General features: G+C 38.2%; 53 protein-coding genes, 3 riboswitches and 1 other annotated feature (1 of these 57 cut by a window edge). Of the genes, 6 read left to right on the forward strand and 47 right to left on the reverse strand.

All coding sequences use genetic code 11. The features are described from left to right. Positions 1 to 83 precede the first annotated feature (83 nt). From grdB to AMET_RS17680, 9 genes are all read right to left on the reverse strand, one after another. The gene (grdB, locus tag AMET_RS17630) at positions 84 to 1,394 is read right to left on the reverse strand and encodes a glycine reductase complex selenoprotein B (RefSeq protein WP_012064673.1); all 1,311 of its coding nucleotides are present in this window, start codon (positions 1,392 to 1,394) and stop codon (positions 84 to 86) included. Between the two features lie 53 nt (positions 1,395 to 1,447). Further along, positions 1,448 to 1,924 (reverse strand): glycine/sarcosine/betaine reductase complex selenoprotein A, encoded by a 477-nt coding sequence (gene grdA / locus AMET_RS17635; protein ID WP_012064674.1) that lies wholly within the window; start codon positions 1,922 to 1,924, stop codon positions 1,448 to 1,450. 92 nt (positions 1,925 to 2,016) lie between these two features. Next, the gene (locus tag AMET_RS17645) at positions 2,017 to 3,303 is read right to left on the reverse strand and encodes a glycine/sarcosine/betaine reductase component B subunit (protein WP_012064675.1); all 1,287 of its coding nucleotides are present in this window, start codon (positions 3,301 to 3,303) and stop codon (positions 2,017 to 2,019) included. A 66-nt stretch (positions 3,304 to 3,369) separates the two neighbouring features. Beyond that, a complete protein-coding gene (gene trxA / locus AMET_RS17650; RefSeq protein WP_012064676.1) occupies positions 3,370 to 3,687 on the reverse strand; it encodes a thioredoxin TrxA in 318 nt (105 codons plus the stop codon). 107 nt (positions 3,688 to 3,794) lie between these two features. After that, entirely contained in the window at positions 3,795 to 4,742 is a 948-nt protein-coding gene (gene trxB, locus AMET_RS17655) for a thioredoxin-disulfide reductase (RefSeq protein ID WP_012064677.1), read from the reverse strand. 76 nt (positions 4,743 to 4,818) lie between these two features. Next, positions 4,819 to 5,202 carry a GrdX family protein gene (locus AMET_RS17660; RefSeq protein ID WP_012064678.1) on the reverse strand — a complete coding sequence of 128 codons (384 nt, stop codon included), beginning with the start codon at positions 5,200 to 5,202 and terminating at the stop codon, positions 4,819 to 4,821. 168 nt (positions 5,203 to 5,370) lie between these two features. Further along, positions 5,371 to 5,446, reverse strand: a riboswitch (glycine riboswitch). Between the two features lie 3 nt (positions 5,447 to 5,449). After that, positions 5,450 to 5,578, reverse strand: a riboswitch (glycine riboswitch). A gap of 263 nt (positions 5,579 to 5,841) precedes the next feature. Continuing rightward, positions 5,842 to 6,693 carry a DegV family protein gene (locus tag AMET_RS17670; RefSeq protein WP_012064679.1) on the reverse strand — a complete coding sequence of 284 codons (852 nt, stop codon included), beginning with the start codon at positions 6,691 to 6,693 and terminating at the stop codon, positions 5,842 to 5,844. Between the two features lie 168 nt (positions 6,694 to 6,861). Continuing rightward, positions 6,862 to 7,335: a tRNA (uridine(34)/cytosine(34)/5-carboxymethylaminomethyluridine(34)-2'-O)-methyltransferase TrmL gene (gene trmL, locus AMET_RS17675; RefSeq protein WP_041721004.1), complete on the reverse strand. Its 474-nt coding sequence runs from the start codon at positions 7,333 to 7,335 to the stop codon at positions 6,862 to 6,864. A 167-nt stretch (positions 7,336 to 7,502) separates the two neighbouring features. Beyond that, on the reverse strand, positions 7,503 to 8,585 hold the full coding sequence (locus tag AMET_RS17680) for a hypothetical protein (protein ID WP_012064681.1): 1,083 nt from the start codon (positions 8,583 to 8,585) through the stop codon (positions 7,503 to 7,505). A gap of 253 nt (positions 8,586 to 8,838) precedes the next feature. On the opposite strand from AMET_RS17680, the gene AMET_RS17685 reads away from it, so the two are divergent. Both AMET_RS17685 and AMET_RS17690 read left to right on the forward strand, forming a co-directional pair. Continuing rightward, positions 8,839 to 9,315, forward strand: a complete 477-nt coding sequence (locus tag AMET_RS17685) for a YsnF/AvaK domain-containing protein (RefSeq protein WP_012064682.1) — start codon at positions 8,839 to 8,841, stop codon at positions 9,313 to 9,315. 11 nt (positions 9,316 to 9,326) lie between these two features. After that, a complete protein-coding gene (locus AMET_RS17690) occupies positions 9,327 to 9,707 on the forward strand; it encodes a YsnF/AvaK domain-containing protein (protein WP_049765300.1) in 381 nt (126 codons plus the stop codon). 77 nt (positions 9,708 to 9,784) lie between these two features. On the opposite strand, the gene AMET_RS17695 is transcribed toward AMET_RS17690, so the two are convergent. The 4 genes from AMET_RS17695 to AMET_RS17710 form a co-directional block, all read right to left on the reverse strand. After that, positions 9,785 to 10,840 (reverse strand): oxidoreductase, encoded by a 1,056-nt coding sequence (locus AMET_RS17695; RefSeq protein WP_012064684.1) that lies wholly within the window; start codon positions 10,838 to 10,840, stop codon positions 9,785 to 9,787. Between the two features lie 130 nt (positions 10,841 to 10,970). Beyond that, the gene (locus AMET_RS17700) at positions 10,971 to 12,218 is read right to left on the reverse strand and encodes a DUF1015 domain-containing protein (RefSeq protein ID WP_012064685.1); all 1,248 of its coding nucleotides are present in this window, start codon (positions 12,216 to 12,218) and stop codon (positions 10,971 to 10,973) included. Between the two features lie 68 nt (positions 12,219 to 12,286). Then, the gene (locus AMET_RS17705) at positions 12,287 to 13,201 is read right to left on the reverse strand and encodes a D-2-hydroxyacid dehydrogenase (RefSeq protein WP_012064686.1); all 915 of its coding nucleotides are present in this window, start codon (positions 13,199 to 13,201) and stop codon (positions 12,287 to 12,289) included. 13 nt (positions 13,202 to 13,214) lie between these two features. Then, a complete protein-coding gene (locus tag AMET_RS17710; protein ID WP_012064687.1) occupies positions 13,215 to 14,285 on the reverse strand; it encodes a pyridoxal-phosphate-dependent aminotransferase family protein in 1,071 nt (356 codons plus the stop codon). A gap of 212 nt (positions 14,286 to 14,497) precedes the next feature. Then, positions 14,498 to 14,719: a binding site (T-box leader), on the forward strand. 68 nt (positions 14,720 to 14,787) lie between these two features. Here AMET_RS17710 and tyrS point away from each other — a divergent pair. Together tyrS and AMET_RS17720 are read left to right on the forward strand one after the other, a co-directional pair. Beyond that, entirely contained in the window at positions 14,788 to 16,017 is a 1,230-nt protein-coding gene (tyrS, locus tag AMET_RS17715) for a tyrosine--tRNA ligase (protein ID WP_012064688.1), read from the forward strand. 166 nt (positions 16,018 to 16,183) lie between these two features. After that, positions 16,184 to 17,032, forward strand: a complete 849-nt coding sequence (locus tag AMET_RS17720) for a DegV family protein (RefSeq protein ID WP_012064689.1) — start codon at positions 16,184 to 16,186, stop codon at positions 17,030 to 17,032. Positions 17,033 to 17,034: 2 nt separating this feature from the next. Here AMET_RS17720 and AMET_RS17725 read toward each other — a convergent pair whose 3' ends face one another. The 5 genes from AMET_RS17725 to AMET_RS17745 form a co-directional block, all read right to left on the reverse strand. Further along, on the reverse strand, positions 17,035 to 17,979 hold the full coding sequence (locus tag AMET_RS17725) for a DUF362 domain-containing protein (protein ID WP_012064690.1): 945 nt from the start codon (positions 17,977 to 17,979) through the stop codon (positions 17,035 to 17,037). A 224-nt stretch (positions 17,980 to 18,203) separates the two neighbouring features. Further along, positions 18,204 to 20,393 (reverse strand): 5'-nucleotidase C-terminal domain-containing protein, encoded by a 2,190-nt coding sequence (locus AMET_RS17730; RefSeq protein ID WP_012064691.1) that lies wholly within the window; start codon positions 20,391 to 20,393, stop codon positions 18,204 to 18,206. A gap of 228 nt (positions 20,394 to 20,621) precedes the next feature. Beyond that, the gene (locus AMET_RS17735) at positions 20,622 to 22,412 is read right to left on the reverse strand and encodes a 5'-nucleotidase C-terminal domain-containing protein (RefSeq protein WP_012064692.1); all 1,791 of its coding nucleotides are present in this window, start codon (positions 22,410 to 22,412) and stop codon (positions 20,622 to 20,624) included. A gap of 207 nt (positions 22,413 to 22,619) precedes the next feature. Continuing rightward, positions 22,620 to 23,783: a DUF362 domain-containing protein gene (locus AMET_RS17740; RefSeq protein ID WP_012064693.1), complete on the reverse strand. Its 1,164-nt coding sequence runs from the start codon at positions 23,781 to 23,783 to the stop codon at positions 22,620 to 22,622. A gap of 21 nt (positions 23,784 to 23,804) precedes the next feature. Continuing rightward, a complete protein-coding gene (locus AMET_RS17745; protein WP_012064694.1) occupies positions 23,805 to 24,629 on the reverse strand; it encodes a Cof-type HAD-IIB family hydrolase in 825 nt (274 codons plus the stop codon). A 128-nt stretch (positions 24,630 to 24,757) separates the two neighbouring features. On the opposite strand from AMET_RS17745, the gene AMET_RS17750 reads away from it, so the two are divergent. Next, positions 24,758 to 25,165: a transcriptional regulator PerR gene (locus AMET_RS17750; protein ID WP_012064695.1), complete on the forward strand. Its 408-nt coding sequence runs from the start codon at positions 24,758 to 24,760 to the stop codon at positions 25,163 to 25,165. A gap of 247 nt (positions 25,166 to 25,412) precedes the next feature. Here AMET_RS17750 and cobD read toward each other — a convergent pair whose 3' ends face one another. The 24 genes from cobD to lepB (AMET_RS17875) form a co-directional block, all read right to left on the reverse strand. Beyond that, positions 25,413 to 26,492, reverse strand: a complete 1,080-nt coding sequence (cobD, locus tag AMET_RS17755) for a threonine-phosphate decarboxylase CobD (protein ID WP_012064696.1) — start codon at positions 26,490 to 26,492, stop codon at positions 25,413 to 25,415. 4 nt (positions 26,493 to 26,496) lie between these two features. Next, positions 26,497 to 27,441, reverse strand: coding sequence for an adenosylcobinamide-phosphate synthase CbiB (gene cbiB / locus AMET_RS17760; RefSeq protein ID WP_012064697.1), 945 nt, complete (start codon positions 27,439 to 27,441; stop codon positions 26,497 to 26,499). Next, positions 27,441 to 28,967 carry a cobyric acid synthase gene (locus AMET_RS17765; protein WP_330368608.1) on the reverse strand — a complete coding sequence of 509 codons (1,527 nt, stop codon included), beginning with the start codon at positions 28,965 to 28,967 and terminating at the stop codon, positions 27,441 to 27,443. Before AMET_RS17765 ends, cbiB begins: the two co-directional genes overlap by 1 nt. Positions 28,968 to 28,970: 3 nt before the next feature. After that, a complete protein-coding gene (locus AMET_RS17770) occupies positions 28,971 to 30,227 on the reverse strand; it encodes a heme ABC transporter ATP-binding protein (RefSeq protein ID WP_012064699.1) in 1,257 nt (418 codons plus the stop codon). Between the two features lie 16 nt (positions 30,228 to 30,243). After that, positions 30,244 to 31,296: a FecCD family ABC transporter permease gene (locus AMET_RS17775; RefSeq protein WP_041721008.1), complete on the reverse strand. Its 1,053-nt coding sequence runs from the start codon at positions 31,294 to 31,296 to the stop codon at positions 30,244 to 30,246. 98 nt (positions 31,297 to 31,394) lie between these two features. Further along, on the reverse strand, positions 31,395 to 32,378 hold the full coding sequence (locus AMET_RS17780) for an ABC transporter substrate-binding protein (protein WP_012064701.1): 984 nt from the start codon (positions 32,376 to 32,378) through the stop codon (positions 31,395 to 31,397). Between the two features lie 16 nt (positions 32,379 to 32,394). Next, positions 32,395 to 33,000 (reverse strand): histidine phosphatase family protein, encoded by a 606-nt coding sequence (locus AMET_RS17785; protein ID WP_012064702.1) that lies wholly within the window; start codon positions 32,998 to 33,000, stop codon positions 32,395 to 32,397. 55 nt (positions 33,001 to 33,055) lie between these two features. Beyond that, on the reverse strand, positions 33,056 to 33,796 hold the full coding sequence (gene cobS, locus AMET_RS17790; protein WP_041721009.1) for an adenosylcobinamide-GDP ribazoletransferase: 741 nt from the start codon (positions 33,794 to 33,796) through the stop codon (positions 33,056 to 33,058). 1 nt (position 33,797) lies between these two features. Next, positions 33,798 to 34,340, reverse strand: coding sequence for a cob(I)yrinic acid a,c-diamide adenosyltransferase (locus tag AMET_RS17795; RefSeq protein WP_012064704.1), 543 nt, complete (start codon positions 34,338 to 34,340; stop codon positions 33,798 to 33,800). Between the two features lie 21 nt (positions 34,341 to 34,361). Then, positions 34,362 to 34,925 (reverse strand): bifunctional adenosylcobinamide kinase/adenosylcobinamide-phosphate guanylyltransferase, encoded by a 564-nt coding sequence (cobU, locus tag AMET_RS17800; protein WP_012064705.1) that lies wholly within the window; start codon positions 34,923 to 34,925, stop codon positions 34,362 to 34,364. Between the two features lie 121 nt (positions 34,926 to 35,046). Then, positions 35,047 to 35,229, reverse strand: a riboswitch (cobalamin riboswitch). Positions 35,230 to 35,278: 49 nt separating this feature from the next. Then, on the reverse strand, positions 35,279 to 36,604 hold the full coding sequence (locus tag AMET_RS17810; protein WP_012064706.1) for a lipase family alpha/beta hydrolase: 1,326 nt from the start codon (positions 36,602 to 36,604) through the stop codon (positions 35,279 to 35,281). A 68-nt stretch (positions 36,605 to 36,672) separates the two neighbouring features. Next, on the reverse strand, positions 36,673 to 37,365 hold the full coding sequence (locus AMET_RS17815; protein WP_012064707.1) for a DUF2225 domain-containing protein: 693 nt from the start codon (positions 37,363 to 37,365) through the stop codon (positions 36,673 to 36,675). 116 nt (positions 37,366 to 37,481) lie between these two features. Beyond that, positions 37,482 to 38,939 (reverse strand): VanW family protein, encoded by a 1,458-nt coding sequence (locus AMET_RS17820; protein WP_012064708.1) that lies wholly within the window; start codon positions 38,937 to 38,939, stop codon positions 37,482 to 37,484. A 141-nt stretch (positions 38,940 to 39,080) separates the two neighbouring features. Then, positions 39,081 to 40,994 (reverse strand): cell division protein FtsA, encoded by a 1,914-nt coding sequence (locus tag AMET_RS17825; protein ID WP_041721012.1) that lies wholly within the window; start codon positions 40,992 to 40,994, stop codon positions 39,081 to 39,083. 106 nt (positions 40,995 to 41,100) lie between these two features. Then, entirely contained in the window at positions 41,101 to 41,751 is a 651-nt protein-coding gene (gene nth / locus AMET_RS17830) for an endonuclease III (RefSeq protein WP_012064710.1), read from the reverse strand. Positions 41,752 to 41,785: 34 nt separating this feature from the next. Beyond that, the gene (locus AMET_RS17835) at positions 41,786 to 42,064 is read right to left on the reverse strand and encodes a DUF503 domain-containing protein (protein WP_242661494.1); all 279 of its coding nucleotides are present in this window, start codon (positions 42,062 to 42,064) and stop codon (positions 41,786 to 41,788) included. Between the two features lie 109 nt (positions 42,065 to 42,173). Then, positions 42,174 to 45,257: an efflux RND transporter permease subunit gene (locus tag AMET_RS17840; RefSeq protein ID WP_012064712.1), complete on the reverse strand. Its 3,084-nt coding sequence runs from the start codon at positions 45,255 to 45,257 to the stop codon at positions 42,174 to 42,176. Beyond that, complete coding sequence (locus AMET_RS17845) at positions 45,254 to 46,297, reverse strand: efflux RND transporter periplasmic adaptor subunit (protein ID WP_012064713.1); 1,044 nt, start codon at positions 46,295 to 46,297, stop codon at positions 45,254 to 45,256. Before AMET_RS17845 ends, AMET_RS17840 begins: the two co-directional genes overlap by 4 nt. Positions 46,298 to 46,364: 67 nt before the next feature. After that, positions 46,365 to 46,943: a hypothetical protein gene (locus tag AMET_RS17850; protein ID WP_012064714.1), complete on the reverse strand. Its 579-nt coding sequence runs from the start codon at positions 46,941 to 46,943 to the stop codon at positions 46,365 to 46,367. A gap of 250 nt (positions 46,944 to 47,193) precedes the next feature. After that, positions 47,194 to 47,715, reverse strand: coding sequence for a signal peptidase I (lepB, locus tag AMET_RS17855; protein ID WP_012064715.1), 522 nt, complete (start codon positions 47,713 to 47,715; stop codon positions 47,194 to 47,196). A 321-nt stretch (positions 47,716 to 48,036) separates the two neighbouring features. Then, positions 48,037 to 49,224, reverse strand: coding sequence for a glycine C-acetyltransferase (locus tag AMET_RS17860; RefSeq protein WP_012064716.1), 1,188 nt, complete (start codon positions 49,222 to 49,224; stop codon positions 48,037 to 48,039). A 442-nt stretch (positions 49,225 to 49,666) separates the two neighbouring features. Further along, entirely contained in the window at positions 49,667 to 52,024 is a 2,358-nt protein-coding gene (locus tag AMET_RS17865) for a Lon protease family protein (protein ID WP_012064717.1), read from the reverse strand. Between the two features lie 97 nt (positions 52,025 to 52,121). Beyond that, positions 52,122 to 53,234 (reverse strand): tRNA epoxyqueuosine(34) reductase QueG, encoded by a 1,113-nt coding sequence (gene queG / locus AMET_RS17870; RefSeq protein WP_012064718.1) that lies wholly within the window; start codon positions 53,232 to 53,234, stop codon positions 52,122 to 52,124. Positions 53,235 to 53,323: 89 nt separating this feature from the next. Further along, on the reverse strand, positions 53,324 to 53,863 hold the full coding sequence (gene lepB / locus AMET_RS17875; protein ID WP_012064719.1) for a signal peptidase I: 540 nt from the start codon (positions 53,861 to 53,863) through the stop codon (positions 53,324 to 53,326). Positions 53,864 to 53,953: 90 nt separating this feature from the next. Between lepB (AMET_RS17875) and AMET_RS17880 the strand changes: the two genes are divergently transcribed. Beyond that, the gene (locus AMET_RS17880) at positions 53,954 to 54,379 is read left to right on the forward strand and encodes a RusA family crossover junction endodeoxyribonuclease (protein ID WP_012064720.1); all 426 of its coding nucleotides are present in this window, start codon (positions 53,954 to 53,956) and stop codon (positions 54,377 to 54,379) included. Positions 54,380 to 54,573: 194 nt separating this feature from the next. On the opposite strand, the gene AMET_RS17885 is transcribed toward AMET_RS17880, so the two are convergent. From AMET_RS17885 to AMET_RS17905, 5 genes are all read right to left on the reverse strand, one after another. Then, entirely contained in the window at positions 54,574 to 55,056 is a 483-nt protein-coding gene (locus tag AMET_RS17885) for a DUF456 domain-containing protein (protein WP_012064721.1), read from the reverse strand. 98 nt (positions 55,057 to 55,154) lie between these two features. After that, on the reverse strand, positions 55,155 to 55,733 hold the full coding sequence (locus AMET_RS17890; RefSeq protein ID WP_012064722.1) for a transcriptional regulator: 579 nt from the start codon (positions 55,731 to 55,733) through the stop codon (positions 55,155 to 55,157). A 105-nt stretch (positions 55,734 to 55,838) separates the two neighbouring features. Next, the gene (locus AMET_RS17895; protein WP_012064723.1) at positions 55,839 to 56,690 is read right to left on the reverse strand and encodes a nitroreductase family protein; all 852 of its coding nucleotides are present in this window, start codon (positions 56,688 to 56,690) and stop codon (positions 55,839 to 55,841) included. 13 nt (positions 56,691 to 56,703) lie between these two features. Then, positions 56,704 to 57,621 (reverse strand): glutaminase A, encoded by a 918-nt coding sequence (glsA, locus tag AMET_RS17900; protein WP_012064724.1) that lies wholly within the window; start codon positions 57,619 to 57,621, stop codon positions 56,704 to 56,706. 46 nt (positions 57,622 to 57,667) lie between these two features. Next, positions 57,668 to 57,671 carry the 3' portion of a nucleoside kinase gene (locus AMET_RS17905; RefSeq protein ID WP_157047288.1) on the reverse strand. The gene runs 1,673 nt beyond the window's last position, so the window shows 4 of its 1,677 coding nt (coding positions 1,674-1,677); its start codon lies off the right edge, out of view; it ends in the stop codon at positions 57,668 to 57,670.

Below are 57,671 nucleotides of genomic sequence, written 5' to 3' on the forward strand. Positions count from 1 at the left end.
CGGCATAATATTTAAATAGATGGGTGACCCTAATCACCCATCTATTTATGTCTTTCATTTATCTAGTCATATTGATGGGTTCATTAATCTTCAAATACTGTTTGACCATCAACTTCAGTTGTTAAGGCCTTTAGGGCTTTTACAACTAATTTTTTTCGTAAGCTCTTTTCATCTTTTTCATCTAATGCTGGATTTCCTAATGGATGTGGAATTGCAATTGTGGGTACAATTCGATTCGCTCCAACCGTTAAGGAAATGGGTACAATTGTACACATGTGTACTACAGGAATTCCTGCTCTTTCAATCTCTTTCACCATCGTTGCACCGCAACGTGTACAGGTGCCTCACGTAGATGTGAGGATAACGGCGGTCACACCATCAGCCACTAATTCCTTTGCAAATTCAGCTGCAAAGAGTTTAGAGCTTCCAACTGAAGTCCCATTACCCACTGTTGTGTAAAAGTACTTGTGTAATTTGCCAATGATGCCCTCTGTTTCTAAGTCTCTTAATACATCTACTGGTAAAACACGATCAGGATCTGTATTGGCATAGGTAGGATCATAGCCACCATGAGCGGTTTCATGATCTGCTTCCGTTAAATCCTTAAACTGTGAAATATCATATTTTCCATATTTAGATGCACTAGAAGATTCAATCCTATCTGGGTTATGCTTTGGTACAATACCGCCAGATGTAACCAATGCGATCTTCGCAGTACTTAAGTCCTTCACTGCTGGATTTGGCTCTACGCGATCAAAGTCTGGCATTGGATATTCCGTTACGAAGTCTTCTTTATTTAACTTCTTCATCAGCATATCAACTGCACGCTTAGCGCCTCTCTCTTCGGCGAAGTAATTCTTCCTGATTCCTCGGGAAATATATTTATCGTCTTCTGGAGAACCAATTGATTCTCCTTTTAACATCTTAAGGGCAAGAGCGGCCATAGCTGGAATGGCTTTTCTCATTGTTGCCGCAGAATTACCAGTTTCTATAATGTAAACACTCTTTTTATACATATCTGCACCTGGGTTTTCTGGGTACATTCCTGTTAATACAGGGATTCCTAACTGATCATTTACTTCCTTAGCAATGGTTCCGCATGCAACACCATAGCGTCCGGCGTTAAAAGCAGGGCCTGCAATAAATAGATCAGGCTTATACTGCTTTACCATCTTTATGACTTCAGCCTTTGCTTCTTCTACGTTTTCGTTAAAATAGGAATCACCGCAAATAATCGTTGCAACTATTTCTATTTCATCTTTTAATGCGCTCTCTAAAGCCATTCCTGGTCCTACAATACCTTCTCTTACTTCTGGCTTTATGTCCGCTTTTTCTTCTCCACCAATCCCGGCGAAGAATTGATTAATATAATGAACAACTCTCTTTTTGCTCATGCTTTCCCCCCTCTCTATTTTTGGGAAAATATTTATTTTTATAAAAGGATCTCTTAGTCTTTAAATTTACCAAATTCATTTCTGATATTGCTCATCTCTTCAATGATGGCATCAACCTCAAGCACCATTTCCATCATGCCGATTTGATCTTCATATACTTCAGCATTTACTGCATCTTTAAATTGAGGCTCTACTGCATGATAAACTCTTAGTCCTAACTGGACTCCTGCTAATGGCCCTGCGAAAGTTGGATCTCCATTGGTAACTGTTTCAGCTGCTAATCCTGCAGCCTCTGCTTCTGCTGCTCCTAAAATAACAACTACATTTTCAGCATTATGCTTTTCAGTTAGATCCATTACTCTCTTTTGATTCTCTAGGTCCATAGCACCTGCAGCGGTTCAGACAAAACACTCTGTAGAAGAGTAGACAACTTCCGCCCCTGTACCCTTTAGACATTCTTCCATAGCTGGACCAGGAATTCCATCTCTATCACCAATTATGATGACTTTTTTTCCATCAAATAAACTCATTAAGTACCATCCTTTCGTTTTGAAATTTTATTTTTAGATATTTCGATTAATTGCAAACGTTTATCTGCTGACAAATATTAGTAATTTTTCTACTAGTATCCCTTTGAAGACAGCTTTACGTATCCTGTTTCATTGGTGGCTCCAGTAATTGCTTGGATTTCTACTTCGATACTACCATCTGCTCTTAAGCTTCCATCAAATCCACCGGCAATCACATCAACATATTGTGTGCTTCCGATTATTTTTTTCATTGGTGGTAAAACAATCACTTCATTTGCATTTCCATTGGTTACAACCGCATTAGCCACTGGATCTGCATCTGCTAATGATTGAGATGCACCATCTCGTCCCGCATATTCATCAGTTACGATAACTGTGTCAATTCCCTCTGCTTCAATTTTCTTGCAGTTCATAATTAAATCTGTATCAGGATTTCCAAAGCCTTCCTGTGAAACGACGGCACCATCTAGCCCTAAATATTTGCATAATTTGGCAGTCCAATTTGAAGATCTTTCTTTGTCAGCCAGGTAAACATTTTCATTGGTGATGATAACACCCACGAAATTGATCTCTTTACCATGCTTTTCATAAAGTTCTTCAATGATTCCATTGTTTTGATGGACATAGGTTGGGTTTTTATCACAAGCAGATACACAGTTTCCACTGATAATTGCACCATCCATGATTTCTGTTGGATACAACAGTGTTGGCACAATTTTCTTAGCGTCTACACCATATACGTAGGTGTCATGTAAAAGTCCTTGGGTTTGAAGCATGTATACATAACCCACTTTAGGTAAGTCAGGATACTTCTTAACTGATTCAAAGATTGGTTGTGTTTCATATACTTGTACTTCATCTGGTTGAAGACTTCTTGCTAGCTCACCTAAGTATTGAGCTGACTTTAGTCCAATCATTCTCACAGCCGCTTCATGATCGTATTGCTTTAAACCATCTACCGGTTCACAAACAACAACAATGTTATGGTTTTGTGAAAATGGTGTGTATTCTGCTCCTGGACCCGTCATGTCAATAATACCTTCTTGGAATCCAACAATGCTACCAGCAGTCACAACAGCTACATTCTTCAAAGCATGTGTGCGTCCAGTTCCAACAGTCTCAACTTTACTTAGTATCCCTGGGAAAATACCACCGGGACCTTCCACCTTAACTCTTGGTTCAATGACATCTTTAACAGGTGTAATTCTAATTTCCTCACCCGGATGTGCTAACCCAATTTCAATGCTCTTGATGTGTTCATCTCCGCCAATTTCTTTTATCATTTCATCCTTATTGACATACAGCACGCCATTTTCCACTTTCGATGCGTTACCAAACTGTACATCTTTGATGAAAATCTTACCTAATTCTAAGCGCACAATCTTCACCTCCCTTTATTGATCAGGCCTATAGTTTGAACGTTCATGCCATAGGCCAGTAGAGCCTTATAAGCTTTTTGTAATCATTGCCTCAATATTTTCCTTGTTTGCTGCATCCTTAGTTACTTCTTCCACCTTAACTCCATCTTTATACATGGAAATTGTTGGCAGTCCAAGTACCTTTTCTTTTATTGCCAATCTTCTGGCTTGAGTTGTGTTTAGCTTAACAAATTTCACTTTGTCTCCATACTGTGCCTCTAATGCTTCAACATCAGGCATTAAAGCCTTGCATGGTTCGCATCCGTCACTCCAAAAATCAACCAAAACATATCCTTCTGCCTTTAACACTTCTTGTTCAAAAGTTTCTTTATCCACTGCTAGCATCTTTTCACCTCCTTAACATCGCATTCATTTTATCTATCTCCTCTAAACCAGAAGTACAAAGGAGACATTAATTTGATTTTTAATTTCACCTAATTACGAATCAAGCTTTACTCTTCGAAATTATTTTCAATATATTTTTCTGCTTGTACAGCTGCAATGGCCCCATCTGATACTGCAGTTACAACCTGTCTTAATGACTTGACCCGACAGTCCCCTGCTCCAAATACCCCTGGGACATTGGTCTTCATATTATCATCTGTCACGATGTAACCTGTACGATCCATGTCTAACATACCTTTAAACAAGTCGGTTTGGGGAATATATCCCACAAACATAAAAATACCAAATGTGCCATCTTCTTCATCTGCATGATGCTCTGTAATTTCCCCAGTTTTTAGGTTTTCAAATACAACTGATTCAACTAACCCATCACCTTTAATTTCTTTGATTGTTGTATTCCAAATAAAATCAATTTTAGGGTGCTTAAATGCTTTTTCTTGAATAGACTTAGCTGCCCTAAGTTCTTCTCTTCTATGAACAATGGTTACCTTACGGGCAAATTTTGTAATAAACATTGCTTCTTCAACCGCAGAGTCTCCTCCACCAATGACAAACACCTCAAAATCTGTGAAGAAATCGCCATCGCAGGTGGCACAATAAGATACCCCTTTACCTGTTAACTCTTTTTCTCCTGGTACACCTAAAAGTCTTGGACTGGCTCCTGGAGCTACAATAATAGACTTTGCATGATATGTATTCTTTTCTCCTACTAAAATCTTAATTTTTCCCTCTAACTTAACTTCTTTAATTGTGTCCTTTTCAATTTTTGCTCCAAATTCATTACATTGCTCAACCATTCTGGCAACTAATGCGGGACCTGTGGCATCTGTAATTGAACCAGGGTAGTTCGCCACTTCTTCAGTTGTGGCAATTTGGCCACCGGTCTTTTCTTTTTCTAGAATTAAAGTAGTCATTTTTCCTCTTGCTGCATAAAGCCCAGCTGATAGTCCCGCAGGACCCCCTCCAATAATTACAACATCATAAACATTTTCCATGTTTTCCACTCCTTAACTTCTTTTAATTTATTTAGTCCTTTTTGTCTTGCTTTTAGAACCAGTTAATTTAACATCATTAAAATTGTGTCATACTTTCAATGCCACTGTCAATCAATGAACAGTCTATCACTTGAAAATCTTGGAGTACTTTTTCACTCCAACGCGGAATCGTTTTCATATTAATCAATTTCTGTGCGGTTTCCATGCTTCCTTCTATGATTCTAACTGAGTTTAGTTCTACTGTTTCAGCCATTGTAGAGACTAAGACACTTTTATAGGGTGACTCATTAGGCTTAACGCTTCCTGATAATGGGTGGGTTAGTAGTTCATGTCCTCGATGAATATAATCCCGGACCTGTCTTAACACATCTAAGACGCTTCCTTCTTCAAACACCACTTGATAAATCTGACTATACTTTTCCTTTACTCTAGGATTATTGGTGACAATGATAGCCTTCAACTTTAACGTCCCCTCTCATACAATGTGACCTATGTATTTCCACTGTAATTTATTCTAATCATCTAGTATTACTCTTTAATTTATTGCCTTTCCAAAGATTGACTATACACGAAAATGGCAAAACAAAAACAGAGAAACTTATGTCAACAGCCCGTTGCCAAAAGTCATCTCTGTTTTTGTACCTGAGAGATTCTTCCTCAATGTATGAGGAGTTGCTCCTTCGGTGAAAAATCGCTTTCCAGAGTTCTGTCCAAATACGGTCCTTTTGCCTGAGATTTTCACTAGAAAAGGGCAATTTCTCTAGCTTCTTCCTTCGGCGTCCAATCATTACCTATGGTTTCTTAGGCCTTGATCGAATCTCTCCCACATTCTTCTTCCAGATTTCGATATTTTTTTTATTATCATTTATTATAGAAGTGCAGAATATCTATTTTTTTAATCATTTATCTTTTTCCTATTAGTAGTAACTATTGTTGCTATAGTATTACTGATTAGTAAACTTTACGAGTAGCTCTTCTCGTTAAAATTATATCAACTATATACTAGAATGTAAAGCATTTTTTGTCATTTGATAGTGAATTGATTGTCACGATAAATTCAAATTATTCTGCCTTAAATACAAAAAATCTCAACTACCTTCTATTTCACTTTTTTATAGTAAAAAATAGCTAATGTACCAGGACCAGCATGGGTTCCTACTGTACCACCAATCTCAGCTGTAAGTACTTCTTTTGGATTTAGTTCCGCTATTACTTTTGCCTTAAAAGTTTCCAGAATATCGGGTCTATTTGCATGGGCCAAAACCATGGTTTGCTCATGAAAATCTCCTCCTCTTTCTTTAGCTAACTCAATCATTTTTCCCATAACCCTTTTGCTTCCCCTTACCTTATCTAATGAATCCACTAGGCCCTCAGTTACGGTTAGAATTGGTTTTACACTTAAAATAGTTCCAATGGTTGCTTTCATCGGATTTAATCGTCCACCCATCTTTAAATATTCCAATGTATCCACTGTGAAAATATGATCTACTCGGTCCCTTAAGGCAAGGAGTGTTTCAACGATTTCTTTTCTTTCCTTTCCTGCCCCTACCATTTTGGCAGCTTCATAGACCAACAATCCTCCCCCCATACTTAATCCCATGGTATCAACGACATCAATCAACGGGCTGTCAATTTCATTTTTCGCAATGATGGCTGACTGATGGGTTCCGCTGGCTCTAGAAGATCCATTAATACAAATCACTTCATATCCCTCCTGAATTGCTTCGTTAAACATTTGTATAAATGTATTTGGTGACACTTGAGATGTTTTCGGTAATTCCTTTGCTTCTGATAGTTTTTCATAAAAGAGCTGGGGACTCAAGTCTACTCCATCCCGATACTCCCCACCCTCAAAATGAATCCTTAATGGTGCTATTTTAATATTATATGCTTTCATTATATTCTTTGGTATATCAAGCATACTATCTGCGATGATTTGAATTTTTTTCATAGCCAACCTCCTAATAGGGGTGCTTTTATTTTATTGTATAACTTATCTATATAATTTACAATATTTTCTTGTTGTACTATTTATAACCTAAATTCTTTAGTTCATAAAAATAAAAGCATCAAAGTTGTTTAACGCTCTCAACTTTGATGCTTTTTCGTAGCAATAACACTACCTCATATTTGAATATCCCCATTGTCGTAATACTTCATAGACCACAATTGAAACTGCATTGGATAGATTTAAAGAACGAGCCCGTTCGATGTCCACCATGGGAATTCGAATGCATGTCTCTTCATGGTCTTTTAATATTTCTTTAGGGATCCCTGCTGTTTCCTTTCCAAACATGATATATGTATCATCCTGAGGATACGCAACCTCACTGTGGTTTTTTTGCGCCTTTGTTGTGGCACAATAAACCTTTGGGTGCTTATTTTTCTCTAAAAAGTCTGCATAACGATCGTAGTAATTAAGATCTAACAGCTCCCAATAATCTAGCCCTGCTCTTTTTACCTGTTTTTCATCTATTGAAAAACCCATGGGACCAATTAAATGAAGAGTTGCTCCTGTAGCAACGCAGGTTCTAGCAATATTTCCTGTGTTTTGGGGAATTTCTGGTTCAAGTAATACAACATGTAAAGCCAATTCGACTGCCTCCCATTCTTCCAAACTTTTTCTCTACACCTTTACTTCACTAATTCAAATAAGGATAAACCATTATACCATAAAGGGAGACTTTATTTCGATATCTTGGTTTATCTAGTTACTACTTATTTTGAGACATTTTCACAGAGAATTAGAAACCTATGTTTTTAGAATCTTCCTACGATCACGTCTTCTTCATTAATGATACCTGCTTCCACCAATGCCCGTTGATACGAAGTGGATTCTCTTGACATTCGCGTTGTTGCACCGGAAATACCGTCGATAGAGTTCTGCACTGTACGTGTTGCACCTGATTCAACATCAACCCCAAAGATATTTTCTTCGTTGACTGCGCCGGCATAGCGTGGAATGGACCAATCTATTAAGGATGTCTTTTCTGTTGCATCCTGGCCTCTAAGAGATTCTTCAATGGCGCCATAATTACCATCCCATCCACCCATACCAAAATACCCATAGGCAACATTCATTGGTTGTGGTTCTTCGCCATCAAATTCAACTCCTAGGGCTTCAAGAAACGCTTGTGTGGAAGATGATTCGTTGACCCCTTGTAATATACCTACATCGTTCACCACATGAGACCATGGGTTAATGTTAAAAATGGTTTGATCTGATAGCGTCTCCCACTCATCGGGCTTCATGAGTCCTCCAGCTGAAGTTCTTATGGTTGGCACCACCTCAGAACTTCCGATTGTCAACTCACTTACTGGAATTTGAAAATCAAAATCTTGGGGAAACTTTTTATCAAATTGGTATCTTGTAATGGGATCTACCATTGCAACTGCAACGACTCCTGGCTCATCTACTGCAACAGCGTAGAAAGCCATCATGTCTGCAGTGTAAATAGTAAACATTGATTCTCCTGGTTCATAATCTTCACCAGGTACTGCCGGTTTAGGGTCTACTGAAAAGTCTACATCCACATAGGCATTTCCACTTTGCCGAGGGATCCAAAACCCTTCTTTTTGGACAAAAAAAACCATTTTTGCATTTTGAATCACGCCATTTTCATCGAGATCCAATATGGTTTCTACGAACTGTTCTGTGTCTTCAAAGGCAGTCCCAGTGACTTCTCCCTGCCATGAATACCCAACATATCTCCCTGCAAATGAAGTGTCCTCTCTCACTTCCCCTCTTTCCTCGCCTGCTTCTTCAGGTGCGCAGCCCGACGTCGCAAGGACTAGTGATAAAATCAGCACAAAAAACATCATATCCTTTACTCTTTTTCTCATTAAGCATGATCTCCTTCCTTAACTCTAATCGTTAATTGTTTACGCTTACGGTTTAGTTTAAAGTAGAAATATCAGTGTCTATAAACAAAAACGCCATAAGTATAATAGTCCTTATTATTTTTAAATAGGATCTTTTTTATACCAGGAGCTGTAAACATCATCTTCATTAGCAAAATTAGTTATGCATATTGAATCTATATAAAGCACAAAATATAACTGATAATAAAAAATAAGATCATTACAGGAGGTAACTATGAGCAAATTTTTTGGAATTTTTGGAAGTGATGACGACAAAATAGAAAAAGAAGAGGATAAAGCCCGAAACGTCGATGACAAATCGCTTCGTCTTCGTCGTGAAGAATTGGATATTTCTAAAAACCGCGTTCAAGTAGGCGAGGTGGAGCTTAGTAAAGAAATTGTTGAAGAACAAAAGATAGTTGATGTGCCTGTAAGTCATGAAGAAGTGATTATAGAAAGACATTCAATCAATAATGAATCCAGTGATTCTCCTATTACTGACGAAGAAACGATTCACATTCCCATCAGTGAGGACCAGGTTCAAGTAGATAAACACACTGTGATAACGGGAGAAATTGAAGCCCATAAGCGCCAAGTAGAAGATACAAGACATATAGAAGCAACGCTGAAAAAAGAAGATGCCCATGTCAATAAAGAGGGTAATGCTAAAATAAAAGATGAAGATGAAGAAAACGATAGGGGGTTCCATTAGACTTCGACGATATCAAGCGACAACTCCGGGAAGAAAAATTAGATATATGTACAAATAAGGTAAAAACTGGAGAGGTTCATATATATAAAGAGGTGATAACGGAGGAAAAAACAGTTACTGTTCCTGTTGTTAGAGAGGAGATTGTAATTGAAAAGCAGGTCTTCGATGGTAAAGAACAGAGCCAAGCTGACACAATCAGAATTCCCATCAGTGAAGAACACATTGAAATCACTAAACATCCTGTTATTTTAGAAAATGTGAGTATTGATAACAAACAGTTTCACGAGATGAAGCAAATTGAAACAACTCTAAAAAAAGAAAAACTGCATGTAAAAACCACTGGAGATGACAAATTCATCCATAACCAAACAGAAGATACACAGACTCCGTAGTCATACAATACACCCTCAAATAAGATAGAAATACCATCGAGTTTGAGGGTGTCAATAATTCTGTAGAGTGATCAGGATCATTTAAATTCGATGGTTCTTTTCTCCTTGTTGCTTTTCATAGCCAGTTCAATGATTTTAATTGTATTTCTTGCTTCTTCTGGCTTCACTATCAATTCTTCTTTTCCCATAATTGCCTTGTACACATTATGATAAAACCCTCTATAATCTCCATTTAAACTCTCTATCTTGCCTTTTATATGTAATCCATTTACATCAGTGTTGATGGTTCCCCAAATGCTTTCGGGCTCTGCTCCCCAATTCTCCATGGTCTTTGGGGTTTCACCTTTTTTAAGCATCTCTTCCTGTGTATCCATACCATATTTCAAAAATGATCCTTGATCTCCTAATACAATAAAGTGAGGCAATGCTTCCCTTACTAACATTCCCGATTTCAAAGTTACCTTCACTTGACCGTAATCTAAAACCAGTTCAAAATTATCATCACATTTAGCACATTTTCTCTGGACACGAATGTCTGCTCTGATTTCCTTGGGTAATCCAAACAAATATTGGGCTTGATCAATCAAATGACTTCCCAAATCATACAGCATCCCAGATCCTGGAAGTTGTTCTTCGCGCCATCCAGCTTTAATATAGTTTCTAAATCGATCAAAGTGAGCTTCGTATTCCACTATATTCCCCAATAGTCCATTCTCAATCACTTGTTTTATTGTTTGAAAATCACTATCCCATCTTCTATTTTGGTATACGGTTACTATTTTTTCTTGTTTCTTGGCCAACTCAATCAACTCATCAGCCTCTGCAGAGGTCACTGTAAAGGGCTTCTCTACAATCACGTGCTTATTAGCCAGCAACGCCTTTTGGGCTAATTTAAAATGGGATAGATTAGGAGTTGCCACAATGATCAAATCGATTGTGTCATCTGCCATCAATTCATCCACATCGGAAATGATCTGTACCTCAGGATAACTTTCTCGTGCTGCCTTCACTGTTGCTTCTCTACTACATACAATTTTGTTAAAATTGAACTCATCCATACTGGTTATCATCGGTCCATGAAAAACTCTTCCAGACATTCCAAATCCAATCATTCCTACATTTAATTTCTTCATATACTCTCCTCCCTCATCTTTTTAAATACCAGTAAATATTTTCCTTATGGTTTAAATAGAGTATAACACAAAAACGCCTATCATCAATGGTTCTAATGATAGGCGTTTTACAGAAATAATTGATTTTAAACTATCCTAATAAATGTACAAACAAACCACTTCTTAGCTTTGGTTCAAACCAAGTAGATTTTGGAGGCATTACCTGACCAATATCTGCGATGGCAAAAAGCTCATCCATTGATGGTGGATATAATGAAAAAGCAATCTTCATGTCATGCTTCACTCTTTTCTCAAGCTCTTTTAGACCTCTAATGCCACCCACAAAGTCAATTCGCTTATCGGTACGAGGGTCTTCTATTCCCAGTAGGGGATTCAGTAAATTTTTCTGAAGGATACTCACATCTAAACGCTCTGTATCGTCATCTTCATTAATGACTTCATTCTTCGCTGTCAGCTTATACCACTTATTTTCCAGGTACATCCCAAAGTCATGTCTTGCCTCAGGCTTATAGGGTCCTTCTCCCTGCCACTTCTGGACATGGAAGGCCTTAGCCACTTTTTCTAAAAATTCATCTGTTTCGAGACCATTTAAATCCTGTACCACTCGGTTATAGTCCATAATTAGCAGTTCATCATCTGGAAAGATCACTGTCATCATAAAGTTATAGGCTTCGTCTCCAGTGTAATCAGGGTTCGCTTCTCTTCTTTTTAATCCAACCTTTACAGCTGAAGCTGTTCTATGATGTCCATCTGCAATATAAAGATAAGGTACATCCTTAAAGAGCTTCTCCAGGGCATCTATTTTCTCTAAGTCATCTACCACCCACAGAATATGACCAATGTCATCCTCCGAAGTAAAATCATACACCGGCTCATTTCCATCAGTCCACGCTTTTATGATCTTATTAATTTCCTTTTGTGCTCGGTACGCAAAGAATACTGGTTCTGTATTGGCATTACAAAAATCGAAATTATTAATTCGATCAACTTCTTTAACAGGTCTAGTAAATTCATGCTTCTTGATTACATCATTTAAGTATTCATCAATAGATGCACATGCAACAAGTCCTGTTTGTCCTCTGCCATCCATGATTTGTCTATATATATAATATTTTGGTGCTTCATCTTGAATTAGAACACCCTGCTTCATCATATCCTTTAAATTTTCTGCAGCCTTCTGATAAACCACATCACCATAGGGACTGACATCGTCATCTAGATCAATTTCAGCTCGACTTACATGAAGAAAGCTCTGGGGATTTCCTTGGGCCATTTTCTTTGCCTCTTCTCTATTCATTACATCATAGGGAAGTGCTGCAACTTTATGGGCTACGGATGGATTGGGTCTTACTCCCTTAAAGGGCTTTACAATTGCCATTTAATCATCTCCTTGAAGAAAATTTACTTCGTCTATTTGTCTTATGTGTATTGCTAAGCATATGCATTTTAAATCTTAAAAAATTCTTTAATTATCTGAACAATTTCTTTGCCAACTCCTTCTTGGGCTTCTGCCGTTGAAGCACCAATATGAGGGCTAAGTGATATTTTTTCATGCAGGTAAATTGCTTCATTCTTCACTGGTTCCTCTTCAAATACATCTAGAGCTGCAGCTGCCACCTTCCCACTGTCTAGTGCTTCTAGCAAGGATGCTTCACAAATGACACCACCTCTGGCACAATTGAGTACATATACACCATCCTTCATCATATCAAATTCTTTTTTAGCTATGACTGCTCCCGCTTCCTGAGAATGAGGCACATGTAGGGAAATAAAGTCTGCTGATTGAATGAGATCTTCTTTTGATAAATATTTAAATTCATCGAAGCCCTGTACCTTTCCAGATCTTGTATTATATACAACCTTCATTCCTAGGGCTGCAGCTCTTTGAGCAATTATTTTAGCAATTCGACCAAAGCCTATTAATCCTAAGGTTTTTCCTTCAATCTCAACTCCTCTATACTCTTTTTTCAACCATTTTCCTTGACGCATGGTGACATTAGATTGTTGTAGCTTTCGTGCAATCATTAACATATGAGCGATTGTAAGCTCAGCTACAGATACTTTACTGGCATCAGGGGTATTTCTAACAGTTATCCCATTTTTCATTGCATAGGCACCATCTATATTATCTAGACCCACGCCAGCTCGAATAATCAGCCTGAGCTTTCCTGTTTCCAGGGCCTCATCAATTATTTCCTGAGTCACCTTTGTGGCAGAGCGAACAATAATACCATCATATTCTTTTATTTGCTTCTTCAATTCATCAGCGGGATAATTTTCGACGGTTAATTCTATTCCCATTGCACTAATTGCATCTAATGACTTTTGATCTATTTTATCATTTACTAATATTCTAGGCATGATAACACCTCCATTATTCTTTCATGATTTCATCAATTATTGTTAATAATTCTTTGATTTCATCTAATGTTGTATCTGCCATATGGGCAATTCGGAAGGTTTTATCCTTTAAATCACCATAACCATTTGAAATCGCATATCCCTTTTCACCTAATTTACCATTTAAATCCTTAATGCTGATTTCCTTGGTATTCTTTATTGTGGTCAGGGTGTTAGAAGCATATTTTTCCTCTGGTAATAACGCAAAATTTTCCGCAGCCCATTCCCTAACATATTTTGCCATTTCCAAATGTCTAGCAAATCGTTTGTCTAGACCTTCGTCTAAAATTTTTGTTAATTGATAATCTAAGGCATACATATGAGAAATAGATGGAGTGGAGGGATATTGATAATCCTTTTTTTGAATATAGTCATATAGTTCTACGAGATCAAAATACAAGCCTCTGTTTTCCACTTTCCGAGCAGCATCTAATGCCTTTTGTGAGAAAGAACAAACCGCTAATCCTGGAGGGAGTCCCAGACACTTTTGTGTTGATGCGATGCAAATATCCACACCTAATTCATCTACGGGAATTTTTGTTCCCGCCAAGGAACTTACTGTATCAAGGCAAAAAATCACATCTGGATACCTTTTGATCACTTCAGCGATCTCTGCCACAGGGTTCATGACCCCTGTAGAGGTTTCATTATGGGTTATTGTAATTAAATCATATTTTCCTGTTGATAGCGCTGCTTCTACCATTTCTGGTGTGGTGGGTTGCCCCATCTCAGAAGAAAATTTATCTGCAGGAACGCCATTGGCCTTAGCCATTTTAAACCAACGATCACCAAATGCCCCCACAGAAAAAACTGCAGCTCTTTTTTGAGTGCAAGATCGAATGGCACCTTCCATTAATCCACTACCTGAGGAAGTAGATAACAATATTTCATTTTTTGTGTACATCAGTTGACGCATTTTATCAGAAACACTTCGCTGCAATACAGAAGCATCCTTGCTTCGATGACCAATCATTTGTGTCCCCATTTTTTCTAATACATCTTCAGAAACAGTAACGGGACCTGGAATAAATAATTTTTTAAGCATCAAAAAACCTCCTTATAATTTAACACTTTTCGTTCATTATACAGAATATTTCAATCAATTCAAAGCTTTATTAGTTGTCGGCACAAAAGATTTCGCTAACTTAACCTTACCCAAAATATCCAAAACTAAAATGTTTTTTGCTTTTTATTTTCCTTTCTTGCCTTTATACGCATATTTGTGATAATATAGGATAAAAATAATAGACAATGAATAATCAAACGATGAAAGAACTCAGTAGTCCCCATGGTTACAATTTAGAGAGCAATCCGGTTGGTGAAAGGTTTGCAGCACATGGCAGGATGAATTACACTCTGGAGTTTCGAAGTGAAAGCTTCGACGGTTACCAGCCGTTATTGGTTTAAGACATTGTGTTTTGAGCCCCACATAGACATGATGTAAATTAAGGTGGTACCACGGGTCCTCTCGTCCTTAGCTCTAGGATAAGAAGGGTCCTTTTTTATATGGTAGGAAAGTTCTGATTACTGATTAGGGAGGTTATCACATGTCAAATGTATTTGATATCTTAAAGGAAAGAGGCTTTATTGCACAAGCCACACATGAAGATGAAATTCAACAGCTTCTGGGGAAGGAACCGATTACCTTCTATGTGGGATTTGACCCCACAGCCGATAGTCTACACGTAGGTCATTTTTTACAGCTTATGGTCATGTCTCATATGCAAAAGGCTGGTCACATACCTATCTTTTTAGCCGGTGGCGGTACTGCCATGATCGGAGATCCCTCAGGCAAAACAGATATGCGTAAAATGATGACTCCAGAAACCATTCAGCATAATGTTGACTGCTTCATGGAGCAAACCAAACGATTTTTAGATTTTAGTGAAAACAAAGGAATAACCGTTAACAATGCAGATTGGCTGATGAGTTTAAATTACATTCCATTTATCCGAGAGATCGGAAAGCATTTTTCTGTCAATCGTATGCTTACGGCTGAATGCTTTAAAAGTCGTATGGAGAAGGGACTTTCCTTTTTAGAGTTTAACTACATGATCATGCAATCCTATGATTTCCTAGAACTCTTCAGAAGACACAATTGTCGTCTTCAGCTAGGTGGAGATGACCAGTGGTCTAATATCATTGCTGGAACGGATTTAATCCGCCGTGTCGAGGGAGAATCAGCCTATGGTATGACCTTCACACTGCTCACCACCAGCGAAGGAAAGAAAATGGGTAAAACTGAATCCGGTGCGATTTGGTTAGATCCCAATAAAACCTCTCCCTTTGATTTTTACCAGTACTGGCGTAATGTAGGCGATGCAGATGTTCGAAAGTGCCTATGTCTACTGACATTTCTATCTATGGAAGAAATCAATCGACTGGCTACTTTAGAAGGATCTGAGATCAATCAAGCCAAGGAAACATTAGCCTTTGAAGTCACTTCTTTAGTTCATGGAGAAGAGGAGGCTCGCAGGGCCCAAGAGGCTGCTAGAGCCTTGTTTAGCAAGGGTGCCTTAGGAGGTTCTTTTCCCTCTACGGAACTACCAAAATCCGAGTTTATTGATGGCATTGATGTCTTAACCCTACTTACAAAACTCCAACTGGCTTCATCTCGCGGTGAAGGTCGACGCCTGGTACAACAGGGTGGCATTTCGATAAATGATGAAAAAATAGTAGAAATTGAAGCAGTCATCAACCAAAGCAGTTTTTTAGAAGATGACACCCTCATGATTAAAAAAGGAAAAAAAGTGTATCATCAAGTTAGACTAGTATAACATTTTATCTGTACAATCATCTTTTTTTACAGACATAACTAACGAATAATCCACTAGCCTATCTACTAGTGGATTATTTCTTTATTTTTTATCATAAAAACTTTTATATTTCTTTGATCTTTAGTAATATAGAGTATAAAGCAAAACATTTTATAGGGGTGAAAAAATGAATCTGATTAAAATTATCACAGACAGTACCAGTGACTTACCATTAAGTCTCCTTGAAAAAGAGAAAATTCCGGTCATCCCTTTATATATCAGTTTTGATGACCATACATACAGGGATGGTATTGACATGACACCCGCAGTGTTATATGACAAGGTTAAGGCCACCAAGGCACTTCCTAAAACCGCTGCCCCCTCACCCGTAGACTTTCGTAATGTATTTGAATCTTATATTGATCAAGGAATGGATATTCTCTACATAGGGCTTTCTTCTAAGCTTTCATCAACCATTCAAAATGCACGAATTGCTGCCTCTGAATTCCCGGAGGGTCGAATAGAAGTGATTGATTCCCTTAATTTATCTGCTGGGATCGGCTTATTGGTGATAGAAGCCTTGGATCTTGTTAAAACAGAAAAGCCTCTTCATGAAGTTGCCACTGAAATCCGTCATTTGATCCCTAAGGTGACCACTTATTTTGCTGTTGATTCTCTAGATTATCTTCACAAGGGTGGCCGATGCTCTGCTGCTTCAAATTTTTTCGGTAGTATCTTAAAGATTAGACCGATACTTAAGGTAGATGGTGGTAAGATCTTGTTAGATCAAAAAGTTCGTGGCAAAAGAGAGCGTCTTATCAAAGCCATGCTAGATAGGATTTATGCAGACCAAGAGAAGTTAAATCCTAAAAGGGTGATCATTAATCACTCTTTCTGCCCAAAAGATGCTGGGTATTTAAAGAGTGAACTTGAGAAGACCCTTGACATTGAGGAAATTCTGATGACAACTGCCGGTTGTGTTATATCTAGCCATTGTGGACCAGGCACCTTTTCCATTGTTTATTCTCTTAAGTAGTCTTACTTGCCTTGATTACCATGAATATCTTTAATTTGATTGTTTTTATCTAAGACAATTTCTTGACCATATGCGGCCTTAGAAAAGTGCTTTTCAGCCTCTTCTAGGGTCATTCCTTTTATTGTCATGTTTTTAGGGTCTGCCTCTCCTACTTTAGCATGATGAAGGGCATATAGATACTGTACGGCTTGGGGCAAAAAACCCAAGAGCCTGGCCCCTACTGCGTCGGCAGCGATGGCATCCGTAGCAGCGATTACCAATCCTTTGGTATCAACAGCTTTACCATCGGATGGCCCTGTTCCAATCATGGCTTTATCCACACTAATAATAGCAATATCAATGGGTATTTTTTTTGCCATGGCTACAATAAAACCATGTAAATCCTCATGAATCCCTAGCTGTTTTTTAGGAAAACCATGAATCTCTGCCGGCGGCCAACTTAAAGCCATGTTTTTAATACTGGCACTGATTGTAGCCTCTTCATGTTGTTTTAATTGGGTAAAGCTTATGAGTACATCGATTCTTGTAATCAGTTCATTGATTTTTGTTTTAGGAATCAGATCATGCTCTAATGGAATTTCCACATAGGGGCCATAATTCAAGTCTACAAATGTCACTCCTTCTTCAGCGATCACTTTGTCATAACCGATCTCTTTAAAAACCTTTACTGTATCGTCCCCTCCAGACCCAGTTGCAATAATCACTTCTTTAGCTTCTTTCCCCTTGATAAATTGAATCAATTCCCTTAGGGTTTCTGGCCCAACAACTGTCCCTGTGTAGGTTGGATTGGCTTTTACCCAGTTTGGTGTAATCACAACGCGATCACCTTTCCGAATCAGTTGATCTATGGGAAGAAGTTTAAGTGCCTCTACTATGGATTGCTGTTCTTCACGATTAGTCGTAATGCTGACAATGGGTTCCTTTACTCTTTTAACACGCAATTTCATTCCTCCATATTCCTTACTATTTTAACCTTATTATTTGTTTAAATTTTATTTTTAAACATCCTGTAGCTAGCTTGATAAAATTAATAAGGAAATGAGTTACTCCTTAAGAGGTTACAAAAATGCCCCTAGTCAATAGACTGGGGACATTTTTTTAGTTATAGATCCTTCGACTTCGTTTCACTCCACTCAGGATGACAAATTCTGGCTTACATTAACGCTAATGACTAGTTATTTAAATATATATTTAATATTTGTGCCATTTCCCCACGTTTAATGATCTCTCGAGGGGCTAATGTGCCATCGGGATTACCTGATGTGAATCCTAGTTCTACTGCTGCTGCTAATTCTTCATAAGCCCAGTCACTAATGACACCATAATCACTAAACTCATTCAATGCTTCTACATTATACTCATGGGCCAAATTTAGCGCTCTAATCAAGAAGACAAAGGCTTGCTCTCGATTAATTTTCTCGCTTGTTCCAAAAAGTGACTGGCTTATACCACTTGTGATTTGTAAATTGTATGCTGCTTCTACATAAGGTGCTAAAGCCTCATCTACATCTGTAAATCTGTAGTTCTCTAGTTCTTCTATTTCAGGTAGGTCTATTTCTAATGTTCTCACTAATGCTTCAACAAACTCTCCTCGAGTAACCTGCTCTTCTAAGTTAATACTATGTGAGTTCCATGATCTTTCATGGGCAGGAACATCAATAATTCCTTTATTGATTAAATTCACTGCATCCTGTCTAGCCCGATGACTCAAGTCTGCTCCAATAATCTCCCAGTTGTTGTCAACCTCTGGATCAATGGTCTCCATCTCACTAATATAATCAAAGATATAGCTTCTTAATGATTTGGGGTCAGAAATAAAATAAGCATCGTTACTGATGATTCCACTATCTAATAAACCATTGTATCTATAATTGTTAATGGCCAGGTTAAATGTATCATCATCCATGACTGATTCGCCATTAAAAGTTAAATCAACAATTCTGTCGCCAGGTTCTTGTGAAATGTCAACCTTGTAGTCTACGCCTTGGAACATATCATAATTATATCCACGAATGTCAGGATTAAAGCTAATGGTAATGTCTCCCGGCTTATATGTATTGTAATAACTAGCTGACCATTCCATATAGTTTTTTAATTCAGCACCTGTTACTTCAACACCGTACAATGTATTTGGGTATTTATAGATTCCAAATATATCACCATAGGCCACAGGTCCCTCTTTGATATTTGACTCACTGGCAAACAATGCGGCTGCAGCTATGTCTGCATCCGGAACAAAGTGTAGTTGAACATTATTGATTAAGTCAATGACTGCTGAATCCATCAATTGAGCTGATGGCATACTCATATCTTTAATTTCATATTCAGGAACAAAGCTTGCTGTTGCTACTGTTGCTGGTTTACTAATAAATTCTAAAGTTGTTTCTTGAGCTGGTCTCAGGGCTTCTGCTAGCTCTGCATCTACTTCATATGCTTCAGCACTAATAATTTCTGTTTCCTGTGCCACAACAATCCATTGATCTCCTTGCTTTTCAAGGGTAATATCTACTCTAGCAATTTCTCTTGCTGCATTTGTTGGGCCTACCACAGGCACACCATTAACTTTAAGGTCCTTGGTGTCATGATCATGTCCTACAATAAAGGCAGCTAGTTGTGGAATTCTTTCAGCAACTAATTTGGCCATTGAACCTTCATTATCATGTCTTCCTTCTAAACCAGAATGGGCTGTCGCAATGACAATATCTACGCCTTCATCTTCCATTAGTTTTTGATAAACCTTTTCAGCTTCTTTATGCATGGCTCTAAAATCCAAAGAGGTAACCCTTGGTCCATCCCATCTTGGAATATTGGGTGTTGTCAATCCAATAATTCCTACTTTGATTCCAGCTACTTCTTTAATTGTATAAGGTGTTACAAAGTAACTGCCATCTTCTTTATTGAAGATGTTAGCTGATAACATTGGAAAATCTGCTTCTTTCTCAATTTTTTGGATTAAATCTAAGCCAAAATTAAATTCATGATTTCCTAGAGTCATAGAGTCATAACCCATTAGGTTCATGGCTTCAATAATGGGATGTGGTTCATCGATTAAAATGGTATTGTATAAATCGTCTGTCAGCAATGATCCCTGAATGGTATCTCCATTGTCTACTAATATTGTGTTTGGATTCTCTTTTCGAACTTCTTTAATGATTGTTGCAAGTTTAACCATTCCACCACGATTATCTTCTCTGCTGTCTTCATAGTTCCAATTATAAAGGGCTCCATGAATGTCACTGGTTGCCAGTACAGTGATTGTCACCTGTTCTGCAGCATGTACGACATTGAATGGTACCATCAAACCAATAATTAGTGCAAATACTAATAAAAAACTCCCAATCCTTTTAAAATCTTTTCTCATACTTATCCCCCTAGAGAATTACTCATTTTTAGTAGAAAATCATACTAATAATGGTATTTATACTCTTCTACAAGAAAATGTTTTTACCTTCCTTATATTTAAAAACATACCAATAATTACCTGACAGTGATTATTATCAGATGGGGATTATCACAATTAGAGAATTTAAAGCGTAATCAATTAAGATTACGCTTTATTGGCAGAAATTTTTAGTTATCAATCAAAACATTATTGTACTGGTATTCTAAGCTCTTGTCCTGGGAAGATTAAATCTGCATTTCTAATTTCATTTAATACTTGTAGCTCTTCCCAATTCATATTGTATTCCACTGCGATTCTAGATAACCAGTCATTTGGTTGAACGATATAAATGATATATTGAACTTCCGCTACTGGTTCTTCTACCACCGGTACTTCTACTATTGGTTCCTCTACTACTGGTTCTTCAACAACTGGTTCCTCTATTACTGGCTCTTCTACTATTTCTAACGCTACTCCATTAATCCTACCTTCCACCTGTGGTGCTACCACTTGCTTTTCTTGAATATATTCCATTACAGCTTCGTCCATTGACATATAATCTGTTATCGTTAGCGCTTCAACGAACATCGTATATCCATCTCCGCCAGCAGCTAAGAAATCATTTGTAGCCATCAAATAATCTCTTTCTAAATCTAATGGTTCTCCTTGAATCATAATGTCGATCACTCTCTCACCTTCTGGTTGATTCGGATCGATTGTATAACTCATCCCAGCTACATGAAGTATGGCACCCGACGGCTCTGGATATCCTTTTGAGCCGATTTCCAATGCTTCCTTCACTGCAGAACCTTTGATTTCCTTTGTTACCACTACATTTCCAAAAGGTAATACTGTGATTACATCGCCTCTAGTAATCTTACCTTCAGCAATAGAAGCTCGTATTCCACCTCCGTTTGTCACTACAAAATCAGCACCAGTTGCATCTTGCATGGCATCGGTAATTAAGTTTCCTAAGTTTGTTTCTCCTGCTCTAGCAGTTTCTCTTTCACCCTCTAGATGTACAGTCGTCGTACCCAAAACTTCTGAGAGTATTAATTTTTGTTCTTCAATAATCGTATCTACCACTTCTTTAACAGTAGGATCTTGCTCTAGTTCCATTGCTTCTTCTTTTAAAATAACACTTGCAGTAATACTATCCACCTGACCGTCCTTCATGGTAATTTCTACTACGCCAAGATTCTTTCCGTACTCCTCAGCACTTACGATTAATGTATTTCCTACCAATAATCCTTCTTCAAACAAGGAATGACTATGTCCATCTACAATTAAATGTATTCCTTCTACTTCCTCAGCAACAGCAGAGCTTCGCTCTTCATATTTTGTACTTTCATCTGTTCCTAAATGAGCCAAGGCTATAATCACATCAACTTCATCCTGTAATTCTTCTACCATTTCTTTAGCTGCTTCTACAGGATTTACAAAGGTTAGTCCTACTGTTCCTGCAGGGTGACTTTTGAATAGTGTTTCTGGGCTAGTTAAACCAAAAATACCTACCTTTACACCATTTAATTCTTTAATTATATAAGGTGTTAATAAATATGACCCATCTTCCTTTTTAATATTGGCTGATAGCACTGGAAAGTTTGCCATTTCATCCAGTTCTAACAGTCTTTCTTGCCCATAATTAAACTCATGATTTCCTGCAACCATCACATCATACTCTACTTCATTCATGATACGGACGATACTTTCTCCTCTTTCTAAGGTGGCGATAGGCATTCCATGAAAAGTATCTCCCGCATCCAATAATAGGACATGCTCATTCTCACTTCTAAATTGATTCACTAGGGTTGCAATTCTGTCAAATCCCATCCCATCAAATCTGTCTTCCACCACTCTACCATGGATATCATTGGTGTGTAAAATCATGATCTTTGTTTCTTCTCCCACATTTTCCACAGCAAAAATGGCTCCTACAGTAGAAAATACCATTGCTACTACCAAAAAGCATACAAACAGTTTTCTTTTAAATAACATTTTCCAACCTCCTTATTTAGATAAAAAATTATCTCTTATAATTTATATAAAATATAATACTAAGAGACATTACTTAACTATACTTCTATATTTTTCCTCAATTTCCTTTTTTATATCGAATAAACTTGTACTTTTTCTATATTTTCTGAATTGTTTTTTTCATACTGTTTCTCATTACAAAGTCATTCTTATTATCATTTTAACATCTTACAACTTAGCCAGCCATTTCATCAGCAATGGGCGATGGATGTCTACAGCCTTTACTGGGCATAGTTCTTGACAGCAAAAACATCGTATACACCCGTGTAGATCTACAATAGGTTTTTTGTTTATCATTTTGATTACTTCAGGTGGACAGCTATTTGCGCAATCACGACAGCCTATACATCTATCATGAATAAATACAGGTCTAGGCTGTAAAGCTCCATTTAAAATATCTCTTAAGAATTTAGGTAGCTTTCCCTCTAATAAATCCAGACTCCTTATTTCTGGCACAATAAAATCATCTATCATAAACTTATCTATATTTTCTCCCTTTAATTCTATATCCTCTAATGTCCCTCTGCATAAACCTCTTTCTACACATCTTTCAATTGTCGGTACCTTCACAGGTATTAAGCCTATGATGGATGTTGCGACTACGTCTAAATGATATGGACTTGTAGATGCAATAACAGCCCCAATTTGTCTAGGGTCTCCAGCACTGGGTCCATCTCCCTCCATCCCAATAATACCATCCATAAAGGATAACACAGGCTTAGAAGCAACACATATATCAACTAATGCATTAGAAAAATCTACATTGCCAGGCATTCTCACATGATACTCTGCCTTTTCTAGCCCCGCCACGATCCCAAACATATTTTTAACTGCACCGGTAAACATCATCATACCATGGGTCTTTAGTTTGGAAACGGATATCACTTTATCTACCTCCTGCAAGACTTCAATGGCAGTTATTTTTTTCAAGAGCAATCCCTCTTCATTTTTAATCTCTACCACATTTGTATTGTAGTTCAGTTGAGCTCCTACTTCATTTGCGATTTCTTCAATCCCACATGCCCTATAGACACCCTTTAGCAGATTTATATTATAGGGCCCACCTGGGCTATCACCAATAATGACTTCCGCTCCATAATTTATCAGTATTTCTGCCAAGGCTTTTGTGAACATTGGATGTGTCGTTGTGGCATCCTCTGGTTTTTTCTTCATTAATAGATTTAGTTTTAGTAGTACCCGATCTCCCTTATTGATAAATTTGCTGATCTCACCTAAGTTTTCAAAAGACTTTACCACAGATTGTTTTACTAAATCATAGTCATAGTCTTTACATTCAATCAATGATACAATTTCCTTTTTCAATTTCCCCACAACCTTCCTAGATCAGTGTATCTAAAGCAATATATATTTTTTTATTCCCTTTGCTACCCCGCTTTCGTCATTGCTGGCTGTAATATAATCAGCCCGTTCCTTGACAAATTCTTCTCCATTTTCCATGGCCACAAAGGTTCTTACAGATTCTTTCATGGATAGGTCGTTATAGTTGTCCCCAAAGGCAATCCGTTTTTCTTGGGTAATTTGAAGTATCTCAGCTAATCTTTTGATGGCCTTCCCTTTTGAAACACCTTTATTCATTACCTCTAAATTGTTGTACCAGGATTTATCCGTTTCTAATGTTTTCATTTCATCAAGGGCTTCTTTTATTTCCTTCAATTTTTTCGGGTCCTCATCCATAATCACAAACTTTAGTACTTCGATGGCATTGTTTGTTAGAAATTCGACAGCATTCGTCATTTTTTCCATATGAATTCGATCACTTTCATTTTGCCTCTCGTTCCAGTCATGATACTTTAGAGAGCTAAAACCAAGCTCCTCTATATAAAATTGTTCTTGGTTATAAAAGTGAAAGTAGACCCCCTTCTCTTTACAAAGCTTTGCAATGGCAATGGCATCCTCAAGTCTAATGGGATTACTATAAACCACCTCATTGGTTTGATGATCTCGTATGAGGGCACCGTTACAAGCAATGATAGGTGCTGTGATACCTAGCATCCTGGCATAAAACCTTGCAGAGGTAAAAATCCTTCCAGTGGCAATGGCGACAGTCATTCCCATATCCTTAACATTTTGTAAAGCCTTCTTATTTTCTTCTGATACTTCTTTGTCACTATTTAATAACGTTCCATCCATATCCAAAATAATTAATTGATAACCCATAGATTCACTCCTTAATTTTCAATTTTTTCCAAATTACAATTGACAAAATATTAACATTAATTTATAATATAAAGTATATAGTTCGAAATCGTTTGTAATAGTTTTTTCATTTTAAAGGTGGTGGTAAAATGGAGGTATTAGTAAAAACATTAAAGTCAAAGGGTTGCAAAATTACACCGCAAAGATTAGCTGTCTTTCAAGCATTAAAAAAACGCAAGGATCATCCCAATGCAGAAAGCATTTATAAGGACTTAGAAGCAGCCTATCCTACCATGAGTTTGGCAACTATTTATAAATCATTAGAACTTTTTATTGATTTAGGCCTAATTCAAGTCATCAATGTAGGAGAAAACAGCTTTCGTTATGATGGAAATAACGAAGTCCATTCACATTTGATTTGCTCACAATGCGCAAGGGTGGAGGATCTAGACAATTCAATCTTTCAAAACTCAATTCCTTCGGTTCAGGAAATATCAAATTACAAAGTAGAAAAACAACAGTTTTGCTTTTATGGACATTGTCCTACTTGTCAATAAACACCTGAACATACAGGTGTTTTTTTTATACAATAGGAAATTTCTGCTTTCCTATTGTATAAAAAAGAGGGGTTGTAGGGGATGGAATCCCCTGCCCGTCTTCAGGAAGGTGCTCAGACAGCTTGGCTGTCGTCGAAGGAAACCTAGGGTCTCCTATAAGCAGGCAACCAATTTAGCTTGCTAAATTGTGTTGATCGCTTAGTTGTTTCATCTAGCGAGAGCGTCGAAGACGCTCTTTTTATACAATTTAGGATAAAATTTCACTTAAGACTTGTATAAACTTTTCATTTGATTGTTCATCTTTAATGGCTATCCTAAAAAACTGTTCCCCTAATCCTTGAAAGTTAGAACAATCCCGTATCATAATATATCGCTCCAATAGCTTTTCTTTTAATTCATCTATGCTTAGACTGGAATCCATTAATTTAATTAAAACGAAGTTAGCAGTAGATGGGTATACCTTCATTCCTTTGATTTCCTTTAGTTTTACCATAAAGCGGGGTTTTTCATGCTTGAGCCAGCTTTTTGTTTTTTCTACATAGACTTTATCATTTAAAAGCACTTCCCCAAAAAAACTTGCAAAGGTATTGACACTCCAAGGGATCATTGTATCTGTCATTTGTTCTTGTACCCCTTTGTCTCCGCATACACCAAAGCCTAGTCTAATACCAGGCATTCCAAAATACTTTGTAAAGGCTCTGATTACAATTAACTCCTTATATTGTTCTACCCATTTGAGTACACTGGATCTTTCGTTTTCTCCAACAAAATCAATGAAAGCCTCATCTATCATTACTTTTATTTTTTTATCCTCGCAATGTGTGACCACACGCTTCAGATCTTCTTTTGAAATTAAATTTCCCGTTGGATTATTAGGATTGCATAATATAATTAAATCAATAGAATCTGTCAAGGATTCTAGCAGGCTTTCGATATTGATCTGGAAGGAGTTCTCTTCCCTTAAATAGTATCTAATGACATCACAATCAAAAGCCTTCAATGCCCGTTCATATTCGCCGAATGTCGGTGCCAAAATCAATGCCCTTTGGGGCTTTAATACTCGAATAAAATCAAAAATCAGCTGTGCTGCACCATTCCCTACAAGTACATCTTCTTTTTGTATACCATAATAATGACCTATGGCAAATCGCAAATGATGATAATCGATATCTGGATAATGACATAGATCATTATATTTTTCCTGAATTATCTTTTGAAATGATTCAGGTACACCCATGGGATTAATATTCGCGCTATAATCCAAAATTTTTCCTGCCCCAATGGATTTTTCTCTTTCTACCTGAACAATATTTCCACCATGTCTCATTGCCCTACCCCCTCAATCCAATGGATAATATACTAAAAAATACCACTGCCACCGTTGAAGCGGCGTACATCATATGAATCGTATGTAAAATATGTTTTTGATTTAGTTTTTCAACTTCTTGACCAAGGGTTGGTTTCTCAACCAGTTTCCCAAAGTAGTAACTCATCCCGCCCAGTTGTATTCCTAATACACCTGCCATGGCAGCTTCGGGATATCCCGCATTAGGGCTACTGTGTTTATTTCCGTCCTGGAGGGCAGTTTGCACTCCTCTTTTAAAATCCTTCCCCATTGGTAGTGCAGCCATGGAAATAAACATTACCGCAAGTCTAGCTGGTACATAATTCGCAACATCATCTACTCTAGCAGCTACTTTGCCAAAGTACTCATATTTTTCATTTCGGTATCCAATCATTGAGTCCAGGGTATTCACAGCTTTATAAGCCATTGCAAGAGGAACCCCTCCTATGAAAAGATAAAACATCGGTGCCACAATGCCATCGGAAATATTTTCTGCAATGGTTTCCACAGCGCCACGGGCAATTTCTATTTCCTCTAATTCATCGGTTTGCCTACTGACAAGATAAGATAAATTTCTTCGTGCTAATGATAAGTTACCCTCTTTTAGGGCCTGATAAACCTTCCTTGTTTCCACATCTAGACTCTTTGTTGCCAATACCGTATATGCTAGAAAAATAGAAACACTGCCCCCTATGATTGGATGTATACGGTAGCCTATGTAAATAAGCCTACTGGTAAGTATATAACTCAATGCAATCACGATGAAAGCCACAAAAGCCCCAGCAATGAGCTGCGAGGCTTTTTTATTCTTCTTATTTAGACATTGTTTCTCAAGAAAGAGAATCAGCTTGCCCATAAGCCGTACTGGATGAGGGAACCATTGTGGATCTCCTATTATTAAATCGATGATAAAGGCACTCATTAATATCATTATGCTTCACCCTCCAGAATTTTGTAAATATATTTCATATCTATATTTTCTCGAACTACCTTTGCAAGGCGACTGTATTCCCTGTCCTTCAGTTCCTCTAAGGAACAATTTCTTTGTTGAATAGTTGGCAGTCCTTTTTTCATTAATAATCCGTTGATGATCTTTTCAACTAAGGAAATTTCGTCAAAAATCCCATGTAGATAGGTGCCAAATACTGTTCCAGCTTCATTAATGGCGCCATCGAAGTCATCCACAGGCTTGCTAAGTCTTTCTTCAATTTTCACAAAGGGTTTAATGGTTGCCCCTCGAAGAGTTCTTCCCATATGAATCTCATATCCCTTGACTTCAATCCCACCACATTCAATTTCCTCTAGTAGCTTGTGATCTAATATTTTTCCTGACACCTGTGTTGTCACCTTTTCACTTTCAAAATTTGTCTCCACATCCAGTAATCCTAATCCTTGTATCTCTCCTTCAGGACTCTCTACATGATTGGGATCTAAAATGCGATTACCCAGCATTTGATAGCCCCCACAAATGCCACAAATCATTGTCCCCGTTTTATGGACTTCAATGATTTCTGCTGCTAAACCTACCTCCTGCAAATATTTCAAATCGCCAATTGTATTTTTCGAGCCAGGGATAATAATCATATCAGGTCTTCCTATGCTTTGGTTTCGTCCAATATAGTTGACATTAACTCCTTCCATCTGCTCTAGAAGATGAAAATCTGTAAAATTGGAAATATGGGGTAGTCTGATAATCGCAATAGAAATATCTGATTCTTGGTGGTTTTTTTGCTGCAATCGGTCACTCAGACTATCCTCATCCTCTATATCAAATCTTTCATAGGGGATCACCCCAATGACAGGAATATTGATTAATTCTTCTAGCATTTTTAATCCTGGTTCAAGTATTTTTAGATCTCCTCTAAATTTATTAATCAGAATACCCTTTACGCGACTTCTTTCGGATTCCTCCAAGAGCATAATGGTCCCATATAGAGAAGCAAAAACACCGCCTCTATCAATGTCTCCCACCAATATCACAGGGCTATCAGCAATTTCTGCCATCCCCATATTGACGATGTCTTGATCTCTTAAATTAATCTCTGCAGGACTGCCTGCCCCTTCTATGACCACAATGTCATTGGATGTCTCCAAATCCAGATAAATATCCCGAAGCATAGACTTTAGCTGGGGCTTAAACTGGTGATATTCCTGAGCTGTCATATTTCCGTGGACTGCTCCCTGAATAATGACTTGGGCATGGCTATCCGCTGTGGGCTTTAATAAAATAGGGTTCATTTTCACCTGGGGCTTGATCCTTGCTGCTTCTGCTTGAAAAACTTGGGCACGTCCCATTTCCAGGCCTTCTTCTGTCACGAAGGAGTTTAATGCCATGTTTTGAGATTTAAAAGGCACCACTCGATAACCATCCTCATTAAATATTCGACAAAGGGCTGCTGTCAGTAGGCTCTTTCCTACAGAAGAAGCTGTCCCTTGTACCATAATTGATTTTCCCAAACTTCATCCCTCCAATACATCTAATAAAGCTTCTATGCTCTCTACTTTGATTAATCCTTCATTCATAAATTGACCTAGTATTTCTGTTGCTTCTCCACCAGTATAATCTAATCTTTTTCCTTGAAAGGGTTGGACATAAAGATATACTGGCTTCTTCTGATTTAGCTGTTCTTTAATAATCTCTAAGTTTTTCAGATTTCCATTTCCAATGGGAGCCCCACATAAAATCACCAGATCTGCATCCTGGGCCTGCTGATGGCCTCTTTGGAGGACTTCATCACTAATGGGACTAAATGGTTCTTCCTCAGCCATTTCTATAGACAGTAGCTTCCCTAACTCCCAATCGCTATCTCCAACATTTAAGACACCGGCTGTCACTTGATATCCCTGGTCATTGAGGGTTTGTATTAGGTCTTTTCCTGTTCCCCCTCCACAAACAATGTGAATTTGTAAATCTTTCGTGTCCTTATTTTTTTCTCGAGTAGACAGGGGTAGGACCTGTAGACAACCTGTGTATACGTTTCTATCAATCATCATATCCATCTCATATGCTTTTTGTAGATGTTCAACCGTAATGACATCCTCTGTTTTTCCCATGGTAATCTTCTTTCCCTGATGAAGCAGTAAAATCTCCTCACTATATCTAGCAGCAAGATTGATATCATGTAGCACAGCGATAATTGTGACTTTCTTTTCTTTGTTTAACTTTTTAAGTAATTCTAATATTTCAATTTGATGATGGATGTCGAGTGCCGAGGTTGGCTCGTCTAGTAGAATCACCCTTGGCTCTTGGGCTAGGGCTCTGGCAATAATAACCCGTTGTCGTTCTCCACCGCTGAGCTCATTTACATTTCGATCCTTTAAAAACCATGTATTTGTTGATTCCATTGCTTCTTTGACACGCTTTTCATCCTCATGACCTTCTCTTTGAAAGCGTTTTAAGTGGGGATGTCTTCCCATCATAATGATTTCATAGACCGTAAAATCATAGTGCACCTCTGTGTTTTGAGGTACCACTGCCATTTTCTGCGCTAATTCCTTAATGGAGTATGCCTTCAATGGTTTGTCTTCTAATACAACGCCACCTTTTATAGGAATGAGATTGGCTGCAATATTCTTTAGTAGTGTTGACTTTCCTGAGCCATTAGGACCGATAATGGTTAGAAATCCACCTTTTTGAATGGTGAACTCTAAATTATCTATTATTTTTGTCTCATTATATTGAAAGGTTAGTTGGTTTACTTTGATTGATGTATCCATTTTGCCGCTCCTCACCCTATGCCATTCTTTTGGTCCTTCTCAATAAGTATATAAAGAAAGGTCCTCCTACTAAGGCAGTAATAATACCTACTGGAATCTCTGTTGGGGAAATAATGGTTCTGGCAAATGTATCAGCCATGATCAAGAAAATGCCCCCAATCAGTCCACTGGCCGGTATCAATACCCGATGATCTGGTCCCACAATCATTCTGGTAATATGAGGGATAATCAATCCAACAAATCCGATGATCCCACTTACAGAGACGGCAAAGGCAGTGATAAATGCCCCTACAACCAGTACAATTCCCTTTACCTTTTCAACATCTACTCCTGTATTATGGGCTGTATCTTCTCCAAGTAATAATAAATTTAAATCCTTTGCCAATATATAGATCACTGCACTTCCTAACAAAATGGGAATAAAAACGATTTGAACATGGTTCCATCCTCGAGATGAAAAACTTCCCATGGTCCAATAGACAATGGTGGCCACATCATTTGTCGAAAGCACCATGATAAAGGATAGGATGGCTGAAAAAAATTGTCCCGTTGCAATACCCGCCAAGAGCAAGGTGGTCACTGGCACCTTTTCCTTTACTTTAGCCAGCTGATAGACAATTAAAGTGGCAGCCAATGCCCCAATAAAAGCAAAAATCGAGGTCATACTCAAGCCTAGAATCACTCGATTAAATTTAAATAGGATGGCAATGGCAGCTCCTAAGGCAGCTCCTGAGGAAGTCCCAATAATAAAAGGATCCGCCATTGGATTTTTCAGCATCCCTTGAAATGCCACCCCTACAACCGATAGACCAAAACCTACTAATAGTGTTAAAAACATCCTGGGCAGGCGAATGCTAGTGATAATACGAATATGAGCTTCGGAGATCCCGTCTAGAGTAACCCATCTACCTAAAATAGGAATTTGATTTAAAATGATTCTAGCACTATCTATCACTTTGATGCTAGCAGCTCCCATAACTGAGGCCCCTACCATGACGATAAATAGTAAAATCAGTAACGCAATAAATATTTGGTAGGTTTTCATCCATTCCTTCATTTTTGCCTCCATAATATGAGACTTAACCCAAGGGAAGTTTGAGCCCCCCACTGAATTGTAGCCCGATTCATTTCCAGGACTCCCACTTCATAGGAGGGGCCTTTTTCACATTAGAATAAATCAGGATGTACTGCCTTGGCAATGACCTCGAATGCTTCTATAATCCTAGCCCCTGGTCTCGAAACCACATTAGGCTCTAGCACTTCAACTCTATCTTCTTTAATTGCAGTGATTTCTGAATATCCAGGTCTTGATTTTATTTCCTTAATGAGTTCTTGCTCTTGTTCTTCTGTTAAATCTGTTTCATCACCCATGTGAGCAGGAGCTAAAAACACCTCTGGGTCCTTTTCTACCATGACTTCTACACTATATTGTGGATAAGCGCCTTGTGCATCCCCAGCGATATTTTCACCACCAGCTAAAACAATGAGTTCATCAATAAAAGAGCTTGGTCCTGCTGTCATTAAAGGCTCGTCCCACATTTGATAAAACACCCTAATCGTTTCGCGTCCTGCCACGGCATTGATAATGGCATCTCTTTTTTCTGCCATTTCAGCAATAACACTTTCTGCTTCAGCTACTGTATCTGTGATTTCTCCTGTGGATCTCATTGTTTCAAAAATCTCATCGATGGATTCTGGCACATACCTCACCACGGTGATACCAGCGGCTGCAATTTGTTGCATTGCTTCAGGTTGGCTATCTCCAAATGTAAAAACAACATCTGGCATCAATTCAATAATTCGCTCGACATTAACAGTCCAAGAGCTTCCGACTTTTTCCTTTGTCAAGGCTTCTTCAGGATAATCGCAGTAGTCTGACACCCCTACAAGTCGATCACCTAGTCCTAGGGCGTACAAAATTTCTGTTTGACTTGGTGAAATGGAGATGATTCGCTCTGGTTTTGCTTCAATAATAATATCATATCCTAGCCCATCGGTTATTTCTAAGGGATATCTCTTTTCTGTTTCATCCAGGACCTCTTCAGGGATTTCTCCTTCAGTAATCTCTTCCTGTTGTGCTGCACAGCCTGTGAAGAGCCCTATCATTAAAAGTACTCCTATTATTAACAAAAGTATTTTTTTGTTTTTCATTCATTAGGCCTCCTCGTTACACTAGATGTCTGTCCTGGTTGAGCTTGTTTAAAACATACATGTCTCCAACCTTCTCAACTATTGAAATACTACAATGATCTACTTTAAAACTCCAATGATGATCAATTTTGCCCGTTATCAAATGTGCAATCACACTTCGGAGTACACCGGAGTGTGCCACAATCACAATATTTTCATTGGGATGTTTCTCAATCAGCTCTTCTATCTTCTTGGTTGCTCGTTCATGCATTTGCTTCATGCTTTCCCCATTGGGAAACTGAAAATTTACTGAATCAGTTCTAATTCCATTATAAATATCTGGATGTGTTTCTTGTACTGCCTTCATGGTCCATCCTTCCAAATCTCCAAAGTGGAGCTCTTTAAGCTCTTCTACAACAATGACTTCTTCTTGTCGTTCCCCTCTAATTGCCTCTGCAGTTTCATAGGCACGCTTTAGGGGACTGGTATAAATGACATGCATTTTTATGTTTCTCAATGCCTCTCCGCAGCCAGCGGCTTGAATTTTTCCTAATTGATTTAAAGGCCCATCAATCCAACCACAAAGCTTTTTTTCATAGTTATCCTGGGTTTCCCCGTGCCGTATCAAATAAATTCGAGTCATTTACGCACCCCTTCTTTTCATTATCATCCACCTACGATTCCTTTCCTCGGGTTCCTTAGAACAATCCTGCCCCAGTAATCAAAAGGATAAATAATAAATAGCATCCTTCAGTCAACTCACATAGGGATCCTAATGTATCCCCGGTCATGCCATCAATTTTCTTCATTACATGCCCTTTATATAATTGACTTCCTATGGGTAGCAGAAGAGCAAAAATAAGACTAGGCAAATGCATGGCCGCCAAGATAAAGGTCAACAAACTGCTGATCAATAGCTCTTTTTTACTGACCTTTCCAATAAAGAGATGTCCTAAGCCCTGGCTTCGACCATAGATTGTTCGATAACAGCCATATACGATAGCCTGTCTTCCCATTACTGGCATCAGTATGATTCCCCAATAGATTTGATGTTCTCCTAATCCCTGGATTCCGTAAAGCTTTAGAAGTAGGATAAATACCATAGCTAGGACACCATTCGTTCCCAGTCTACTGTCCTTCATAATCTCCAGTATGGTTTCCTTATTACGATTACTGTACAGTCCATCAAATGTGTCACCCAATCCATCTAGGTGTAGGCCTCCCGTAAGAAAAACAAAAAATCCCACGGTTAATAGAGCAGATAAAGAATGTGCTAGATATAGAGAAGCGCCTCGATAGGCTACCATGAGCAGTGCACCAATAATGCCCCCCACCACTGGAAAATAGATAATTCCTTTGTGAAATGCTTCCTCCATAGGAACATCCCTTTTGATAGGAATTCGTGTTAAGAATTGTAAAATACTAATAAATCGATTCATATCAATGTTCAATACCTTCCCTAGATATAATCCCTTTTTCGAAGGGATGCTTGATCATTTTCATTTCCGTCACATAATCTGCACGTTGGACCAAAACTTCTGGTGCTTGTCTGCCTGTTAAAATCAATTCAACATGATTGGGTTTTTTGTCTATGAGACTGATAATAGCCTCAACTGAGACAATATCCAAATAGATCGAAGCCATGATTTCATCTAGAATAATCAAATCATATGCATCTGCTATCATAAGCACCTCAATTTGTTCTATTCCCTGTCCAATATCTTCTTTTACCTCTACCCGTCTTTCTGAACTTAGATTTCGATAAAAATTATTGATAGGTCCAAATCTCATGATTTCAAAGCCTTCTCCCAGCTTCTCAATACTATTTAACTCTCCAGTTTCATTTCCTTTTAAGAACTGTACCATGAGTACACGATAGCCGGCCCCAGCTGTTCGCATTCCTTGACCCAGTGCAGCTGTCGTCTTTCCTTTTCCATCACCTGTATAAATATGTATTAATCCTTGTTCTAGCTTTTTACTCATTATAACCCTCCTTGTATTTTTCTATTTGATCCGTTGTGATATCCCACATGTCACTAAATAAACCTGGTCTGCTTCCTTGGCAATCATTTGGTTAACCCTTCCTGCAATGTCCCGAAAAATCCGCGCAAGCTTATTCTCTGGGACGATTCCCATACCAATTTCATTTGTAATGAATATGACTGGTATCTCTAAGCCCTTTACTGTATCTAGCAAGGTCTTTACCTCTGCTTGGATGTGATTCTCCACCTGATGAATTCTTTCTGTACCCACCTCATCCCAATTGGATTCTAGTTGAAACATTAAGTTCGTCACCATGATTGTGACACAGTCTAGTAGTACCCCTTCTATTTGACCGCCCAAGACACTTATGACCGGACCTAAATTTTCATACCCTTCATGGGTCATCCAATGGGATGGTCTTTGTATTTTGTGATGCTTGATACGTTCCTTCATTTCCTCATCGAAGGCTTGGGCAGTGGCAATATATAATATATTTCCCTGTTTCTCCCTCAATAATGACTCTCCAAAGCTACTTTTCCCACTTCTAGCGCCACCAGTAACCAGTACAAGTTTTTTTCCACTCATGAGCAAACCCCTTTTATTAATAGTTTAGTTCTTCAAATTCTTCAAAAAACAAAACCCTTACCTAAAATTAGGTAAGGGAATAATATACAAGCAGCAGGATCCACCCTTCCCTCCGAAGGTTTGTTTGGAATTAGGGTTGGCAGGTCTCCTGACTTGTGATTCTTCTGACACCCAGCACCTTCCCAATTGACACAATCAGTGGTTTTGCTGGACTCATCCTCACTTACAGTAGCGGGGGCTGTAGTGGATTTCAACCACTTTCCCTATTAAGCTTTGATAAAGCACCAATTCGATTTAATTCATCCTTATCATATCAAATTTATAGTTCATAGGCAATAGCTATATTGGCCCTTCTAGTTAGTGACTTCAAATGTAAATGTCACCTGCACAGAAGCACGGTCCTGTCTCAAGATCTCTCTTCCTTTCAATTCCTCTTCCACACCATTCCCTATAATGATAAAATCTAATTTCTCTAAATCAGTATCCTTTGTGATCATTTCACCTGTATAAATACCCCCTGGTATATTTTTTAGAGCTATCCAGACATATCGTTCTCCGAACTCTTCTGAAATGTATTCATACTCAGTGTTCACTTTTTTATCTTGATAGACTAAAAGTAGCTTGCCATTCTTTTCAATCTTTAAGCGATGATGGTAATGAAAAATAAAATGTAATGTTTCGCAAACCTCATCCTCCTCTATACTATCAATTATGTCTAACCCATAAATCTCTTGCAATATCTCTAGGGAGGCTCCCACCATTTGATGATGGTTCTTTTCTATTTCATAGTAATCGAAAGGGGGTAACTGGGCACTGTTTTTTGTTACAGTCCCATCTCCTTTATAGGTGACAGTATGATCAACAATGACCTCTTGATTCTCATAGATGAATTTTTTACCATCAACTAATAAACATTCATTTGTTTCTACATTGGTTCCTACAATCACATGGATCCCTTCCACTCGATTTCTTAGATGTCGCAGGGCGATGGCTTGATTCATTTCATCAAGTTTAAAATTATGATACCGAATCCAGGGTCTTGGGATATGCTTCAAATCCCCAAATCCATTCCTATAATATAAGATGTCTCCATAGTCCAATGCAGGAAGCATCTCTTGTATAGCGGGAAATGATTGATGGATTTCATGGATGTTTTCTATTCCCCAGGGAATATTCAATAATTTTCTTAGAATCCACATATATCCTCTTTTTATCATGTCATAGAGATTATCTTTTTGATTAGGATCATTTAACATTTCTCCCGTTGACCAAAAATAATAGGCATCAATGGCACCGGCGTTGGGTGTTCCAATCATGACTAAATTCCCAATGTCATAGTCATACTCTCCGCTTTGTATATAGCTCCTGGCCACGATTCCTCCCCTACTGTGGCAGAGTATATCAATTGATTGCCCTGGACACTTTTCTTTTGCTTTCCTTAGCATTGGCTTTAAATACCTGTCAACAATCTCATGGGATTCCTTTCTCCAGTCATAATAGCAAATAAACAAATCTTCATTTAAAACATATCCTCTTTGCTCTAGTCCATCAATGAGTGGTTTATAAATCCATCGAGCCACTCCGAAGCTCCAGTCCCCTGTTCCCGGGATCATATCTCTTCCCATTGACCCCATTAACCCTGGCAGAAAAATCATTGGTGGTTTAGGATTTTTCCTCATAATTCCCCTCCATAAATATTTTTACTATAATCTATGCTTTAATATAAGAAAAAAGCACCCATAGGGTGCTATCCTCTCTTATTTAGATCATATTCTTCCTTGGCCAATTGCCATTGGGTTCTTGATTTAAGCTGAATCATTCTTTTATTTTTGATATCAGGATGCTCTAATGTTTTAGCATACCATCGAATGGCCTCAGGATAATAACCCAGTCGTCTATTTAACTCTCCTAATAAGTATGATACCGAAATTTCATCTAAATTTCCCAAGGGAAGCGGCTCCGTCTCATAGGCTTCACTGTAACAATTTAAGGCAAACTGTAAAAAATCTTTCTCCTTTGAACTGTTTTGTTCTCGATGGAGCCAAGCTAAGCTTAAACAAAGCCCACCAATATAAGCCTTAGGCTTTTTAAGTAGTTGTCCTACTATCAATGCTAGCTTATAGCTTTCCTGGGCCTCTTCAAATGTTCTCACCTTTCCAAAGTCCCGTTGTTTCCATTTTGTCGCTATCTGAGCATATAAAAAATCTCTCTGGGCCTTTGTCAACTTTTCTTCGTAGCCACTCTCTGTAGCGCTGTATCCACATTGGGGACAAATCCAAACATGATAGTAAAAAGGATTGACCCCTTCGTAGGAAACAAAAAAATCATCATGTCTTTTTAGTGCCTTTAATTTTCTCGTCCGTACACGTTTTGTCTCAAACTGTGTGTCGCAAACTGGGCATTTTATTGTTTTGTCATAGAAAATTGCATTATCCACCATAAAACCTCACTCTAGTTATTATTGTTGTAAAACCATTATACCAAATTACGCAGATAAATTCTATGTCCAATCTTGAAAGAGACCATGGGTTTTCATACCCATGGTCATAATAATACTTATTCTTCACTTACCTCACTGTCCTCTGGTATTTCTTCAGCTTCCTTTAATTCCCTCGACTCTTCTATATCTTCTTGATTTGCTTCACTTCTTTGGGGCCGAGGTTTTGTTCCTTCAGCTATAATTGTTTTCACAGGCGGATAATAATCTGTTGAGATTTGTTCTCTCCTTATTTCTTGGTTTCCTTCGTAGTAAACTTTGTCAGTCTTAACCCGATACCCCTGTTTTCCCTCCTGCTGGACCTTCCTTTCCCCCACCAAAAGGTTTGGGTCCTGCTTCACTTCTCTAGTTGGACTAATCCGTTCTACTATTTCAGATGCTAATCTCACTTGATAGGGGGGCACATTTTTTCCGAATATTCGCACCTCAAGACGATTTCCTAGTACTGTGCTTTCAATATAGATGGGGTGTTCTGTTGAATTTTTAAATTCAAAATCTAGATACCCGTAGGCCACTGTGGCATCATGGCCCAATGGAACATAGCTCACTGGCAATGAATGATTTTGTCTATTGACAATTTCTAAGTCTCCTCGGATCACAGCATTATATAGGGTAGTTGAAACCTGACAGATCCCGCCACCTACCCCTGGTACCAATCGACCAGCCAGGATCACTGGTGCCTCCTGATATCCTTCTTCCACGCTTCTTGGTCCTGTTTTTTCATTGAATGAAAAGATTTCTCCCGGCATAATCAAAGTGCCATCGATACTACTGGACCCAATCTCAATATTTTTTGTCCGCCCCTCCTGTTGAGCATTAAAATTAGTGGCAAATTCACCTATGGTAACTTCAATGACCTTTAGATCTTCTCTTGTCACAGAAGCTAACACATGCTTTACAGGAACAGGAAGGATGCCACTATAGGAGCTTGCTAATGCCTCCCTAATCCTAGTTCTAAGTAGCACTTGATCTACTTGGACTCCTACCTCTTCCTCTGTAATCACAAATGTACCCTCTTCTCGTTTAATTTTTGCATTAATGGGTTCTTTGTCCACCTCAGATCTGATCTCACCTATTAAGATCGCAACCTTCTCCCCCTGATGTTTTCCTCTTAATCTAATCACCGGTGCAGTTTTTCTTGTTCTCATGATCTGTTTCAATTGTTCTATTATACTACCACTTCTTCCTACCCCATAAGCTTCTGCTACGGCTTCTTCATACAAATAGGTATAGCCCAATTCCTGGTATGAGCGTTTCCATTCTTGAGATTCAAAATGCAATTGTAATTGATTTTCACTGACCCCTTTATCATATATCTTTTGAATCTTAGCTAATGCTTCTTCTTTAGATAATCCCCCCACATCCACCTCTTCAATATAGATGTGAGGGTGTATTTTTCCACTGTTGAAAGACAATGCCAGCATGGCAATAAGGCCAATGACAATAACAATTAATATCAGTCCAGCCCCCCATAGAAAAGCTTTTCTTTTATCTATGCCCTCAAAATTAGTCTTCACATGATCCTCCCCCTACTGTAACTTGTCTCACCTTACTTTATTCTTATTATCTATTTATTATGTATCTAAAGTCATATTCATTCGCCTCTTTTTCCAACTAAAAAGGACCCTTTTTAAGAGGCCCTTAGGGTGACTGTTGTATCATTTTTCCCAATATACTGCGACTTGATCTCCTTCCTGTAGGGGAGCCATATAATTTGCAATCATTCCATTATGTTTAAGAATTAGTTTTCCCTTTACCTCCGTACGATCAAAGTCAATAAAGTCAAAAACATCTACAAAAATATATCCTTTTTCTCTTTGGGGAAGTATCACTGGTTCTTCATTGCAGTAGACCTTCACCCCAGTCAATCCTTTCTTATTTTGTTCTTGATCTTTATCTTGTTTTTGTTGTTGTTGTTGTCCAGAGGTTTGCGCTTGTTGTCTCTCTTGTTCCAAATGAGACTGGGTGTGACCTGTGTCTCTTTTTTTAAAGCGTATTTCATCTCCGGTCTTAAGTAATGTGCTTAAACTAACTTTCTCACCATTAACCAACATATGATTTTTTGTCGTATCAACCACTATTTCTTTACACAAATCATTCAAGGTGCAACGGGCATTTTTACCGGGTTCAGCAGAAATCACTTTAATCTGATCCCCGTCTTTAATACGACTATCTAGACTCCCACTTTGCTCATTAATAAATATTTTAGCTGACTCACCGTATTCGCCATATATGATTTGTTTTTTGCCTTCCACATTAATTTCTATGGATTCGCCTCGTTTTGCAATCAAATCTCTCGGATTAAAAGCTGCAAGCACTAGGACATCTGAGATCTTTAGATTTTTCGTTTGAAACAGTTTCATCCGCTGTTGGTTGATTTGGATCTCAATAAAATCTTCTTTTCGATTATTAATGGCCTTGGCCAATATCCCTACGGGAGTAATCCCTTCAGGCCCTGTTAAAAAGTCTTCCTTCCAATCTAATGATTGAATCGTATCAATTCCTCTAACAACCACCCTTGCTGTTGCCATTTCTAATTTTTTAGCAATCATTTGAGGGATACCGGGAATTTGACTTCCTCCACCAATCAGAAAAATGGCACTTGGTGCCTTGCTATTTTGCTGTAGTAGATGAGCTGATATCTCATGGGCTACCAATTCAATTGATTCTTTAATCTCATTTAAAATTTCTTCTGTCTTTAATTCATAGGACATCCCAACAATGTCTCTAAATCGCTGTATTCCCTCACGACATAGATTGCATTTCAACCGCTCCGCCTCGTCAAAATCCAATAGATACACCTTGGCAATTGCCTCTGTAATTTCATCTCCTGCAGTAGATGTCATGGAATAGGCCACAACAGTGCCATCCCTTGTAATGGCAATATCCGATGTTCCTGCTCCAATGTCCACTAGGGCAATATTTAAAAGCCTAGCATTTTGAGGCACAGCCACTTCAATGGCTGCGATAGGCTCTAGGGTTATGTAATCAACCTCTAATCCAACCTTGGTCATGACTGTGTAGAGGCTGTCCACAACGATCCGCGGAAGAAAGGTTGCAATCAGATCTGCACCGATCTGATTTCCTCGATGTCCTACAAGATTTCCAATCATCCCATCATTTAAGTAATAGTACATCACAGTGTGTCCTACACAAAAATAATCCGAATCCATACCCATTTCCGCTTCCAATGCTTTTTGTGCTTTTTGAAGACCTTCTATCTCTAAGCTCTCTACCATGTGTTGATCAATGCTTTGGTTAGGATCAACCTTTAGATCCACACGAATGCCCGTTGTTTTCAAGGACCTCCCCGCTGCTGCAATGGCTACTTCCCGGAGGGAAACCTGGGCCTTTTCTTCTAGCTCCTGTTTTACCTGTTGAACCCCCTGGGCCACTGCTTCAATGTCATGGATTTGACCATCCATCATGGCACGCTTCTTATGAAATGTCATGGCTGTATGCTTAATGACCAGCCTTTCATCTTTCATTTGACCCAATACTCCTATAATACTTCTAGTCCCTATATCTAGGGCAAAAACAAGTGATCCTCTCTCTAGCTTATCATTTACCATTGAATACATCCTTTCAATCCTAGACATCTCCGATGCCTTACTATACTTATTATCTCTATTTCGCCATCATAAGACAAATTTCCTTTTTTACATTATAAAAAGATGTCTATGTAGACATCTTTTTATAATGTAGACAATAGGTTGTCAAGGGACATTCTTCACAAAGAGGACGTCTGGCTTTGCAGATTCGCCGCCCATGAAGAATGATCCAATGATGTGCGTCAGACCACATGCTTTTTGGGATACTTTTCATGAGGTCTTGCTCAGTATCGTCAACATTATCCGAATGTGCCAATCCTAGTCTATTGGAAACTCTAAACACATGGGTATCCACAGCGATGGCATCCTGGCCGAATACATTGCTAATTACCACATTGGCAGTCTTCCGTCCTACCCCAGGTAATGCCATCAAGGCTTCACGTTCCTCAGGAACCTCTCCCCCGTGTTTCTCCATCAATAGATGACAGGTAGCTAAAATATTTTTACTCTTCATGTTATAAAAGCCACAGCTTTTGATCCATTGCCCTAGCTCCACTTCCGTCAAGGTTAAGATACGCTCTGGTGTTGGATACTTTTCAAACAATGGCTTGGTGACTTGATTGACTCTCTTGTCTGTACATTGCGCTGCTAAGATGGTAGAAATCAATAGTTCAAAAGGATTTCTAAAGTTCAATTCGCTCTCTGCATTGGGGTACATATTCTTAAGCTCTGCCAGTACCGCTGTTCTTTCTTCTTTATTTAATCGTATTTTTCTCATTTTTCGACTCCTTTTCCTGAAGCATTTCCAATGCCTAAGAAATTTCCACCTCACATTGGGTAATGTCTACTCGACCATCTCGTTCAATGAATTTAATGACTTCATTAATCATTTCATCGGCATGTCTCCGACTATTACTGACGCATGAAAATCCAATTTCTGCTATCTGCCATTTATCCTGCTGACCCACCTCAGCAATTGATACATTAAACCTTGACTTGATTCGTTCAATGATGCTTTTCAGAATATGACGTTTTTCTTTTAGAGAATTGGGTTCATACATCATTACTGTCATAAAACATACGCCTACCATCACAATGTCCACATCCTTTATACATAGTCATCTCCAGTAAAATAACCGGGCAATATAATGGTCTGTTTCGCCTGGTTGTTTTCTTTTCGATGCCTTCAATTTCACTATATCAACGCTCTTTTCTAACTTTTATTGCTATATCATCCAATACAGAGTACATTACTGGGATCACAACCAAAGTGAGGAGGGTTGCTAAGCTTAATCCACCAATCACAACCACAGCTATGGGCTGTTGTACTTCCGCCCCTTCACCAAAGCCGATGGCCAGGGGTAACAATCCTAATACAGTTGTCAATGTTGTCATCATAATGGGTCTGAGTCTGGTTTTTCCTGCTATGATAATCGAATCATTCCTCTGGTGAGTTCCATGGTCCCTCAAGGTATTGATATAGTCTATTAAAACAATACCATTATTGACAACAATACCTGCCAACACAATTGCACCGATTCCGCCAGGCACATTAATTGAAATCCCAGCTAGAAATAGTGCAATAATACCACCAGAAAAAGCCAGAGGGACAGACATCATAATCGTAAAAGGATGCAAAAATGATTGAAATTGTGCTGCTAATATCATATATACCAACATTATTGCTAAAATAACAGCAAGTGTCAAATTGTCGATGGCTTCCTCTAACTGCTCATTTTCTCCTTTAAATTCATAACTGTATCCAGCTGGCAATGAATAATCCTTTATTTTCTCCTCAATATCCGCCACAACACTGCTTAAATTCCGATTAAAGAGAGCAGCACGAACGCTAATATTTCTCACTTGATCCATTCTTCTAATGACATTTGGTCCCTGTCCCCTTCGAATTTCAGCCAGTTGATCGATTGGCACTTGGCTTCCCATGAGGGTAGGCATTTGTAACTGCATGATATTTTCAGTACTTTCTCTCAGGTAGTTTTCTCCTCGAATTAACACATCTACCTCTTTACCTTCAATCCTTGCCCTAGTAGCAGTGATTCCTGTCAATGTGTTTCTAAGGGCCATTGCCACCTGAACACTTTGTACTCCATAAAAAGAAGCTGTTTCTCGGTCAATATGAACTTCAATTTGTTCACGAGCCTGTGTGAAGTTCGATGAGACCTCCCGAGTCCCTTCAACGCCCTTAATGATTTCAATAAAATCCCTAGAGATTGATTCTAATGTTTCAAGATCATCACCCTTGATGGAGACATCCACTGCTGCGCCCCCAAAGCCTGCTCCCAACATAAATGAATCCGCTGAAACTGAAATCTCAGCCCCTGCTATATTTGCCAATCGGGTCCGTATTTCATCTACTAGCTCTAAGGATGTCATACTCCTTTGTCGGGCTGCTACCAAACGTCCATCGATACTTCCACGGTTAGGACTTCCAGTAGAGGTAGTAGACATGACATCTCCACCTCCCACATTGGTAAATAATACTTCTATTTCTTCATACTCCGTCAAAACCCCTTCTACTTCATCCATGACGGCTTCTGTTTCCTGTAGCGTAGCACTTTGAGGCAATCGGATATTTACAGAAAATGTACCTTCATCTAATGATGGAAAGTATTCTGCTCCCATGCTTGAGGCCAATAGAATCGCCACTGTAAAAATAAGAAATGTGACAAATAGTATTGTTTTTCTATGACTTAAACTCCAGCTTAAGATTTTCCCATATTTTTCATTAATATATTTAAAGAAACGATGAAATATCCCTAAAACCTGCTGAGGTGTCCTTTTTCCATTCACTCTGTTTTTTTTCATTAGCTTAGATGCCAGCATCGGAACCAATGTTAGGGAAACACCTAGTGACGCCAATAATGAAAATGTCACCGTTAATGCCATCTCTCTAAAAACCTGTGCAGTCATTCCTTCAACAAAAACAATAGGCAGAAAAACTGCCAGTGTTGTCAGAGTAGAGGCTGTTACCGCCATTGCCACCTCTTCAGTTCCCAGGATAGCCGATTGTTCTGGGTCATTTCCCTCCTCTCGGAACCGATAAATATTTTCCAAAACAACAATACCATTGTCCACAAGCATTCCCACTCCCAATGCAAATCCACCTAAAGAAAGTAGGTTTAACGTCATACCTGAAAAATACATCAAGGCGAAGGTGGTGACGATTGAGATGGGAATAGATAAGGCAATGACAAGGGTTGTTCTTACATTTCCTAGAAATAAATAGAGGATACAAACTGCTAATACCCCTCCAAAGGCCGCGGTCCTCCCCACATTACCAATGGATCTTGTAATAAATCTTGATTGGTCGATGACCGATACGATTTGAATACCCTTTATTTCTTCTTCAAGTACTTGAATTGTCTGGTTGATTCGATTGGCCACCTGCACCGTATTGGCTACGGGCTGTTTTTGGATGGTGATACGGATACTTGGTTCCCCATTGACCTTTGCAATATGTTTGATGTCCTTTGTGGTCAATTGGACCTGGGAGATGTCTTTTAGATAAACCCTGATCCCTGTTGGTAAAAGAATGGGTAGGTTTTCAATTTCCCCTATATTTTCAAAGGCTCCTATTGTTCGAAGAAGTATATTCTGTCCACCTTGTTGAATCTCGCCACCGGGTAAATTAATGTTTTCTGCCCGAATTATTGTGGCAATCTGCTCCATGGTGATTCCATAAGAAGTCAATACATTGGGGTCTACTTCGATCTCAACTACTTCTTCATACCCACCTGTCACACTGACAGAAGCCACGCCTTCTAGACGCTCAAACTTTGGCTTGATTTGGGATTCAACAATGGATTGCAACTCGCTTAAATCCTCAGTTCCACTCAATCCCAGTACCATGATGGGCAATGCATTGGGGTCAATCCTCAATACCATTGGATCCGTCACTTCGTCTGGTAAAAAACCCTTGATTAAATCAATTTTTTCCCTCATTTGTAATGTAGCAAAATCCATATCTGTTCCTTGGTTAAACTCGATGATAACAATAGAGTTCCCCTCCGATGAAGACGATGACATATTCTTTACATTATGAACAGTGGCTACCGCTTCTTCAACCGGTCGTGTCACAAGACCTTCTATTTCTAATGGACCGGCCCCTGGGTATTGTGTTGAAACAACAGCAACGGGTATACTAATGTGAGGCAGTAAATCCATAGGGAGTCTCGATAGGGATACCCCACCCAGAAGAAGTAACCCAGCGATGACCATCAAAACAGATATGTAGCGATTGACAGCCCACTTTGATACTCTCATTGGTCATCACTCCTGACTACCCGAATGAATGTGTCATCTTGTACATACTGCTGTCCCTTTACAATGACCCTATCCTCAGCTACTAACCCTGATAAAACTTCTATTTTATCCTCATTCATAATGCCTAGGGTTATCTCCTTTTTTTGCGCCATTTCTCCATTGACCACAAAAACATAGTTCTTTTCCCCTTCTGTTAATACCGTCCGTCTAGGAATCACTAAGGTATCTTCTCGTCTTATTCTTTCAATCTGTATTTTACTGATTGCTCCCACTGTTAATTCCTCGTCTTCATTGGACACAATAATCTCCACAACATGAAGATTAGATCTTGGATCAACAACTGGATTGATCGCACTAATTTCTCCTGGTTTCTCTTGTTCCAAAACCCTTACTTTAATCTGCTGTCCCACATACAAATCAGACGTTAAATCCTGGGAGATTTGGATTCTCCCCTTTAATATTGCGGGGTTACTGATCATAATAGCCGGCTGATCATTTAAAACCATTGCATTCAATTGTATATTTAGTTGAGAAACAATCCCCTTAATAGGTGCAAAATACATCATTTTTTCTAATTGTTCTAAGCTATTGACATAAGCCATTCTAGCTTGTTCTAGTTGACTACTGGCATTTTCCGAGGACATTTGGGTGAACTGAGGTGCATTGGGCTCTAATGCTTGCTTTCTTTGTTGTTCATAATTACGCTGAGCCTGAGCATAGACAATTTTTCTTTGCTCAACCTCTTTACGTACGATGGTTTTATCTAGTTCAAATAAGAGGTCCCCTACTTCAACCCGTTCTCCTAGTCCCACTGTTAACTTGGTTACTTCTATTCCAGGGGTCTTGGGAATAATCATTGCTGTTTCATCCGCGTCAAGCTTAGTCGTTAAGGTTACCCATTGACTGATAGCTTCCTTTTTTACCACTATGGTCTCAACGGCAATAGCAGCTTCTTCTATTTCTTTTTCCCCACTACATGCAACAAAAAAAAGAAAGCCCATTATAATGAGCAGGATTAACCGATAAGACTTTTTCCTCATATTGACGCCTCCTCAATATAGTGATGACCTTTAAAATATCGCCAACATTTGAGAAGTTTAAACCCCTTTAATTACCTAATTGCATTCTGAGCCCACCCTTGATTTCCTCATAGTACTCTACTACTTCCTGTATACTTTTTTTCTGAATGTCTTCTAACTCCTTTTCTACTAGATGATATTGTTTTAAATGAGTTGTGGGAATAGACACGGAATACCCAAGTCCTCTTGTTTTTCCTTGTCTCTCCGTTACTTTTTTTAATGTCTTTTCAATTATTTTTTGTTGATGGATTGAACCGACCTGATACATGAAGTAGGCTTGAAGAATGATTTTTTCTGTCTCCTTTGTCATTTGTCCCTGATTTTCCAGTATTGTGATTTGGTCAAATAGTCTTTCTATGGATTCAATATATTCATCTTCGGGGAAAAATGCTTCTAGTACTTGGCTCACTTCTATGAATTCTTTAGATAGATTTTGATAAATCAATTCATTTCTTTCTATATTCTCATCCATTATTTCAACAAAGGCAACAAGTTCTGCCTTAAGTGCTTCACTAATCTTATTTTCCTGTTTGTCTTGACATGCGGTTACTCCTAAAAAAATACTGCTGAATGCAATGCAAATCATCACTACTTTTACGTTTTTCATAGTCTTGACTCCTTTACTACATAAAATGAGACTTAAATTAGCAGGAATTTCCACTCCCACTCTCTTCACTAAGACTCTTAAACAGTTGATTTTGTTCCCAAATTTTTAAAAATTTTCAATAATAACGCTCTATTATACTTCTATACTTCTCCATTTTTTTACAAAATCCTTTCACTTTTCAAACAAAAAAACAGCATAGCTGCCTTATTAAGAATAAATAAGAGCGTTATATTCACTTCATCGGCTTTATCTATCTTACGGATCCTACAAGACTCAATGGCAAAAGTCTAAAATATGCTTTTCCCACTACTGCATCTACTTTTACTGACCCTACTTTATAGCTCCGACTGTCAGTGCTGTTGATTCGGTTATCTCCCAGTACAAAAACCCGCCCCTTTGGTACCACCCCATCTAGCTCTCCAAGGGTCAACATGCCTTGGGGGATATAGGGCTCTTCTAATTCTTCTTGATTGATAAATACCTTACCGTCTCCAATGGTTATTTGCTCTCCCTCTAGGGCTATCACACGTTTAATCAATTCAATTTTTTTTCCATCTACCTTTATATTAGATTTGAAAACAATGATATCTCCATGGGTAGGCTCTTTTGTTTTATAGTTGAGCTGATTCACAAATAAAACACATCCATGTCCCAATGTAGGGGTCATTGATTCTCCAGTGATAATTGTGGGTCTAGCAAGGATAGCTATGACAAGGGAGATGATAGCAGCAAAAATAATCACTTTACGCCACTCCATGATCTTCTTTTTCATTGACAAATCTCTCCTTTCTTAGGCTCTCTATGAAACCACTAAATCAGAGAATAGACTGAAAATGTATCGTTATCTTGGAAATGGTCTTATTATTATATGTTATGTTTCATCAACTGTATCTTTGTTATTTTTCCGTTATTATTTTATCAATTTCTCTTATATCATTACTTCGTTACATTTTTACCAATTCCTGCTAATAAATATACTTTTTAATTGATTAATATATCTAGTTTGTCTGATGGACTGGCATCAACTCATGGCACACATATGGCAAAAAGCCATGATTTCTCATGGCTTTTCCTGATAGCTTATTTTATTTATCTATAATAGGTCCATTTCTTGACCCACTTTTTTAAATACTTCTACAGCACGGTCTAATTGTTCCTTTGTGTGACCTGCTGTTACCATACAACGCACTCTACCTGTCCCCTTAGCTACTGTTGGAAATATGATTCCTGAAACAAAAACGCCATTTTCTAATAGCTTTTTGCTAAAGGCCATTGCCTTCCCTTCTTCTCCGATGATGACTGGTGTGATCGGTGTCCCACTGTGTCCAATATCGAAACCTAACTGGCTAATCTTCTCTTTAAAGTATTTCGCATTATCCCATAAACGATCAGTATATTCAGTAGTGCTCATCAACAGTTTTACTGCTTCAATAATTGATCCCACTGCTGCTGGTGGAAGAGATGTGCTGAATAATAATGGTCTTCCTCGGTGACTTAACCACTCCTTCATTGTATGGCTTCCAGCTACGTAACCACCAATGACACCGATGGCTTTAGAGAGGGTACCAATTGTAAAGTCAACACGACCATGTAATCCAAAATGATCCACCGTGCCTCTTCCATTTTCCCCCAAAACACCTGATCCATGGGCATCATCTACGTAGGTCATGGCCCCATACTTTTCTGCTAATTCCACAATATCAGGTAAGGGTGCAATATCACCATCCATACTAAATACACCATCTGTGATAATCAGTTTATTTCTGTACTTATCTTGGTTTTCCTTTAGGACCTGCTCTAGATTATCCATATCAGCATGTTTAAATACAGTTTTATCTGCTCTACTGAGTCGTGCGCCATCAATAATACTTGCATGGTTTAATTGATCGGAGATGATTAAATCTCCCTTCTCTGTAACTGCTTGGATGGTACCAGCATTACAATTAAATCCCGATTGGAATACCATTACCGCTTCTTCTCTTTTAAATTCAGCTAAGACACGCTCTAGCTCTTCATGGATATCCATGTTTCCAACAATGGTTCTTACGGCTCCAGCTCCTACCCCGTACTTTTCAACTGCATCGATTGCTGCCTTCTTTATCTGTGGATGATTAGCAAATCCTAGGTAGTTATTAGATGATAGGTTAATCACCTTTTTCCCATTTAGCATAATCTCAGCCTCATTTGGGCCTTCTAAAATTGGAAGCTTACGATAGACACCGTCGTTTTTCAATTCTTGGATTTTTTCTTTTAAAAATTGTAACTCGTGAACATTATTCATTTTTATGTACCTCCTTCATTAATTTTTTTATTAAAACCTTATCTTTGAGGGGCAATTCCCCATCTAGTTCCTTGGTGTTTCAGCTTGATGAAACCAGTTTACTATTATTCATTGTGTACCCTAGGGCAACTAATTAAACACGTAGTCCTATGATTAATTAGTTTATTTCCAAGCTTCTAGGGTTTCTTTATTTGGAAATAAAACAATCTTGCCACAATTCCATTCATTGTAATCCCTTTAAAAATCACATCATTAAATTCTTTTCATTAGTTATTATACAACAATTAGTAACAAATTCCTCCTGTCTAACTAAAGTTCCAATATTAAAACGATTTAGATTTCATAAGATATTTATATGAATATTGAATGAATGTCTTTATTTGTAACGATTTATTATTATTTATTAAACATACTGTTGACGCAAGTCTAAAAAAGACACCTACTAGGTGTCTTTTTTAGACTTGTATTTCCTACTATATTTTTCAAGTCTTCTCTCTACTGCTTCATAAACCACATCTGCTGGTACATCTGTTAATATTTCAATTCCCTCATTAATGTGCTTGATGGCATACATATGGAACTTCTCTTGCCTGACTGCACTTACAACTTCATCGCTAAGCATGAGATCATCAATATTTTGATAAGGAATCACGACACCTTGATTACCGGTCAACCCTCTCTTTTGACACAAATGATAAAAACCTTCCACTTTTTCAGTCACACCTCCCACTGGCTGAATAAATCCTTTTTGATTAACGGACCCAGTGACAGCAATAGACTGTTTTAATGGAATATTAGCCATATTGGAAAGTAATGCAAATAATTCCGCTCCTGAAGCACTATCCCCATCTATTCCTCCATAGGATTGTTCAAAGCAAATACGTGCTGTTAGGTTAAATTCTCTCCCTTGAGCAAATCGTTCCATCAAAAATCCAGTTAGAATCATCACTCCTTTATCATATATGTCTCCACTTAAGTTAGCTTCACGCTCAATATTGACGATATTTCCTTTTCCTCGACTGACTGTAGTTGTAATCGCACTTGGCTTACCAAAACGGTATTCCCCCATGTTAATCACAGAAAGACCATTGATTACCCCCACCTTCACCCCTTTCACATCAATTAATATTTTCCCTTCCTTGAACATTTCTTCTGATTTATTCTGATATTTTTTTAGCCTAGCCCACTTTTCATGAATCGCTAAATTGACATCCCTTTCAGTAATAATTTCATGTTGGTTACTATTTGCCCATTGATTAGCTTCAATGATGATCTCAATCACTTTATTGAATCGACATGATAGTTTTTTTTGGCTGCCAGCCAATCGAGAACTGTATTCGATGACCCTGGCGGCACCTGTTTTATCAAGTGCTCTAGTCCCTTCCCTTTGTGTGTAACAGCTAATAAATTGAACCATCTGCTGTTCATGTTCAGGGCTACGGTCCATTTCTTCCTGGAAGTCTACTAGGATTTTGAAGTACTTTTCAAAATCATCATCATGCTGGTATAGCAGCTGGTGAAGCATCCCACTTCCAATCATGATCACCTTCAAGTTGATTGGTATTGGTTCTAGTTTAAAGGAACTTCCATCTGCCACCCCTAATTTACTCGTCATGTTTTCAATTGTAATCTCTTTGGTTTGCAAAATTCGTTTTAGTGTTTCCCAGGCAAAGGGATTTGTCAAAAGCTGCCTTGCCTCAACAATTAAGTAACCTCCATTAGCTGACTGTATGGCTCCTGGTTTGATCTTTAGAAAATTTGTTCTTAGGTTCCCATTTACATTTTCATACTCTATTTTACCCGTCAAGTTATTTAATGTAGGATTAAACTCTAATATCACCGGTGCCCCCTCAGTCTTACTGTGGTCAATAAATAAGTTGACCATATATCTTTTAAAGAAATCATTTTCTTCAATTTCACTACTAATGCTGACTATTTCTCCATCTTCCTCCGCCATAAATCGATGGATATTTTCAATTAGATCCTGTTCGACTCGCCTAATATGATCCATTACTTTTTCGCAGTCCTTATATTTATCAAGAAAATCTCCAATTAATGGGCGTACAACAAATAGTCCAACCTTGATTTCTAGTTGAAGTAATTTTTTCTTTGCCAAACGTTCTAATTGTTTTACCTTGGTGACAATTGATAAAGCCCTTTGATGAACTTCCTCCATTCTAACTTCTAATTCCTCCTGGGATTCATCATCTAAGGCCATCATTTCCTCTTCACTGGCCTCTTCCCCCTCTAACAAAGGTGTGAAGGTAAATCCAGTACTGGTGCTCTTAACAGAAAACTGCTTTTCATTGGCATAGGCTGACAGGTCTTGTATCAGCTTATTTTTTTGCTCCTGAAATTTTTTTAATATGCCATTACGCTGGTGATCATAATCTTCACTATTAAAAGCTTGGGGGACCTGTGTTAAGACATCTTTTATTAATTCTCTCATATCGACTTGAAAGTTTTTTCCCATTCCCGCAGGCATGTTTAATGCAATTATTTTAGCATCTTCATCAAGTCCATAAACATAGCACCAGTCTTGGGGAATTGTTTTTTTCTTTGCTGCAGCCTCAACGACTTCTTTTGCATAGGTGGTCCTTCCCGTCCCCTTGGCACCACTGATATAAATATTATAGCTGGGATGCTCAACTTCTAAGCCAAACTCCATTGCTGCTTCAGCAGTTTTTTGTCCCATAATTCCCATAAGGCACGGTACTTCATCTGTTTTATCAAATTTAAATCGTGTTAAATCACAATATTTTTTCAACTGCTGATAGGATAACTTCGGATAGGTTTTCATCTAGATTCCTCCTTGGTCAGCTAAATTGCCTTTCTATTATCCTATTCAGCAAATCATAATTCCTCTACAATTATTTTAATTGTCTACTTAAATGTAGTTAGGGGTTGCAATACTTATTCATCATACTTTGCAGCTCCTCACTGTTTTCCCTCTCCATCATCTCTTGAAGTAATTGACAGGTATATTCAGGATCCAGTTCATTAAGTGCCCAAATCGTGACGCTCCTGATATCCAGCCTTGGGTCCTTCAGTAAAGGCAATAAATGTGGTATTGCTTCTTTATTGTGATGGTTCCCCATGGCAATAATGGCATTTCGTTGCAGTATCTTTTTCCCACGCCATCCCGATGCATTTTGACCATAGATGTCTTTGAACTCTTTTTTTGAAATCCCTAAGAAATGGATTAAGTCAATTTCATGTTTAGGATTCTGAGGTTGAAAGCGCAATTCTTTTGTTTTTCTGACTCTTTCATTATGAGGACAAACACTTTGACAAATATCACATCCATATATTTTTTTTCCAATTTTCTTTTTATCTGCATCCTTCATTTCCTCCTTTTGCTGGAGCAAATTACTTACGCATCTTTGGGAATTGAAGGAGTATGGCCCTTGTAATGCCTGATTTGGGCAATGTTTTATGCACAACTGACAGGCTAAGCAAACCTGATCATCCATGGGTCGATCAGGGGGAAATTCAAGATTGATTAATAAATATCCAATGAAAAACCATGATCCATATTTAGAGCTGATCAAGGTATTATTCCAACCATACCACCCCAGGCCTGCACGGTAGGCCACTTGGCGATCTACTAAGGGTCCTGTATCTACAAAGGTACGATATTCCACATTCTCCTCTTTCTCCTTAATAAATGACATAATCTCTTCTAGCTTCTCTTTGACAATCTGATGATAGTCTGTTCCCCAGGCCGTTCGGGCAAGTTCTCCATAAAATTGTGAGTCCCCTAGAGTTGTCTCAAGGTCATCTATATAATAAGGCTGTCCAATCACAAGGATAGATTGGGCGTTTGCCATTGTCTTTTTAGGGTCAATTCTTTTTTCCATGTCTTGTTCTTCAAACCCAGATAAATATCCCTTTGCCTTTCTTTCTTCTAAAATAGGTCTCAATTCTTCAAAAGGCGCTGCTGTCGTAAATCCAATTAAATCTATGCCAATTGTTTTTGCAAAATCAATTATTTCCTTCTTTAGATTCAAAGTACTCACTCCTTATTGCATACACAATACCATTGAAGATATTGATTGTAAAGTCAAAATAGTCACAAAAAAGAGATGTGAAAACATCTCTATGGATTGACAAAGGCTTTCAATTCATTCAATGGCCAGACGCGCAAAAGTACTTTTCCTTTAATTTGATTCACATCTACATATCCAAAGCTTCTGCTATCGTTACTGTCATTGCGATTATCTCCTAGCACCAAAACATTATCTGTGGGAACCTGCCCATCATTCAGCCGATAATTTCTCTGGATATAAGACTCCCCATTAATATAGGTTTCTTGTACCCTTTCCTCATTAATATATAGTTCCCCTTCTTCGAAGGTAAAATAATCGGATTCTATGGCAACGACACGTTTAACAAACAATTCATTTTGTCTCTGACTACTGGGGGGAGAAAACACAATTAAATCTCCTGGTCTTGGGGTTCGCTCTGTTAAATTGAGCTTTACCACCAATAATCGATCATGGGAATTTAAAGTTGGGTACATGGATTGTCCCTGCACAACAGCAAAGCTAAATAGAAAATGCTCAATCAACATGGCTATAAAAATAGCTACAATTAAGGCTTGCAGCCATTCCAACGGTTTAGATTTTATTTTTGACATGGAATCACATCCTATAGCAATATACAAAAAACAAGAATCCTTTTTACATTATATGTAGGTTCTATGATAAAATGTGCTTGGAGGTGTACAATGCTGAAATTCACAATACCAGGACGACCAGTTAGTAAGTCCAACTTTAAACTGACCCATAAAAACGGACAAGTGTGGATGCCTAAATCTGGTAAACACAGTCGTTATGTGGCTTATGAAAATATGATTGCTGGTTATATTAACCAACAGTATGCAGGACCTCAATTGACGCAACAATTAATTACAATTTTGAGATTATACTTTCCAGACAGACGGATGGGAGATTTGCACAACTACCCTAAAAGTATTTGTGATGGGATTGAAAAAAGTGGCATCATTTCAAATGATAAGCAACTTAGACCTGTCCTGCTTTTTGATTTTATTGATTCTGAGAATCCACGAGTTGAGATCGAGCTCTACGATTTTGAAAAATTCCAAGTACATTACCAAATAAAACCAATAAATGAAGAATCACCTTTTATATAGTATGCTGTTTAAGAAGAATTCTATTCTTATTATTTTTAATTTTTCTCCCACTGAACAACTGAATTCAAAATGATCGTTTCCGTGAACTTCACCTTCACACCTAAAAAACCACAAAAAAAAACCGTCTATTGCTTATTAAGCAATAGACGGTTTTTATATAAATGATAGCTGAATTTTTCCAGAATAGAGTGATTCTATGACATCACTTTAAATACAAATAACCCTATCATGATTCCTATGATGGTAACATTAACAACAATGCTCAAAACATATCCAAAAAAAGCGGCGCCACCAATTCGAAGTGAGCTTTTCAATGATTTTCCAGACAGAACTTCACCTGTAAATGTCCCGATTACTTGACCTATGATTAGACCAATGATACTGAGCAGAAAAAAACCAATGATCCCTCCTATAATCATACCCATCACACCTAATTGACTTGCTCCAAATTTTTTTGTGGTAAAAAAAGAGGCTACATAGTCAAATATTATACTGAATAAGGTCAGGATTCCAAATATGACAAGCCAATGAAGTGTAATCACTGTAAATTCAGTGCCATAACTATAAAGAAACACTCCTGCTAAAACAAGAATGGGACCCGGTAGTGCTGGCATAAAAATACCCGCCACTCCCAGTAGGATTAATATTGTACTTAGTATCAAATAAATATTTTCCATTGCATACCATCCTACCATGGTTAAATTTTAACTATAGGATCCATATCAATCAAGTTAATCTATCATTCTCATTGACAATCTTGTCAACAAATCTGGTACTAACCTCGCTTTTTTAGGGCTGTTACCTTTGGAATCCCTAAGACAGTAATACTATAAGGCCTTGTGCCTTGTCGCTTTTGATCCTTTTTGTCCACTAAGTATTCAGTAATTGTGGCCTCTACTTTTTTTGTCAGGTCCTTCATTTCTTCTCTACTTAAATAGTATTCACTAAATTGGTTAATAAATTTAGTTTCTTCTACTAGTTGCTCTGATGCACGATAAAACTCTGCACTGGTTTTTTCAAATAATGAAATGGCCACTTGATTAATTGATTGAAGTACATCCTCATCGATGTTTTTCATAAAATTCTTATCTATCACAAACACCTTTGCCGCAGGTAAATAATACTTCTCCACAATACCTGCTTTAATTCTTTCATCAACTAATTCCAATATCTCAACCTTTAATAGACTTTTAATATGATAGTTGACCTTTGCATGTGGCTCCCCTAGCTTTTCTGCCACTTGCTTAGCAGAACGAGGCTCATCTCGTTCAAAGGATTCTAACACCTCTACTCGGTAGGGGTGAGAGATCGCCTTAATTTGATCTAAATCTCTTAATACCATTATGTCCTTCATAACTAGTCCCCCTTTCTCATTCAATATCAATATTATATTGCTTTTTCAGAAGATTGTCAAAATTCCACCTAGTAGGAGTCTTGCATATCCAAGACTCCTACTAGATTAATCCCTATTCAGCTTCAAAGTAGCAATATATTGAAAGTTTTTAGGAGAGACGATTGTCACTGACTCCCTAGACCAATTGCTTTCAATCCCCACTTCCTTAGCCAGCGCTTCAATATAATACATGAAGATACCACAGTCAATTTTATGGGGATTAAAGGATTCTTCGTCTTTTTTAAAGGGAATTGTGTATAGATGTAGTTGCTCTCCTTCGATTAATACTCTCCAAGGCTGTTCATTACCCCAGGAGGGTGCCAGCTTAGCATCTTTTAATATGGCTTCAAAGCCGTCTAAGCTTCCATGCTTAGACTCATTATATGGACGATCCCATGAGTCAATCCACACAAACTCATCTAAGGACTTTCGAATCGATGGCTCTGACTGCTTACTCCTATTGAGCAGCTTATAACCAAATGGCTCCACTTCACTTCCTATGGGACTTAGAGCCAGAAGAGTCCTTCCCCTTGGTACATTAAAAAACTCGTTAATTTGCTGACGGTGATGAATAACAGCTATCCAACAAGTTCCGATTTGAAGCTCTTGTGCAGCTAACAAAACTTGCTCCATTTGATAACCCATGTTCTCTTGGTATCCTTCTTTGGTATCAGTAATGGCAACTAAGTAATGGGGTGCTTCAAATAGTTTTCCAAAGTAGCCCGTTGTCACTCCTAGCTTCTTGGTAATCTCCTTTCCTTTTGAAATTTCAAAGGTAACGCTGATGGCCTCATACAAAGCCTTGCTTTGCTGTCCTTGCTTCTTAAGTTCATTTAATATCGATTCCTCAATGGGTTTTTTAGAAAAATTTCTAGTCGATTTACGATGTATAATAAGTTCTTTCACTGATTTTTTCATTTTCATCCATCCTTTAGAAAATAGATAGTCCATAGTCCTCAGCCATTTTTTGTAAAACCCTTACCCCCGCAATACTGTTTCCTTTTTCGTCTAATGATGGACCCACTACACCAATACCCATCTTTTTAGGCACTGAAGCCATAATGCCTCCACCTACCCCACTTTTGGCAGGAATACCTACCTTAATGGCAAACTCGCCTGATGCATTGTACATGCCACAGGTTACCATAAACGCCTCGGCCATCTTGATATATTTTTCATCAATCAGTTGTTGACCTGTTTCGAATAAAACACCCCCATTAGCTAAAAAGCGTCCGATTTTAGCAATGTCCTTACATGTTACTTCAATAGAGCATTGATTAAAATATAGATCTAGGTCTGATTCAATATCATTTTGCATAATGCCAACGTCCTTCATAAAGTAAGCCATGGATCGATTACGGTCACCTGTTATCTTTTCTGATCGATAGACCGATTGGTTAACCTGAAGGTTTGGATTCTCTGTTAACTGTCTAAAAAAACCTAGTATTCTCTCTAGCCTTTCCTTTTGAGAGTCTCCTTTGATCATAGATGTGACTGCAATGGCACCGGCATTAATCATTGGATTAAAAGGCTTCGAAGGTCTTACTACTTCCAGCTTCATCATAGAGTTAAATGGATCTCCTGTGGGCTCCATTCCCACCTTATCAAAGACATATTTTTCACCTCTATCTGATAAAGCCAGTAGCAATGTCACTACCTTGGAAATACTTTGAATCGTAAAAGGGTATTCGTAGTCTCCAACTCCGTACTCATTTCCATCAAGATCTGCTACGTAAATTCCCAGGGCCTCTTTGTTAGCCTTACTCAGTTCGGGAATATATGTGGGTAACTGCCCTCCTTGGATATGGTGTCGGTTTGTATCTAGAATCTTTTGTAATTGTTCATTCATGTCTTTAGTTTGCCCCCTTATATCTCTTTGGTATTACTGAAGCTAGTTAT

The sequence above is a fragment of the Alkaliphilus metalliredigens QYMF genome (genome assembly GCF_000016985.1).
Taxonomy (GTDB): Bacteria; Bacillota; Clostridia; order Peptostreptococcales; family Natronincolaceae; genus Alkaliphilus_A; species Alkaliphilus_A metalliredigens.

What these genes read in the sequence shown, in the direction of transcription:
- trxA (WP_012064676.1), bottom strand. Translation starts at nt 3,687, where the DNA reads ATGCTAGCAGTGGATAAAGAAACTTTTGAACAAGAAGTGTTAAAGGCA.
- trxB (WP_012064677.1), bottom strand. Translation starts at nt 4,742, where the DNA reads ATGGAAAATGTTTATGATGTTGTAATTATTGGAGGGGGTCCTGCGGGA.
- AMET_RS17670 (WP_012064679.1), bottom strand. Translation starts at nt 6,693, where the DNA reads ATGAAAAAAATTCAAATCATCGCAGATAGTATGCTTGATATACCAAAG.
- AMET_RS17680 (WP_012064681.1), bottom strand. Translation starts at nt 8,585, where the DNA reads ATGAGAAAAAGAGTAAAGGATATGATGTTTTTTGTGCTGATTTTATCA.
- AMET_RS17685 (WP_012064682.1), top strand. Translation starts at nt 8,839, where the DNA reads ATGAGCAAATTTTTTGGAATTTTTGGAAGTGATGACGACAAAATAGAA.
- AMET_RS17695 (WP_012064684.1), bottom strand. Translation starts at nt 10,840, where the DNA reads ATGAAGAAATTAAATGTAGGAATGATTGGATTTGGAATGTCTGGAAGA.
- AMET_RS17700 (WP_012064685.1), bottom strand. Translation starts at nt 12,218, where the DNA reads ATGGCAATTGTAAAGCCCTTTAAGGGAGTAAGACCCAATCCATCCGTA.
- AMET_RS17705 (WP_012064686.1), bottom strand. Translation starts at nt 13,201, where the DNA reads ATGCCTAGAATATTAGTAAATGATAAAATAGATCAAAAGTCATTAGAT.
- AMET_RS17710 (WP_012064687.1), bottom strand. Translation starts at nt 14,285, where the DNA reads ATGCTTAAAAAATTATTTATTCCAGGTCCCGTTACTGTTTCTGAAGAT.
- tyrS (WP_012064688.1), top strand. Translation starts at nt 14,788, where the DNA reads ATGTCAAATGTATTTGATATCTTAAAGGAAAGAGGCTTTATTGCACAA.
- AMET_RS17720 (WP_012064689.1), top strand. Translation starts at nt 16,184, where the DNA reads ATGAATCTGATTAAAATTATCACAGACAGTACCAGTGACTTACCATTA.
- AMET_RS17725 (WP_012064690.1), bottom strand. Translation starts at nt 17,979, where the DNA reads ATGAAATTGCGTGTTAAAAGAGTAAAGGAACCCATTGTCAGCATTACG.
- AMET_RS17730 (WP_012064691.1), bottom strand. Translation starts at nt 20,393, where the DNA reads ATGAGAAAAGATTTTAAAAGGATTGGGAGTTTTTTATTAGTATTTGCA.
- AMET_RS17735 (WP_012064692.1), bottom strand. Translation starts at nt 22,412, where the DNA reads ATGTTATTTAAAAGAAAACTGTTTGTATGCTTTTTGGTAGTAGCAATG.
- AMET_RS17745 (WP_012064694.1), bottom strand. Translation starts at nt 24,629, where the DNA reads ATGGGTTATCAATTAATTATTTTGGATATGGATGGAACGTTATTAAAT.
- AMET_RS17750 (WP_012064695.1), top strand. Translation starts at nt 24,758, where the DNA reads ATGGAGGTATTAGTAAAAACATTAAAGTCAAAGGGTTGCAAAATTACA.
- cobD (WP_012064696.1), bottom strand. Translation starts at nt 26,492, where the DNA reads ATGAGACATGGTGGAAATATTGTTCAGGTAGAAAGAGAAAAATCCATT.
- cbiB (WP_012064697.1), bottom strand. Translation starts at nt 27,441, where the DNA reads ATGATATTAATGAGTGCCTTTATCATCGATTTAATAATAGGAGATCCA.
- AMET_RS17770 (WP_012064699.1), bottom strand. Translation starts at nt 30,227, where the DNA reads ATGGATACATCAATCAAAGTAAACCAACTAACCTTTCAATATAATGAG.
- AMET_RS17775 (WP_041721008.1), bottom strand. Translation starts at nt 31,296, where the DNA reads ATGGAGGCAAAAATGAAGGAATGGATGAAAACCTACCAAATATTTATT.
- AMET_RS17780 (WP_012064701.1), bottom strand. Translation starts at nt 32,378, where the DNA reads ATGAAAAACAAAAAAATACTTTTGTTAATAATAGGAGTACTTTTAATG.
- AMET_RS17785 (WP_012064702.1), bottom strand. Translation starts at nt 33,000, where the DNA reads ATGACTCGAATTTATTTGATACGGCACGGGGAAACCCAGGATAACTAT.
- cobS (WP_041721009.1), bottom strand. Translation starts at nt 33,796, where the DNA reads ATGAATCGATTTATTAGTATTTTACAATTCTTAACACGAATTCCTATC.
- AMET_RS17795 (WP_012064704.1), bottom strand. Translation starts at nt 34,340, where the DNA reads ATGAGTAAAAAGCTAGAACAAGGATTAATACATATTTATACAGGTGAT.
- cobU (WP_012064705.1), bottom strand. Translation starts at nt 34,925, where the DNA reads ATGAGTGGAAAAAAACTTGTACTGGTTACTGGTGGCGCTAGAAGTGGG.
- AMET_RS17810 (WP_012064706.1), bottom strand. Translation starts at nt 36,604, where the DNA reads ATGAGGAAAAATCCTAAACCACCAATGATTTTTCTGCCAGGGTTAATG.
- AMET_RS17815 (WP_012064707.1), bottom strand. Translation starts at nt 37,365, where the DNA reads ATGGTGGATAATGCAATTTTCTATGACAAAACAATAAAATGCCCAGTT.
- AMET_RS17825 (WP_041721012.1), bottom strand. Translation starts at nt 40,994, where the DNA reads ATGGTAAATGATAAGCTAGAGAGAGGATCACTTGTTTTTGCCCTAGAT.
- nth (WP_012064710.1), bottom strand. Translation starts at nt 41,751, where the DNA reads ATGAGAAAAATACGATTAAATAAAGAAGAAAGAACAGCGGTACTGGCA.
- AMET_RS17835 (WP_242661494.1), bottom strand. Translation starts at nt 42,064, where the DNA reads ATGGTAGGCGTATGTTTTATGACAGTAATGATGTATGAACCCAATTCT.
- AMET_RS17840 (WP_012064712.1), bottom strand. Translation starts at nt 45,257, where the DNA reads ATGAGAGTATCAAAGTGGGCTGTCAATCGCTACATATCTGTTTTGATG.
- AMET_RS17845 (WP_012064713.1), bottom strand. Translation starts at nt 46,297, where the DNA reads ATGAGGAAAAAGTCTTATCGGTTAATCCTGCTCATTATAATGGGCTTT.
- AMET_RS17850 (WP_012064714.1), bottom strand. Translation starts at nt 46,943, where the DNA reads ATGAAAAACGTAAAAGTAGTGATGATTTGCATTGCATTCAGCAGTATT.
- lepB (WP_012064715.1), bottom strand. Translation starts at nt 47,715, where the DNA reads ATGAAAAAGAAGATCATGGAGTGGCGTAAAGTGATTATTTTTGCTGCT.
- AMET_RS17860 (WP_012064716.1), bottom strand. Translation starts at nt 49,224, where the DNA reads ATGAATAATGTTCACGAGTTACAATTTTTAAAAGAAAAAATCCAAGAA.
- AMET_RS17865 (WP_012064717.1), bottom strand. Translation starts at nt 52,024, where the DNA reads ATGAAAACCTATCCGAAGTTATCCTATCAGCAGTTGAAAAAATATTGT.
- lepB (WP_012064719.1), bottom strand. Translation starts at nt 53,863, where the DNA reads ATGTCAAAAATAAAATCTAAACCGTTGGAATGGCTGCAAGCCTTAATT.
- AMET_RS17880 (WP_012064720.1), top strand. Translation starts at nt 53,954, where the DNA reads ATGCTGAAATTCACAATACCAGGACGACCAGTTAGTAAGTCCAACTTT.
- AMET_RS17885 (WP_012064721.1), bottom strand. Translation starts at nt 55,056, where the DNA reads ATGGAAAATATTTATTTGATACTAAGTACAATATTAATCCTACTGGGA.
- AMET_RS17890 (WP_012064722.1), bottom strand. Translation starts at nt 55,733, where the DNA reads ATGAAGGACATAATGGTATTAAGAGATTTAGATCAAATTAAGGCGATC.
- AMET_RS17895 (WP_012064723.1), bottom strand. Translation starts at nt 56,690, where the DNA reads ATGAAAAAATCAGTGAAAGAACTTATTATACATCGTAAATCGACTAGA.
- glsA (WP_012064724.1), bottom strand. Translation starts at nt 57,621, where the DNA reads ATGAATGAACAATTACAAAAGATTCTAGATACAAACCGACACCATATC.